This is a genomic window from Oscillibacter sp. ER4 (assembly GCF_000765235.1).
Lineage (GTDB): Bacteria > Bacillota > Clostridia > Oscillospirales > Oscillospiraceae > Hominicoprocola > Hominicoprocola fusiformis.
This window is the reverse complement of the sequence record NZ_JPJG01000033.1, coordinates 1-57,413: the sequence shown is the minus strand read 5'-3', so window position 1 is coordinate 57,413 and position 57,413 is coordinate 1. Positions and strand designations below refer to the sequence as shown.

Annotated in this window: 60 protein-coding genes and 2 pseudogenes (1 of these 62 running past the window's edge); 61 read left to right on the top strand and 1 reads right to left on the bottom strand. The window is 54.8% G+C overall.

Annotated elements, in window-relative coordinates; all coding sequences use genetic code 11:
- From NI20_RS0105690 to NI20_RS0105395, 61 genes and pseudogenes are all read left to right on the top strand, one after another.
- A protein-coding gene (locus NI20_RS0105690) for a hypothetical protein (RefSeq protein WP_197055360.1) crosses the window boundary here: on the top strand, window positions 1-125 show its 3' portion. 112 nt of this gene lie to the left of the window's left edge; only the last 125 of its 237 coding nucleotides appear in the window; the start codon falls outside the window, past its left edge; the stop codon is at window positions 123-125.
- Window positions 126-139: 14 nt separating this feature from the next.
- Window positions 140-1,009, top strand: coding sequence for an NADAR family protein (locus NI20_RS0105685; RefSeq protein WP_033120474.1), 870 nt, complete (start codon window positions 140-142; stop codon window positions 1,007-1,009).
- A complete protein-coding gene (locus tag NI20_RS0105680) occupies window positions 997-1,455 on the top strand; it encodes a C-GCAxxG-C-C family (seleno)protein (RefSeq protein ID WP_242842935.1) in 459 nt (152 codons plus the stop codon). The genes NI20_RS0105685 and NI20_RS0105680 overlap by 13 nt, the downstream gene beginning before the upstream one ends.
- Window positions 1,455-1,886 (top strand): annotated as a pseudogene (locus NI20_RS15650) (Imm51 family immunity protein); the annotation flags it as partial. The gene NI20_RS0105680 and the pseudogene NI20_RS15650, both read left to right, overlap by 1 nt.
- Window positions 1,878-2,192, top strand: coding sequence for a hypothetical protein (locus NI20_RS15645; protein WP_242842936.1), 315 nt, complete (start codon window positions 1,878-1,880; stop codon window positions 2,190-2,192). The pseudogene NI20_RS15650 and the gene NI20_RS15645, both read left to right, overlap by 9 nt.
- A gap of 16 nt (window positions 2,193-2,208) precedes the next feature.
- Window positions 2,209-2,898, top strand: a complete 690-nt coding sequence (locus tag NI20_RS0105670; protein WP_033120472.1) for a hypothetical protein — start codon at window positions 2,209-2,211, stop codon at window positions 2,896-2,898.
- A gap of 672 nt (window positions 2,899-3,570) precedes the next feature.
- Complete coding sequence (locus tag NI20_RS0105665) at window positions 3,571-4,539, top strand: hypothetical protein (protein ID WP_369699402.1); 969 nt, start codon at window positions 3,571-3,573, stop codon at window positions 4,537-4,539.
- 17 nt (window positions 4,540-4,556) lie between these two features.
- Window positions 4,557-5,105, top strand: a complete 549-nt coding sequence (locus tag NI20_RS0105660) for a hypothetical protein (protein WP_033120470.1) — start codon at window positions 4,557-4,559, stop codon at window positions 5,103-5,105.
- A gap of 17 nt (window positions 5,106-5,122) precedes the next feature.
- Complete coding sequence (locus NI20_RS0105655) at window positions 5,123-5,692, top strand: RNA 2'-phosphotransferase (protein ID WP_033120469.1); 570 nt, start codon at window positions 5,123-5,125, stop codon at window positions 5,690-5,692.
- A gap of 127 nt (window positions 5,693-5,819) precedes the next feature.
- Window positions 5,820-6,668 (top strand): hypothetical protein, encoded by an 849-nt coding sequence (locus NI20_RS0105650; protein ID WP_033120468.1) that lies wholly within the window; start codon window positions 5,820-5,822, stop codon window positions 6,666-6,668.
- Between the two features lie 25 nt (window positions 6,669-6,693).
- Window positions 6,694-7,044, top strand: a complete 351-nt coding sequence (locus tag NI20_RS0105645) for a DUF6547 family protein (RefSeq protein WP_033120467.1) — start codon at window positions 6,694-6,696, stop codon at window positions 7,042-7,044.
- Between the two features lie 15 nt (window positions 7,045-7,059).
- Window positions 7,060-13,242 (top strand): DUF2185 domain-containing protein, encoded by a 6,183-nt coding sequence (locus NI20_RS0105640; RefSeq protein ID WP_081958387.1) that lies wholly within the window; start codon window positions 7,060-7,062, stop codon window positions 13,240-13,242.
- Between the two features lie 15 nt (window positions 13,243-13,257).
- The gene (locus NI20_RS0105635) at window positions 13,258-14,121 is read left to right on the top strand and encodes a CbrC family protein (protein ID WP_033120466.1); all 864 of its coding nucleotides are present in this window, start codon (window positions 13,258-13,260) and stop codon (window positions 14,119-14,121) included.
- Between the two features lie 28 nt (window positions 14,122-14,149).
- Window positions 14,150-14,428 carry a hypothetical protein gene (locus NI20_RS0105630; protein WP_025543781.1) on the top strand — a complete coding sequence of 93 codons (279 nt, stop codon included), beginning with the start codon at window positions 14,150-14,152 and terminating at the stop codon, window positions 14,426-14,428.
- On the top strand, window positions 14,425-15,537 hold the full coding sequence (locus NI20_RS0105625) for a hypothetical protein (RefSeq protein ID WP_033120465.1): 1,113 nt from the start codon (window positions 14,425-14,427) through the stop codon (window positions 15,535-15,537). The genes NI20_RS0105630 and NI20_RS0105625 overlap by 4 nt, the downstream gene beginning before the upstream one ends.
- A 16-nt stretch (window positions 15,538-15,553) precedes the next feature.
- A complete protein-coding gene (locus NI20_RS0105620; RefSeq protein ID WP_033120464.1) occupies window positions 15,554-15,883 on the top strand; it encodes a DUF4274 domain-containing protein in 330 nt (109 codons plus the stop codon).
- A gap of 29 nt (window positions 15,884-15,912) precedes the next feature.
- Complete coding sequence (locus NI20_RS0105615) at window positions 15,913-16,662, top strand: SMI1/KNR4 family protein (protein WP_033120463.1); 750 nt, start codon at window positions 15,913-15,915, stop codon at window positions 16,660-16,662.
- Between the two features lie 67 nt (window positions 16,663-16,729).
- Window positions 16,730-17,218 carry a DUF2262 domain-containing protein gene (locus tag NI20_RS0105610; protein ID WP_197055359.1) on the top strand — a complete coding sequence of 163 codons (489 nt, stop codon included), beginning with the start codon at window positions 16,730-16,732 and terminating at the stop codon, window positions 17,216-17,218.
- Between the two features lie 74 nt (window positions 17,219-17,292).
- On the top strand, window positions 17,293-17,808 hold the full coding sequence (locus NI20_RS0105605; protein WP_033120462.1) for a hypothetical protein: 516 nt from the start codon (window positions 17,293-17,295) through the stop codon (window positions 17,806-17,808).
- An 18-nt stretch (window positions 17,809-17,826) separates the two neighbouring features.
- Complete coding sequence (locus NI20_RS0105600; protein ID WP_033120461.1) at window positions 17,827-18,186, top strand: hypothetical protein; 360 nt, start codon at window positions 17,827-17,829, stop codon at window positions 18,184-18,186.
- Between the two features lie 50 nt (window positions 18,187-18,236).
- Window positions 18,237-18,587, top strand: coding sequence for a hypothetical protein (locus tag NI20_RS0105595; RefSeq protein ID WP_033120460.1), 351 nt, complete (start codon window positions 18,237-18,239; stop codon window positions 18,585-18,587).
- Window positions 18,578-18,883, top strand: a complete 306-nt coding sequence (locus tag NI20_RS0105590; protein WP_033120459.1) for a barstar family protein — start codon at window positions 18,578-18,580, stop codon at window positions 18,881-18,883. Before NI20_RS0105595 ends, NI20_RS0105590 begins: the two co-directional genes overlap by 10 nt.
- Before the next feature lie 24 nt (window positions 18,884-18,907).
- On the top strand, window positions 18,908-19,687 hold the full coding sequence (locus NI20_RS0105585) for a hypothetical protein (RefSeq protein ID WP_033120458.1): 780 nt from the start codon (window positions 18,908-18,910) through the stop codon (window positions 19,685-19,687).
- Window positions 19,688-19,713: 26 nt separating this feature from the next.
- Window positions 19,714-20,589: a hypothetical protein gene (locus tag NI20_RS0105580; RefSeq protein WP_033120457.1), complete on the top strand. Its 876-nt coding sequence runs from the start codon at window positions 19,714-19,716 to the stop codon at window positions 20,587-20,589.
- Window positions 20,586-21,464: a DUF4261 domain-containing protein gene (locus NI20_RS0105575; protein WP_033120456.1), complete on the top strand. Its 879-nt coding sequence runs from the start codon at window positions 20,586-20,588 to the stop codon at window positions 21,462-21,464. Before NI20_RS0105580 ends, NI20_RS0105575 begins: the two co-directional genes overlap by 4 nt.
- The gene (locus NI20_RS15360; protein ID WP_197055358.1) at window positions 21,465-21,605 is read left to right on the top strand and encodes a hypothetical protein; all 141 of its coding nucleotides are present in this window, start codon (window positions 21,465-21,467) and stop codon (window positions 21,603-21,605) included.
- Window positions 21,606-21,633: 28 nt separating this feature from the next.
- Window positions 21,634-22,596 carry a YafY family protein gene (locus NI20_RS0105570; RefSeq protein WP_033120455.1) on the top strand — a complete coding sequence of 321 codons (963 nt, stop codon included), beginning with the start codon at window positions 21,634-21,636 and terminating at the stop codon, window positions 22,594-22,596.
- Between the two features lie 136 nt (window positions 22,597-22,732).
- On the top strand, window positions 22,733-23,092 hold the full coding sequence (locus NI20_RS0105565; RefSeq protein ID WP_006877047.1) for a helix-turn-helix transcriptional regulator: 360 nt from the start codon (window positions 22,733-22,735) through the stop codon (window positions 23,090-23,092).
- A 12-nt stretch (window positions 23,093-23,104) separates the two neighbouring features.
- Complete coding sequence (locus tag NI20_RS0105560; RefSeq protein WP_025543774.1) at window positions 23,105-23,719, top strand: ImmA/IrrE family metallo-endopeptidase; 615 nt, start codon at window positions 23,105-23,107, stop codon at window positions 23,717-23,719.
- 114 nt (window positions 23,720-23,833) lie between these two features.
- Window positions 23,834-24,376 (top strand): hypothetical protein, encoded by a 543-nt coding sequence (locus tag NI20_RS0105555; protein ID WP_033120454.1) that lies wholly within the window; start codon window positions 23,834-23,836, stop codon window positions 24,374-24,376.
- Between the two features lie 316 nt (window positions 24,377-24,692).
- On the top strand, window positions 24,693-25,154 hold the full coding sequence (locus NI20_RS14520) for a sigma-70 family RNA polymerase sigma factor (protein ID WP_081958386.1): 462 nt from the start codon (window positions 24,693-24,695) through the stop codon (window positions 25,152-25,154).
- Between the two features lie 709 nt (window positions 25,155-25,863).
- A complete protein-coding gene (locus NI20_RS0105540; RefSeq protein ID WP_033120451.1) occupies window positions 25,864-26,253 on the top strand; it encodes a type II toxin-antitoxin system PemK/MazF family toxin in 390 nt (129 codons plus the stop codon).
- A 124-nt stretch (window positions 26,254-26,377) separates the two neighbouring features.
- On the top strand, window positions 26,378-26,533 hold the full coding sequence (locus NI20_RS15355) for a hypothetical protein (RefSeq protein ID WP_197055357.1): 156 nt from the start codon (window positions 26,378-26,380) through the stop codon (window positions 26,531-26,533).
- A 121-nt stretch (window positions 26,534-26,654) separates the two neighbouring features.
- Window positions 26,655-28,241, top strand: a complete 1,587-nt coding sequence (locus tag NI20_RS0105535; protein ID WP_033120450.1) for a recombinase family protein — start codon at window positions 26,655-26,657, stop codon at window positions 28,239-28,241.
- Window positions 28,242-29,099 carry a recombinase family protein gene (locus NI20_RS0105530; RefSeq protein ID WP_033120449.1) on the top strand — a complete coding sequence of 286 codons (858 nt, stop codon included), beginning with the start codon at window positions 28,242-28,244 and terminating at the stop codon, window positions 29,097-29,099.
- On the top strand, window positions 29,096-30,727 hold the full coding sequence (locus NI20_RS0105525; RefSeq protein ID WP_033120448.1) for a recombinase family protein: 1,632 nt from the start codon (window positions 29,096-29,098) through the stop codon (window positions 30,725-30,727). Before NI20_RS0105530 ends, NI20_RS0105525 begins: the two co-directional genes overlap by 4 nt.
- A gap of 15 nt (window positions 30,728-30,742) precedes the next feature.
- Window positions 30,743-31,384, top strand: a complete 642-nt coding sequence (locus NI20_RS0105520) for a hypothetical protein (RefSeq protein ID WP_033120447.1) — start codon at window positions 30,743-30,745, stop codon at window positions 31,382-31,384.
- A 17-nt stretch (window positions 31,385-31,401) separates the two neighbouring features.
- Window positions 31,402-32,148, top strand: a complete 747-nt coding sequence (locus NI20_RS0105515) for a metallophosphoesterase (RefSeq protein WP_033120446.1) — start codon at window positions 31,402-31,404, stop codon at window positions 32,146-32,148.
- 128 nt (window positions 32,149-32,276) lie between these two features.
- Window positions 32,277-32,588 carry a DUF6429 family protein gene (locus NI20_RS0105510; RefSeq protein ID WP_033120445.1) on the top strand — a complete coding sequence of 104 codons (312 nt, stop codon included), beginning with the start codon at window positions 32,277-32,279 and terminating at the stop codon, window positions 32,586-32,588.
- Window positions 32,589-32,640: 52 nt separating this feature from the next.
- Window positions 32,641-34,161, top strand: coding sequence for a DNA methylase (locus NI20_RS0105505; protein WP_033120444.1), 1,521 nt, complete (start codon window positions 32,641-32,643; stop codon window positions 34,159-34,161).
- The gene (locus NI20_RS0105500) at window positions 34,158-34,589 is read left to right on the top strand and encodes a hypothetical protein (protein ID WP_033120443.1); all 432 of its coding nucleotides are present in this window, start codon (window positions 34,158-34,160) and stop codon (window positions 34,587-34,589) included. The genes NI20_RS0105505 and NI20_RS0105500 overlap by 4 nt, the downstream gene beginning before the upstream one ends.
- Window positions 34,590-34,687: 98 nt before the next feature.
- Complete coding sequence (locus NI20_RS0105495; protein ID WP_242842933.1) at window positions 34,688-36,556, top strand: AAA family ATPase; 1,869 nt, start codon at window positions 34,688-34,690, stop codon at window positions 36,554-36,556.
- Between the two features lie 428 nt (window positions 36,557-36,984).
- Window positions 36,985-37,662, top strand: a complete 678-nt coding sequence (locus NI20_RS14110) for a hypothetical protein (RefSeq protein ID WP_052084455.1) — start codon at window positions 36,985-36,987, stop codon at window positions 37,660-37,662.
- Window positions 37,663-37,717: 55 nt separating this feature from the next.
- Window positions 37,718-37,954 (top strand): hypothetical protein, encoded by a 237-nt coding sequence (locus NI20_RS0105485; RefSeq protein WP_156108562.1) that lies wholly within the window; start codon window positions 37,718-37,720, stop codon window positions 37,952-37,954.
- Window positions 37,932-39,116, top strand: a complete 1,185-nt coding sequence (locus tag NI20_RS0105480) for an antirestriction protein ArdA (RefSeq protein ID WP_033120441.1) — start codon at window positions 37,932-37,934, stop codon at window positions 39,114-39,116. The genes NI20_RS0105485 and NI20_RS0105480 overlap by 23 nt, the downstream gene beginning before the upstream one ends.
- Entirely contained in the window at window positions 39,113-40,036 is a 924-nt protein-coding gene (locus tag NI20_RS14105) for a DUF6329 domain-containing protein (RefSeq protein ID WP_052084454.1), read from the top strand. The genes NI20_RS0105480 and NI20_RS14105 overlap by 4 nt, the downstream gene beginning before the upstream one ends.
- A 60-nt stretch (window positions 40,037-40,096) precedes the next feature.
- Window positions 40,097-41,119: an LPD28 domain-containing protein gene (locus NI20_RS0105465; protein WP_033120440.1), complete on the top strand. Its 1,023-nt coding sequence runs from the start codon at window positions 40,097-40,099 to the stop codon at window positions 41,117-41,119.
- Window positions 41,119-42,453 (top strand): DUF4314 domain-containing protein, encoded by a 1,335-nt coding sequence (locus NI20_RS0105460; protein ID WP_242842932.1) that lies wholly within the window; start codon window positions 41,119-41,121, stop codon window positions 42,451-42,453. Before NI20_RS0105465 ends, NI20_RS0105460 begins: the two co-directional genes overlap by 1 nt.
- On the top strand, window positions 42,446-43,654 hold the full coding sequence (locus tag NI20_RS0105455) for a hypothetical protein (protein WP_033120439.1): 1,209 nt from the start codon (window positions 42,446-42,448) through the stop codon (window positions 43,652-43,654). Before NI20_RS0105460 ends, NI20_RS0105455 begins: the two co-directional genes overlap by 8 nt.
- Window positions 43,651-44,049, top strand: coding sequence for a hypothetical protein (locus NI20_RS0105450; protein WP_033120438.1), 399 nt, complete (start codon window positions 43,651-43,653; stop codon window positions 44,047-44,049). Before NI20_RS0105455 ends, NI20_RS0105450 begins: the two co-directional genes overlap by 4 nt.
- 119 nt (window positions 44,050-44,168) lie before the next feature.
- Window positions 44,169-44,483 (top strand): hypothetical protein, encoded by a 315-nt coding sequence (locus NI20_RS0105445; protein ID WP_033120437.1) that lies wholly within the window; start codon window positions 44,169-44,171, stop codon window positions 44,481-44,483.
- Complete coding sequence (locus NI20_RS0105440; protein ID WP_033120436.1) at window positions 44,476-45,462, top strand: DNA adenine methylase; 987 nt, start codon at window positions 44,476-44,478, stop codon at window positions 45,460-45,462. Before NI20_RS0105445 ends, NI20_RS0105440 begins: the two co-directional genes overlap by 8 nt.
- Entirely contained in the window at window positions 45,459-45,980 is a 522-nt protein-coding gene (locus tag NI20_RS14100; protein ID WP_052084453.1) for a hypothetical protein, read from the top strand. Before NI20_RS0105440 ends, NI20_RS14100 begins: the two co-directional genes overlap by 4 nt.
- Entirely contained in the window at window positions 45,977-46,708 is a 732-nt protein-coding gene (locus NI20_RS0105430) for a DUF3849 domain-containing protein (protein ID WP_033120435.1), read from the top strand. Before NI20_RS14100 ends, NI20_RS0105430 begins: the two co-directional genes overlap by 4 nt.
- Window positions 46,709-46,727: 19 nt before the next feature.
- Window positions 46,728-47,351 carry a hypothetical protein gene (locus NI20_RS0105425; RefSeq protein ID WP_156108561.1) on the top strand — a complete coding sequence of 208 codons (624 nt, stop codon included), beginning with the start codon at window positions 46,728-46,730 and terminating at the stop codon, window positions 47,349-47,351.
- Complete coding sequence (locus NI20_RS0105420; protein ID WP_033120433.1) at window positions 47,348-48,268, top strand: hypothetical protein; 921 nt, start codon at window positions 47,348-47,350, stop codon at window positions 48,266-48,268. Before NI20_RS0105425 ends, NI20_RS0105420 begins: the two co-directional genes overlap by 4 nt.
- Window positions 48,265-49,044, top strand: a complete 780-nt coding sequence (locus NI20_RS0105415; RefSeq protein ID WP_033120432.1) for a class D sortase — start codon at window positions 48,265-48,267, stop codon at window positions 49,042-49,044. Before NI20_RS0105420 ends, NI20_RS0105415 begins: the two co-directional genes overlap by 4 nt.
- Before the next feature lie 111 nt (window positions 49,045-49,155).
- Complete coding sequence (locus NI20_RS14095) at window positions 49,156-49,950, top strand: CAP domain-containing protein (RefSeq protein ID WP_052084452.1); 795 nt, start codon at window positions 49,156-49,158, stop codon at window positions 49,948-49,950.
- Window positions 49,951-50,033: 83 nt separating this feature from the next.
- The gene (locus tag NI20_RS0105405) at window positions 50,034-54,086 is read left to right on the top strand and encodes a SpaA isopeptide-forming pilin-related protein (protein ID WP_052084451.1); all 4,053 of its coding nucleotides are present in this window, start codon (window positions 50,034-50,036) and stop codon (window positions 54,084-54,086) included.
- The gene (locus NI20_RS0105400; protein WP_242842931.1) at window positions 54,086-54,913 is read left to right on the top strand and encodes a ThiF family adenylyltransferase; all 828 of its coding nucleotides are present in this window, start codon (window positions 54,086-54,088) and stop codon (window positions 54,911-54,913) included. The genes NI20_RS0105405 and NI20_RS0105400 overlap by 1 nt, the downstream gene beginning before the upstream one ends.
- Entirely contained in the window at window positions 54,816-56,444 is a 1,629-nt protein-coding gene (locus NI20_RS0105395) for a zinc-ribbon domain-containing protein (RefSeq protein WP_369699401.1), read from the top strand. Before NI20_RS0105400 ends, NI20_RS0105395 begins: the two co-directional genes overlap by 98 nt.
- A 69-nt stretch (window positions 56,445-56,513) precedes the next feature.
- Here the strand turns inward: NI20_RS0105395 and NI20_RS15000 are convergent.
- A pseudogene (locus NI20_RS15000) lies at window positions 56,514-56,648 on the bottom strand (IS110 family transposase); the annotation flags it as partial.
- Between the last annotated feature and the right edge of the window lie 765 nt (window positions 56,649-57,413).

Below are 57,413 nucleotides of genomic sequence, written 5' to 3'. Positions count from 1 at the left end.
TGGAATTTGTGGGAGGCCACCCGGACGAATACTGCATTTTCCTGAAAAATCTGACGGAAGCAGAGCTGGCACAGATCACATCCCTGGACGGCGCTCCGCTGGATGTGAAAGAAGAATTACGGTAGAAAGGACAAACCCTATGGCACTACAAGATAAGAAAATAATGCCTCCCCCTTGGCTGGCCCACCGGGAGATCGAGCGATACTCCATTGGCTGGCGCATGGGCTATGGGGAGGATTACATAGACCGATTTGGCGATTGGCTGGACACCCTCTCCCCGGAGGAGCGGACGGAATACCGCACCCTCTTTCCCGAGCCTGTGACCTGGAAGGGCTGGTGGGATGACGAGGACAGCAGCGAGGTACTGGAGCATGGTGACTTCTTGGTGGATGCGTGGCAGCCGGAGGGCCAGCCCAAGTACACCCGGCAGTGGCTCCAGCAGGAGTTTGCCGCCGGGCGGAAGCGGGAGCTGTGCCTGTTCTGGGGCCATCAGCTATCCGAGGACGGCCAGCTGACAAAAAGCTGCCTCAGCCAGTGGTGGATGGAGGACTTCTATACGACGGCTGACTCCTACCTCTGCATGGAGCAGTATATGATGGCTGCTAAGGCCGAGCTGTTCGGCGACAAAGAGATCCGGGACCAGATTTTGAAATGCAGCGACCAAAAGCAGATCAAGGCCCTGGGCCGCAAGGTGCGGGGCTTTGAGCAGAAGGTATGGGACAAGTTCAAGTACGCCATTGTGCTGCTTGGCAACTGGCACAAATTCAGCCAGAACCGCGAACTGCGGGAGTTTCTCCTTTCCACCGGGGACAGCGTGCTGGTGGAGGCCAGCCCCTACGATGCCATCTGGGGCATCCGCCTCGCGGCCAGTTCGCCGGAGGCCCAGGACCCCATGAAGTGGCGGGGACAAAACCTGCTGGGCTTTGCGCTGATGGAGGTGCGGGACGAGCTGCGCAGAGTGACACAGAATGAAATGCTTTGCGATTGGAGTATGGTATGGCAACAATGAAACTCTATGAACTGGTCAACCACTACCACATCGGTACGGAACTGACCTGCGCCGAGGCGATGTTCCTGGCCTGCAATGAATATTACCACCTGAATTTGTCCGAGGAGACCCGGAAGATGTTCTCCGTCATGGGCCTTGGGATGCAGACCGAGCACTCCTGCTGCGGCGCTTTCACCGTGGCGGTGGGGATCATTGGGCTGATGACCGCAAAAGAGGGTCAGACGGATGTGAGCAACATGGAAGGCTACCAGATGATTGCTGAATTGACGGAGTTTATGCTGGGCTTCTATGGAACGCTCCACTGTGTCGAGCTGCAAAGGCTGGAGATCGTGGGGGTTGAGAATTCCTGCCACGCCATTGTGGAGGCGCTGGCCAAAAAGCTGGAGGAACTGCTGGCGGGCCGAAGGATCTTCCGCCCGGTAAACGGAGGACAACTGGGCTGCTGATGTGCCGGGAAGCGAGGGATTACATGAAAGACTTTTCCCAATACGGAAACAGACCGGACGACCAGTGGGAGATGCTGCCCTGGATACCCGATCCGCGTCCGCCCTTCAAAATCTGGGTGAAGCCGGAGCAGATCGCGCCATTCTTTCTCATTCCCCACCACCCCTATGCCATCTCCCTTCTGCTGAAAATCAACGATGGATTCCGGACGGAAGAATTCCGTCGGCTGGGACTGACTGGAAGCAGCGGAGACTGGGAGCGACTGGTCCAGGGCGTGATCCGGGAGTTTGAGGAAAACAATAGTGGTCAGAATCTGTTTCACTTTGACTCCGACGAAGATGTGTTCTGCGTGTACTCCCAATACATCGACGATTTGATGATGCTGGCCAAAATGATCCGGGCGGCCTGTACCGATGAAAAAACGATGCGGACTTATCTTGGCAAGATCGAATACATCAAGCTCTTTTGGGAGGACGCACCGGAGGGTGAACCATCGGTCATCCTCTATGAAGTGGATACCGAAAATGAGCGGCTGGCCCATCGCTCCATCGACATTTTTGCAGATGGCCGCACCCACAACATCCCTGACCTTTACGACGGTGTCATCGAGATCACGCCGATCCCCACCGTGGAGGAATTGAACGCCCATGTCTGGGGCGAGGAATTCCACGCCTGCATCATAGAGCAGGCGGAATTTGAGGCCATCTGGGAAAGCCGATTTTATAGCGGAGCGTTTTGAAAAGCGAGGAATGACAATGGTTGAAATCAATCGCGTCTGGCTCAATGTGGATACAGACACCAACAAAATCACACTATTCGGCCGCCCCCGTGTATCCATCCGTGTGGATGAATACATTTGGAGCTTGATCGAAGAACATATCGTGAAGCCCCATAAGCTCATGCGCAGCGAAAAGCACAAATATCTGCTGAAAATTTCGTTTCACCGATTTGATCCGGTGCGTCACCGATATTATCCGCTTTCCCCGTACAACGGGCCGCTTCGGGAAGGCGTCAAGCCGGACAGCGCAAACGGATGGTATCCCCGCGAGGATTTTGCAGACGCCGAGGAACGCGCTACCTGGTTCTCTCCCGATAAAATCTGGACAAACTGCGGTAACAAGGTTCTGGATGTGAATGTTGATGCCGCCAATGTGAGCGAGAGCATCACCCCCAGAGAATACGCAGACTTGCTGTTCGATGGGATTGGGGCAGCACTGGTGTTTAACTTCAAAAGGCTCAAGCGCGAGGAGTTTGATGGGCTGAAACCCAAGATCGACTGGAGCATAGTAGATAGCTTCCCCTTCCCCGCATCCTTTGAGGAGCAGCAGTACATTGGGGACGAGGGCAAAATTCATGTGTATTCCTGGGATGGCCGACAGGAAACGAACCTTGTAGGCCCTTATTCTGTGCGGGATTTATATCTGGACCATTTCGGAAAATTGTGAGGTGAGCACATGGCAAAGGGCATTCGTGAACGCCTGCTGGAGCAGGCAATCAAGTTCCATCAATGGCAGGAAGCCACTTATCCAGACAAAACCGCCGAGGAGATCGGTGGTGAGTGGGAAGTTGATTATCCATACTGGAATGACATTTACAGTGCCTTTGGCCATGTGTTGACCCAAATGGATGCAGAAACGGCAGACAGCGTCCTACTGGATGAGATGGTCTATCTGATCGCCAGGGATAACGAAGCGGAGGGGTTTATACAGGAGACCACTTCCCATCCCCAATGGTTCGAGCGCCTCTGCCGCAGGGCCGCGGCCTCCAATGAGAGTGAGGCCAAGTGGCAGTTTGCCGCGTATCTGCCAGAATGTCCATGCAGCCAGGAAGTCAAAGACATGATCCTGGACTTCGCAAAGGACCCCAATGAATATGTGAGCCGTCGAGCGCTTTTGGCGATGCCCGCTCTGCGTCCTGACTGTGTGGAACAGTTCGCTCCGCTGTTCTGGGAGCGGAACTGTTATTCCCTCGAATTACAGGAATACCAGCGGATCGCTGTTCTGGTCTCGCTGGACGCCATCCATTCCGGCCTGCTTCCACAATACTTGGAGCAGGCCAAGCAGGATGGCCGGCGCTATCTGCTGGAACACGCAGAAAGGATTGAAGGAGGACTTGCTATGAACGAAAGACTATTTCGCACCCAATTCAATCAAATGGAAACCACCGAGAAGCAGGCGCTGATGGAAAGTCTGGCTGCTCGTTATACGATGACCTTTCTCGGTCTACATACCTTTGACCGCTGGGGCCAGAGCTGCACCACCGGCGTGTTTGAGAAAGATGGCCGGGAGTTCGTCTTTGTCCCCGGCGATACCGTCACCCTGGGCTGGGACCGCTTTGCCGTAGGGCTGGATCAGGATAGCCGGGAGGAACTGGACGATCTGTTCCAGGAATGGGAGATGGAACAAGACCCAGAGGAGATGATCCGGGAGAGCATGGCTCCCGTTCGGCAGGCAGCTATTGGCCCTATGCTGGTGGGCCGGGAGCTGGAGGAACTCTGCTGGGAGCCGGTCACAATGGACGATCCCAGATTGACCGCCCACCCTGACTGGCTGAAGAAGTTCCGGGATTTTGCTTGGAGTGACCTTGACAGCCTTACTATGCACCAGTCAGCCCGCATTGAGCGGACGGAAAAGGGCTTTCAGATCTGTATCTATAACCGCACTGATTACGATGAACTCCTTGCCGGGCTGGAAAAGCAGGGGCTCTCACTGCCTACGGCAGACGAGTGGGCCTATCTGTGCGGCGGCGGGTGCCGCACCCTGTTCCCCTGGGGAGATGGAATGGACTACTCCATGCACCTGCACCACTTCGAAAGCCCGGAGGATAAGGACAAGCCCTTCGATATGGAGGAGCCTAACTTCTTCGGAGTGTCCATCGCCTATGACCCATATATGCGGGAGGTTGTGAAGGCCGAGCAGTTTACCAGCTGCGGCGGTGATGGCGGGCGCAGCATCTGCGGCGGACTTGGAATTTTCCTCGGTTTCTTGCCCTGTTCGCCCCACTGCAAGCCGGAAGTGCAGGAGGACAAGGAACTGAACGGCGACTATGACTTCTACCGGCCCATTATCCGGGTAGAGATGACTTGAGAGAATAGAGGGAAACAATGGACATCAACGGCTGGAATTATCTCTTTGAAAGCCTGCCTCATTGGAGGATTAGGGAGCGTTTTCCCTATGTTTATGATCAACTCACCCAGTCTCCGTCTGATAAATATGCCATCTTGATCTATTCCATTGCAGAAGTTAGTATGTGCAACGAGGTAGGCTGTCTGGCTGTTTTCGAAAGCCGAGAACATCCCCTCCTGCTACTGAACGCGTACAAAGCCCATTTCCCTCCTCAAACCCCTGTGTTTTCTGCAAATGGCCGGTATGTGTGTTTGAAGTCACAGGTGTACTTATCCGGCCAAAATCGAGTGGAGTGTCCTCTGCTTCTCCTGGATTTGTATGAGCGGCAATTCACGGTGTTGACAATGGATACACATGGTCATCAAATTGCCATCCAAAATCAAACCGAGATAGAATTGGTACTGCACTTAACGCCTTGCTCTAATCCTTCTGAGGAGTCAGAGCAGCAGGAATCGATACAAATGGCAGAATTGCTGTGGCATCCATTTCAAGAAATCAATATGTTGGAACGATGGCATAAAAGATAATTTTCAAGAGGTAACTTATGAAAGAAACAACACCCGATCTCACAAGGATCAGCAAGTATATCAGCTTGATTCTTCGGCACAAGCCGGAGGTTATTGGGATCAAGTTGGATACCCACGGCTGGGCGGATGTCAATGCGCTGCTGGCGGGTATCAGCAGAAAATACCCCATCAACCGGGACATTCTGGAGGAAATCGTGCGGAGTGATGAAAAACAGCGGTATTCCTTCAGCGAGGACGGGACAAAAATCCGGGCCAACCAGGGCCACTCCATTCAGGTGGATGTGGAACTCCCCGTGACTGAACCACCGGAGACGCTGTACCACGGGACGGCCCAGCGGTTTGCCGCCTCCATCGAGGCCCAGGGACTGCTCCCCCAGAGCCGCCTGTATGTTCATCTTTCACCGGATCAGGAAACAGCGGAGAAAGTTGGGCGCCGGCATGGAGAACCTGTGATCTATCTGGTGGATGCCGGACAGATGCACCGGGACGGATATCTCTTTTATTTGTCCGCCAATGGAGTCTGGCTGACAAAGGCGGTTCCTGCAACCTACCTGAAACGCTTGGAGGGTGGATTGAAACAACATTGACCTATCCCACCGTTATGGTTGTAGAAAGTAATTTGTAGCCGGAGGGAGAAGGAAAGCCTGGACACCCGGCTGTGGGGCCGGTGTGGAACCTACTATTTACAGAAAAAAGACTGAAGGAGGCGTCAACATGGATGTCGTGAAACTCCCCAAGAAAGTCCGCATGGTCTGCTATGAGATCATGGATGGCAAAGAAGGAGCCTTGGACACGCTGGAATCCTTTGCCGATCAATACCCCCATCAGGTAGCGGCGGTCAAGGCGGAGGTCGCCTATTTCAACCTGGACTATGAAAAGGCGCTGGCTTTGGATCTGACCATCCTTCCCTGGCTGGAGGAGTGGTATTACAGCAATGTGAGCGATGAACACATGATCGCCATGACAGTGGCCGCCATCCAGCTCCACCGGGAGCAGGAGCTGATTGAGGCGCTGACGAAGGAACAGACGCACATCCGGGCTGAGAACGGCCTCCCCCAGCGGGATCGGTTCTGTGACATCCTGATGGACTACCTCAAACGGGGCCTTATGCCCTTTGCGGACAACGACAAGAACTACCCCTACCATGAACCAGAGGAACCGCAGACAAAGGAGCAGCTCTGGGCAAAGCTGGTGGAACAGAATAAGAAGCTCTCGCCAGACGATCCCGATGCCAGGCGGAAGCTCTATAACCACTGCTGTATGTTCGGAACCGCCAGGGATGCCGTAGATCTCTTTGAGGAGATTCAAGGCGTGCCCATGGCTGACTCCTCCTATCGGGACGCAATCGCCCGCTATCTCTATTTAGGCGAACGGGAGAAGGCGCTCCAGACAGCGGAGCGGTTGGCAACATCGCGGCTGTGGGCGGTTGCCGGGCCGACGCAGGTGCGCCCCATGTCCTTCTTTGAGGACCCGAACCTGCGGGAGTTTTTGCTGGAACCGGAATCCCTCCGGCGCATCCGGGAAGCTGCCTTCATTGATGACGGGAGTTTGATCCGAAAGTAAATTGCTTGGGAATGGAGGATCTGCTATGAGCAAGGAGCTGGAACTGTATCAAGCATTTATTGACGGCCTTGTGGAGCGGAAAGACAGCATGACAGCCCTGTGGGTCAAGGGTGATGGTTTCCCCAAGACAGAGGACAACAAGGCGAAAAATGAATTTCTCGCCGCACTGACACCGGAGCAGAAAGGTGTGCTGGCTGAGATGCTTCAGGACGAACATATTGCGGGTATTCACGATACCCTTGCATATATCAATGAGATGATGGATCTGGAGGGGCTGGAGCTTCATCAGGACGGTGAATCCTATCCCAACGACTATTTTGAGAGTCTGCACTATGACTTCATCTGCCGTTGTGACGGTGATGAGTGGCCGGAATAAAAGGAGGCATGACGAATGTATATCAACAAATACTGGGGTAAGTTTATTGGAGGTTCCGATGACAGTCTGAACCTTGTGGCCTTTTTGGAGGACCAGAGGAAAGAGGAAATCCCACTCAGCGAAATTTTCGCCAAGATCGGGCTGGACAAGCAAAACGGGGACTTCCGCCAGACAGTGGAGTATCTGGAATTTACCCACTCGGATGGCGTGGAGATGGACTTTCACTTCGCCATTGATGTGGTCACCGATCTGGCCGCCATCCTACTGGAGTGCAGCGTCAGCGGCAGTGTGAACCTCCACGATCTGGACGAGTACAACACCCCCTCCCGCCGCATCCGCATCACCGCCACGCCAGAGGAGCACGACGCCATGAACAAGGCCTTGGCGGATTTTGCCCAGAACCCGATGGAATATGACCTCAGCGAGATGATGGACAACGAGGAGATCCAGGAGATGGCTCGGGATGTGGCGGCACTGCGGAAGGAGCTGTACGAGGCCGCCGGCCGCAACCGGGACTACCATGTGAAGGCGGAGGATGTAAAAGCTCTGCTCCCTGACTGGAAGGGTGCCGATGGCTGCATTGCCACCAACCGCATCACGGTGGAGGGCTGCAAGGTCGGCTACTGCTACCGGGAGGAGCCGGACAGCGGCTGGGACAGCGGCTGGCGCTTCACCGCCGGCGATGAGAGCGACGAGTACATGGACGACCCCAACAATGCCGGGATCTACAAGCTGAACACAATCTGCAACGACGATCCCGACATCATCCCTCTGCTGAACACCCCCGCCCCCTGCGCCTTTGAGCGGGATGAAAATGGCGTGTTCCAGCAGATCAAAGACTGGAAACCGGATGAGGACGAGGAGGACCCGGATATGGATATTTTGAAGCAGTGCCAGAAGTGGCATGAGAACAACGAGCATCACAAGATCATTGAAGCACTGGAGAGTATTGAGGAGCGCACTCCGGAAATGGACAGCCAGCTTGCAAGGGCGTACAACAACGAGGCAGATCACAGAACGCCGGAAGGCCGAGCTATGCTCAAAAAGGCCATCGCTCTCTTGAAACCTCATGAGGAATACTTTGAGGGAGACTACTACTGGAACTTTCGCATGGGCTATTCCTATTACTATCTGGATCAGGAGGACAGGGCTCTTCGTTACTTTGAAAAGGCATTGGAGGCCCGCCCCGACGACGAGGACACCATGCAGCTGATCGACGGGTGCAAGAGGGGCATTTCTCTGCCGCAATTCTCGGAGTGCTTCCGGGAGCGGACGGAGGACTGGTGGGAAACCTTTGCCGAGATGGAAGCAGAATTGCGCCAGATGATGGACGAGGACAAGGATCACACCCGCGGCGCCGAACTCGTAGCCCAAATGGAAGGGGCTTTGAACCAGGCGTTTGACGAAATCTCCTTCGAGATGGGCTTCAATGGCGAAAAGCATGAGTTGATCCTCACCCCGGAGGGTGACAAGGTCAAGCTGTTTGAGCTGATCTACTTCCAGAAGCACGCCCCCAAGGAGGTGCTGGAGCACTGGAACATCCTGGTGGGCCGTCAGCCCCTCCAGAACATCGGTCTGCGTACCGAGGATGGATGGGACATCTCCGGGGATGATGTGCAGATCTGGCTGGAGGAGCAGGGTGAAAACAGCTTCTCCATCTCCGCCTACTGCGAAAAGCTGCTTCCCATGCTCCGGGAGGCGGAGGGCCGGGTCTGGTGGATGCTCACCACCCTCACCGACCAAGTGCTGGGCGAGATCTCCCACATGTGGTACATTGATGACTTCAATGTGCTGGAGGAGCCCAAGGCAGAGCCGTCCTTCCTCCTGTCCCAGCTGCCCGACAAACTGCGGGAGCAGGGCCTGGAACTCTCCACCGATCCGGAAGCCTATCTGGAGAGCTATCTTGGCTACGAAATGAAACCCAATGAAGACCCGGACGCTGACTGGCGGCTGGATGTGATGGCCGGCTCCACCTGCTGTGTGCCGCTCATCAATGGCTATCTGAATGCCGACAATGACTTTATGGACGCACTCCATGCCGACGGCGCGGTGGCGGGCTTCTTCTGCTATCCCCTGGACACCCTGCGGGAGGAGGAAGGAACCCAGAAGATCTTCGACTTCCGGGACAAGCTGGAAGAAGTATTTACCACCGGCGACGGACCGGAGGTGCTCACCCTCACCGGCGGAGCCACCGGTCTCTTCTGCGGCTATGTGGACTTCATCGCCTGGGACATCCAAACGGCGCTCCAGATGGCCAAGGAGTTCTTCGAGGACAGCGACATCCCCTGGGCCAGCTTCCACACCTTCCGTCGAGAAGCAGGTACTGTGAATCTGAAAACGCCGCCCGAGGAGGAACCGGACGATGAGGATCAGGTTCCCGAGTTGGACGAGACGCTGACGGGCATGGACTATATTCCTTATACCCAACAGAACGCCGAAGCATTCTTCGCTCAGCTGGAGCAGTGGAACGACGAGGACGAGTACACCCGCTGCATCCAGGCACTGAATGCCATCCCGGAGGACTGGCGGAACTACCGCACCGCCTACGCCCTGGCCCGTGCACTGGAGAACTACGCCATCATCGGGGACCATGACGAGGGCACGCCCCGTTACAAGGGGGACAAGGCCCTGCGCCGAGCCATTGATGTGCTGGAGTCTGTCCGGAAAGAGGGCCAGGACAAGGCGGAGTGGAATATGCGGATGGCCTATGGCTATCAGTATCTCTATGGGCAGGAGGAAAAGGCCATCCCCTACGCCCGGCGTTGGGCAGAACTGGACCCGGAGGACGAAAATGCCCCGGCGGTGATTCAGGAGTGTAAGGCGGAGATTCGGAAACGCCGGCGCAGCCGGAACAAGAAGGCCAAATTCGTGCCCGGTGATACCCCCTTTGAGGGCTTTGACCTCACCAACTTCTGGGATGATAATTGGTATGCACTGAAAGAGTATGTCAGTGATCCGCCTTCCGATGAGCTGATCGCCAGCGTGGAGGAGGAGCTGGGCTACAAGCTGCCTGCCGCCTATATCTGGCTGATGAAGCAGCACAACGGCGGCATTCCGGTGAATACCTGCTATCCCTGCGATGAGCCTACCTGTTGGGCAGAGGACCATGTGGCCATCACCGGCATTTTCGGAATCGGACGGGAAAAGAGCTGCTCTCTCTGTGGAGAGCTGGGCAGTCAGTTTATGATCGATGAGTGGGAGTATCCTGCCATCGGCGTGGCCATCTGCGACTGTCCCAGCGCCGGACACGATATGATCTTCCTGGACTACCGTGCCTGCGGCCCCCAGGGAGAGCCTGCGGTGGTCCATGTGGATCAGGAAAATGACTACAAAATCACCCATCTGGCAGACAGCTTTGAGGAATTTATCCGCGGACTGGAGCATGAATCCCTCTATGATCCGGATGAAGATGTAGAGGATCTTGAGGATGACGCCGACGAGGAGGAAACCGACCACACAGGCGTCTTCACCGGCTTTGTCCTCCTGTCCAAGGGAGAATGGGACAAGGAGCAGTTCATCCGGGATATGAAGGAAAAGTGGGACATCGCCGTGGATGAATATGACGCCAGCGAGGAGAAGGACGATGACGCGCTGGTGTTTGAAGTAGGCGATATGCTCGCCGCCGTCAGCCTGAATAACTATCCCATCCCCGGAGGCGAGGCCGAGGGCAATGCGGAAAACAACTATATGTGGGAGGATGCGGTCAAGGTAGCCAAAAAGCACCGTGCCCACCTGATGGTAGCAGTGCTGGGTAAAGAGGAGAATTTGCTGGAAAAGGGCAAGCTGTTCACCAAGGTGGTTGCCGCCTGCTGTCGCCAGGAATATGCCACCGGCATCTACACCAGCGGCGTGGTGTTTGAGCCCCGGTTCTATGAGGGCTTTGCCGAGCAGATGAGCGAGGACGAGCTGCCCATCTTCAACTGGATCTGGTTCGGCCTCTGGCAGGATGAGAATGGCATGAATGGCTACACCTACGGCCTGGATGTGTTCGGCAAAGACGAGATGGAGGTGCTGGGCACCGATGCCAAGCCGAGCGATCTGCGGGACTTTTTGGCCAGCCTTGTGTCCTATGTGCTGGAGAATGATGTGGAACTGCACGATGGGGAGACCATCGGTTTTGCGGCAGACGATAAGCACACCATCACCCGCAGTCCTGGCGTCGGTCTGCCGGAAGATCAGATGACCCTGAAAATTTCCTGGGCGTCATCGGACGGTGACCCTGACGATGATGACGATGACCCGGACGGTGAAGTGGCCGAGGATGAACAAAACGGTGTTCCCGAGGTCTACACCGAGGAGGAGATGGAGGCCGTCGAGGCTCACATTCAGCAGTATTTCGGCAAGTTTGAGAATGTGTTCCACGAGCTGTCTTCCCCGGACATCCATGTGGACATCTGCGTTGTGCCGCCCTCTGGGGATCGGGACTACTACACCCTGGTAACCATGGGCATGGGTGCCCACCGGATGAATGTGCCGGAGGAACTGGCCGAATACAAGCTGGAGCGGGCGGAGCTTGCTATCGCACTGCCGGGAAACTGGAAGTTGAAGCGCGAGGATTTGAAGAATGAGCGGTGGTACTGGCCCATCCGCCTGCTGAAAACCCTGGCCCGCCTTCCCATTGCCAGCGATACCTGGCTGGGCTTCGGCCATACCATGGACAATGAGGAGGACTTCGCAAAAGGCACAAAGCTGTGCGCCGCCATTCTGACCGGTCCCCAGGACACCGAAGATGGCAGCGAGGTCTGCATCCTGCCGAGTGGCGAGGAGGTCAACTTCTATCAGGTGATCCCTCTCTACCGGGATGAATTGGAATATAAGCTGGCCCATGACGCGGATGCCCTGCTGGACAAAATGAACGGCATCAGCTTTGTGGTGGAGCCTGACCGTCAGGATGCCATCACTCGTGGCACCCTTTCCAATGATGATTTTGACGGTGAGATGGACGATGCCTCCTATCATATCGAGAGTATTGAGGAGAAGGGGCTGCCCGTTGACCCCATAAATGCTTATAACCTCTTTGCCATTTACCTGCGCTGGTGCATAGAGCATGATCTGATGGGCGAGGACTTTCTGAACGAATACGGCGAAGTGGCCAAACAGGTCAAAGCCGACCCTGCCAGCGTGGATCTGCGGGCGTTTATTCGGGACAAACTGAACGGGCAGATTATGGTTCCGATGTTCAATAAGATTGGGCGAGCATTTACTTCTTACTACTATGGCGAACCTGACAGTCCCAATTTCCCTCGTGACATTGAAAACTATGCCTTGGAATATCTCGGCCCAGAAAAGTATTACTCCGATGAGTTCCAGTTTAAGGCCCCGCTGTTCATCCCCTTTGACGAGGACTACTACCAGGCCATGGCAAAGGTGATCGAGGAACGCTTCACCAACTGGCAGGGACAGGACTTCGACGAGGACACGCTGGAACCCTCCGAACTGGCTGAGGCGTTGATGGAGTATCTGGACTGTGAATGCACCTATTTCCCCTCCATGAAGGACGATGATCCCATCATGTCGGCATACAGCTATGCCAAACGGGAAAGTGTCAAAGAAGGCTTTGTGCCAGTGCTCATCAAGGCGGATGACGAAACCCTGTGGGAGTGCCTCATTATGAATTCCGACCCGGACAGTGATGGTGAGGACGACTATGCTTTCGACCCGGACAAGGTAGCCGACTACCGGAAGAAGATACTGTCTGCACCTGTCAAGGACAGCAAGGCGGTCCTGGAGGCACTGATCGGCCAGCGCAAGGAAGAAGCCGAGGATGACGATATGGACTGGGATGAGGAAATCCTGGGCGAGATGGAAGGCGGAGAACCAAACGACCGCTTCTCCAGCTACTGGGATGATGATACGGAGATGACCTATCCGCTTATCCTGGCCGAGATCCCGGTGAAGAATCCCTGGGAGATCTTCGCCTACCTGCCCTTTGGAAACTGGAACGACTGCCCCGACACACCGGACCTGATGGCTGCGGCCAAATACTGGTTCGAGCAGTACGGCGCAGTTCCTGCCGCCATGAGCCACGATGAGCTGGAGTTCCTGCTTCCGGCCCCCGTCCCCAAGGAGAAGGCCATGGATGTGGCGGTAGAACTGTATGGCTTCTGCCCGGATCTGGATCAGAATGAGGATGGAAGCATTGGCTCCTTGGCAGATGCACTGTGGCAGTCCACCGTCTGGTACTTCTGGTGGGATTGATGGGAGATTGTGACCATGAACGAATACCTGAAGCAATATATTGAACTCCAAAAGCAGTTTCGGGAGACAAAAGGAAATCCAGACAGTGTCCGCGCTCTCTATACCTTCAAGGAGAAACTGGAGCTATCGGAAGACAAACAGGCCAAGGAAGTGCTGGTGGATGTGTATGATCTGCTGGACTTCAAGAAGGATGCCTACGAACTGCTCTGCCAAATCGGAAATCGTTCCGATAAAAAGACACTCAAGCGGCTGGGCACGCTGAAGGAATATGCGGAAAACTGGGGCAATCATTATGCTCTCCCCAAGCCCAAAACGCCGCAGGAAAAGCAGAAAGAGAAGGAGCGGCAGGCTCAGCTGGGCCTGCCCACCTTCCGGTATCACCCCAATCCGCTGGAAACCGGCGCTTTTGAGGAGTCCGCGGATGGCGTTGCCTGCGACTGCTGCGGCAAGACGACCCATATTTTCTATACAGGCCCCTTTTACGCTGTGGAGGATATTGAGTGTCTGTGCCCGGAGTGTATCTCCAGCGGCGAGGCGGCCCGGAAATATGACGGCAGCTTCCAGGACGATTGCTCCGTGGACGATGGCGTGGAGAATCCAGCCCAGTTGGACGAGCTCATCCACCGAACTCCCGGCTACTCCGGTTGGCAGCAGGAATACTGGCGCGCCCACTGCGGCGACTACTGCGCCTATCTGGGCCATGTGGGTGCCAGAGAACTGCGGGCGCTGGGTGTGCTGGAGGATGTGCTGGACGATCCCATGTGGGACGATGAGCAGAGGGAAATGATTCAGGAATCCGTCAATGGCGGGCATTTGCAATGCTATCTGTTCCAGTGCCTCCACTGCGGGAAGCACCTGGTTTGGATGGATTTTGATTGAGGAGTTTTCAAAAGGTGGGATACAAGCGATGAAACCCAAAACACTGACCATTCAACTGAATGATGAACAACTGCCCATCCTTCCGGTAGAGCCGGAAGCCCACCTCTCCTTTACCACTCATGCCGATGGAAATGAATTGGAGCTAACGGGAAACCGGGCGGGGCTGCTCCTGTTGGCGAAAGCCGCTTTGGGAATGGCAGAAACCGTTCGTGAGGATGGATTCCATATCCATTTGGATGACCTCTATAGCATCAACTCCGAGGGAAAAAGCATCCTGATCCGAAAGGAGGAACGGCCAAAACCATGATTGAAAAAACCTTCCTCAACCCCGCCACAAATAAGCAGTGGCGGATTGAAATTGACGGACATACCATCCGAACCTGCTTGAATGGCGGAAAGGTCAAGGAAATCCTGTGCGACTCCGCCTTCCAGGTCAAGAGCAAGGCGGCCAGCGCCATGATGGGCCAGATGCGGAAAGGATTTGTCTATCAGAATCCGGATGCCGCTGTTGGGCAGGCGCGGTGCCATCGGTTTGTCGGTAAGGACAGTAACGGTTTTATGCCCTTGGCTGCCGCCCTCACACGGGATGACTTCTTCCTGACGAGGGTGGTCGGAGATTTTGAGGACGAGACCCTCTATCACTTCGATGGCAGCGGGGAGATCCTTGAAACGGTCTCTCTGGGGGCCAAGCGGATGACCTATGAGCAGGTCCTCTGCCCCAATGATACCCTGCTGCTGAACAACAGTTATCTTCTCCAGCAGTTCTTACTCCGCACCCATGAGGTCACGCCCTTTGCCAACAAGAAAAACAGCATGAAGACCATGCTGGATGCCAGCGGCGACCTGGCCCTGTGGTACACAGGCGAGGAGATTGTCGTCTTTGACTTTGGTAGCAACACAGAGGTGTGGCGGGAAACGGTAAAATGCAAGAAGTCAAAAGACCCGAATTTTGCCTATTACTGCTTCGGGATGCTCTCTCCCCGGCAGAGCAAAGCGGCTTACCGCGTCACCGAGGGGGAGTATGTGCTGGTCGATTTGAAGTCCGCCCAAAAAGCAGTGATCCCCAATGCGGGCTGGCATCCCTTCTTCTCTCCGGATGACCAGTGCTTCTCGGTGGGCGGCAAGTTCTATCTGACCCAGACCGGAGAGGAGATAGCCAATCCTTTCCCGTTTTCTGTCCGGCAGGGGCTGAATTTTTCAGACACCTGTATGGTGCGGACAAGGGGTAGCCTGATGGCCGTTCAGCAGGATCGTGGCAGCTCCCCAATAGAGCTGTGGGATACCGGCAGCGACCAGCTGCTGGCCACCATTGACGACCCCTTTGTGGTGCGGCAGGTGAATTTTGCCTTTACCAAGAGCGGACTTGTCCTGCACACCGATTACGGGGCCATGAGCATCTATTCCTGCGCCCTCTGAAACGGAGGCGGACGAAATGGCGTATGCTGATTTGAAGAATAAACTTGATGAGTATAACTGGGATGACGGGTTCGAAGTCCCAAGAACAATCCTCGCTGACCCGGATTGCGATTTGGCATTGGCGTTGGAGATTTTCTATTTAGCCGACGGGTACGAATACTTGGAAAAATCAGCGAGAAGAACTAAACTGCAAAAGTGGAATCAATTTATTACCGTCCTATATGAGGACATCTTAGACAACAGATTTCCCAAGACAGATGCATCGTTTGAAATTCCATTGAGCAAGGTGCAGAAGTATAAACTGCGGAAAAAGGGAGCTGCAGAAATCTTTCTTACGGATTTATAGTTTTTCATTTATCAGGGAGAATCGCACCTATGGACAAAGAATCATTGACTGCAAAACTTCTGGACTTGGCTGAGGGACGGGAAACACCTGAAACCTGGCGGAACTGGTGGGACGAGCACGAGCCGGAGTTGGAAACCCTGCTCAATCGGGGTGAATTCCTGAAACTGAAACCCTGCCGACATGGTTTTAAGTGGGTCCCGGTATTTGGCAGCCAAAAGGGCGCCATCGCCATTCTGGAAAAGAGCGGCACAGCGTTTGAGGCCAGCAATCTCTACCAGGAGCGGTATCTGGCGGAGCTGGACGCTTTCTGCAAGGAGCAGGAGCGAGTACAGCGGGAAAAGCAAAAGGAATTCAAGGCCAGCCACCCAGAACTATTTGGCCGATACCCCAAGTTTTCCAAGGCATTGGCAAAGGTGCTGGACCCCACGGATAAGATCCAGCCTGCCGCCGCGGAGGAACAGATCAGGAATCAAGAAAGCGTGCTGGACTTCACGCTCCCGTCCCAGGTGCGGGAGTTTTTCCTGCTGACCGCAGGCATCCAGGCGTCCACAGGCGTGACCATTGATTTATCCGGTCTGTTTGATCTGACCATCCACGGAGAGCGGTATTGTGTGCTGGGCGAGTTCTGGAAGGAAGCGGACGGCGACCAGCTCCTGCTCCGCCCCGGAGAGGAAACCATCTGGTACTACGCCCATGAGCAGGACAAGGTAAAGCGCCTCTGCAATGATATAACGGAACTGCTGGAGAAGAAATTGGCGAGGTATCTCAATGAGCACTGAAAACATCGCCCATGAAAAATGCTATCGGGATTGGCGGGCACAGTAATATACAGTAAAGGAGAGCTATATGGGAATGTTTTCAAAGAAGAAAAACGCCGAAATGTCGGATAGAATTTTATTGGGGAATACAGAATTTGTATTTGACCGCAAACTCGGCTTTCATGTTGGAGAATGGACCGTATGGGATAGAAAGACTAAAATTCTCCTTGAGTTTCAGAGCACAGAGGGAAATATAGGCGATATCGTTTTGGAAAAGGTAACTTGGGTCAATGACCATAAAGATACCATTATCCGAGCATTTTTGGATGAGAACGATGACTGCATAGACGTCGTGAATGAAATGATCGAAGATGGAACGCTGGAAGCGGATGGGAAGATTTCAGAAGATGAGTTTGTAAAAGCACTGTTTGTAAACAATGTAACGGTATTTGTAAATGGAAGCGAAACTGGCTTTTACATCGATTTGGATGCGGAACCCGACTATTTCATGGGACATTTAGTTTGTATCGAGGTCGACTGCAAATATAAAATTGAAGTCGGCGGATTCAACGGATAACGCTTCAAACACAAAAGGCAAATTCTGCGGAAAGGGCAACGCCCGCAACGGCATCAGAAAGGAGACAAGTACCTATGTCAACCTGGAGCGGAATCCGGAACAAATTGGAGAATGACTACCTGTGCCCGGCGCTCCGGGGCCATATCCAATATTTTGCCACCAGTTACAGCAAGAGTGCTGACCATGAGGGCCGGGCAGCCATTCGCATGGACGGTGTGGAAGTACTGCGGAGCAACTACTACATCTATTTTGAGAATGTGTGGATGAAATTTCATCACCTGCGGTCCACAACGCTGAAAGATTGCGACTCCGCAAAAGAGGCCATCAACCAGGCTCATGCCTTTGCGCTGGAGCAGGGCACCTTTGACCAAAAGGTGTTCTATGAGGCGTTTGGTATCTTTGACAACCAGAGCATCGAGAAAAGCCTTGTCAGCGAGAATCCTCTTGTCCGCATCTTTGCTCTTTTGGATCGAAGGCTGGGAAAGCGCCGCCTGCTGGCTTTGGAGGAATCCATGGAGCAGGAGCTGGACTGGGTGCGGGCCTTCTATGTGATCCGGATGCAGGCAGAAGGGCTGATAGATAAAGAATAACATTCAGGAGGAATTGCCATGTCACAGATCGCGTCCTTTTATCTTCTCAAAGACGGCCAGCGGCAGGAACTGTCCAACGGCGACTGCTCCGGCGCGGTCTATATGGCCATCTGGGACTGGTGTGAGAGCGAGCTGGATCTGGATGTCCGTTTTCCTGCTCTCCAGACGGAGGACACCCTGGACTGCGCTCTGCTGGAGGGAGAGCTGGCGTCTAAACTGCTGGCAGTTCTGCGGGAGCAGGCCCTCCCGGAACTGGCCGCCGAAATTGCGCCAGACTGGGATCTGCCCACCGAGGCGGTACAAAGCGGACTGGAAACGCTGCGCTCCCATCTGGAACTGGTGCAGGGCGACGCTGCCCTGCTGTATGAAATGACTTGACGGGACTATACCCATGCCAAGGATACAGGTTAAGGAACGGAGAGAAAACCATGGTGAGAGATGGACTTGTGTTCAAAGATGAGGATGGCCAGGTCATATTCAACCAGTACAGCTTCTGTGAACTGGTGAAGCACCTGCTGATGGAACTGGTGGGGATCTCCTATGAGGAAGCCTCCCGGATCGTGGAACGCTCACCGCTGGCAGCGCCAGTGGCCGATGCCTTGGGAGTGTCGATATTCAGCCATGACCTGCCGTATTACTGGGCTATGTTTTTCTACTATGGGAACGGTTATTGGCAAAAGGGCATCCCAGCGCAGCCAGAGGATATGGATGCCTATGAAGCCTTGGAAAATAAGATCATGGAGAAATACCACTTAAAGGAGCCTTTTATATGGACATGAGAGAGGTGTTCACCATCGACGGCCGCCGCTTTTCCAACATGGCCGGTTTTTATGACGAGGTGGAGCGGGTATTTACCCTCGGTTTGGACCGGAAGATCGGTCGGAACCTGAACGCCTTTAACGATATTCTCCGGGGCGGTTTCGGGCGGCATGCGTATGGACGACCCATCCACATCCAGTGGTTGGCCTATGAAAAAAGCGTCCGTAATCTCGGGAAAGAGACTATGGACACCCTTGTGGAAATCATTTTGGATACAGACCATTCCGGGCACGACTGTACCCTGGAACGGCTTTGATAAAACAGAAAAGGAGAAAAACTTATGGGACTTGACATTTACGCCGGGACATTGACCCGGTACTATTCTCACAACTGGAAAACTGTTGTTCAGCAGTGGGCGGAGGAAAACGGATATGCCTTCAACCGGATCACGCCGGATGGAGAAGCTGCTGATAACGAGGAAGAAATGTCCCCAGCTGAGGTTCAGGCTGCAGTGGAGAACTGGCGGGATCAGATCTTGAGCGCCATTTCTCAACCGGGCCAGCCCCCCTACACCCCCTGGCCGGAAGATAATGAGAAGCCCTATTACACCGACAAGCCGGATTGGGATGCCTTCGGCGCTATGCTTCTGGTGGCTGCCTGCCATACATACAATGAGCCGGTGCCTTCCACTGTGGAGAAGGACTGGAGCTTCGGGGAGCATCCCCTGGTCGCCCGTCTTGCATCGGACGAGGAGCGGGTGTGGTCCCTGTTCCATGGGGCTACCTGGTGGCTGCCTCTGGCGGACCCCTTCTTCTTTCAGGCACCTCTGCCCACCGATGATCAGGCAATGATCGCCACCCTGGGCGGACTGCGGAAGGAGCTGGAGAAGCTGAACCAGCTGGCATGGCAGGCCGATGAGGATACCATCCTTGGTTGGGCGGATACGGAAGGGTACCCGGTAGACGGGACCGTAGGCCCGGACGGACAGTACAGCAAGGCGGACATCCCGGAACACACCCAGTATGACACCCAATCCCTGGCCAAGTTTGCCTTCTCCATGTTCTGGCGGGCCATGCGATTTGCAGAGGAACAGCAGGTGCCCATCCTGCTTGACTATTAAAGAGGATTCGCCAGGAGGTGGAGACCGTGGAGCAAAAGCGCCCAGTAGATCTATTTCAGGAGGCCCTGGACTACCTGTGGAATGGCCTGGGCCTGGAGGAAAAGGGCTGGAAGCGGCTGAAAAAAGGCGACTTCAAAAAGAAAATGAAAAACGGGCTGACCTATCAGATATGGTTTGACCGGAGGCGCTACAACTACATAGACTACGAAATTGGCCATGGAAATGTGGAGGTGGGCTTCACCTGTATCATAAAGCAGGGAGATGACCGGCTCTACTCTTTCAAAATAGAACCGACAACAGGCGGTTCATTCTTTCAGATGCTGACAGAGGACCTGCGGCTGAACACCGGGCTGCTGGACACCTTTCTGCCCCTGATCCAAGCCCACTACCTTGACTTTATCGACCATTTTGAGGTGGACCCAGCAGAGGCGCTCCAGCCGGTCTGCGCCCCCTTTATCCAGCCGGAGGATTACAGCTGGTGCATTCATGTGGATGAGCAGATGGTGGAACGGTACGGAACACCAGAGCAGCTGGCGGAGTACCGCCGTCAATCGGAATTACGCGGAACACCGGAGCACAAGGCAAAGAACTGGATGGGTTCGATGTTGTTCCACCTCTCCCACGCCAATGATGTGGATCAAGCCTGGGCCTCAAGCCGCACCAAAGAGGAACTGGACAAGGTGGTGGAACCATTTGTGCAGGCCAAGCGGCAGACAGGACAGTGGACACAGGAGGATGAGGCGGGCTATCAGCTCTACCGGCAGGAGACAGATCCGAAGAAGCGCACCTTTCGGGTATGGTATCTCATCGCCAATCCCCGGGGCCTGCCGAAGGAGTTTGTCCAGAGAGAGCTGGAGTTCCGGTGGAAGCTGTTCCCGGAGAAGAAGGAGGAAACCAAATGAGCAATAAAGTATTTCACCAAAACCTGGATGACAAAAAAGGCCCCCAGCCCGGCGGCCCCTATCTCGTTCAGATGCTGTTCAAAGAGCCGGTGGAAATGCCGGACAAAGAAAAAATGACTGCCGCAATGGGGAAACACATCGGATCAGCAGAGTGCTTCTGTTATGATAAGAAAATGGCTGGCTTTGCCGCGCAGGACCATATTGCGGAGTTCAAGGACGGCAAGGTTCCGGTGCAGCTGATGGTGACGGGCTGCGACAAGTTCAAAGGCAAGGGCTTTGACGCGTTTCTCATGAGCCAGATGTGGGACTGCCAGGAGGATCGGGAGCGGATCTTCCGGGAGTGCAAATATCAGGTGGTGGCCACCGATATGCTGGCTGCGGCCCTTCCGGCACTGGAGCGGGCCAACCTGGACGCCGACTTCTTGGATGCTCTGGCGGAGCTGTATCCTACCTGTGAGGCGTTCTATTTCCAGAACTGCGGCAAGCTGTTTCTGGCGGAGGATGTTCGCTCCCACCAGATTGAGGGCTCGGACCGCTTCATCCGCTTTGGCGTCAATGTGCGCTTCTTCAACATCGAGGGAACCGAGGATATGCTCATCGACACGGTTGGCATGAGCACCCTGTTTTTGCCGGACCTCCAGTACCACTTCCACGGCATGGACCCCAACTGGGTGGTAAACCACGCCTATAATGCGGCGTCCTATATTCTGGAGCATAATAACCCCATTCAGGATGGGGAAACCGTAGATGGTGTGGAGAATGGACAGATGAGCCGGGAGCTCCAGTGGAAGTGCCAGTATGAGGACGCCCTGATCCAGCCGCCCAGAGGGGTGCTGGACATCCACATGGGGAACTATGCCTCGGGAGGACGCTGAATGAACGGCGTTGTGCTCCTGGTGGGCGGACTGCTGCTTGTGGCGGTAATCAAGCTGATCGTAGACCGGAATTGGATGGGCCTGCTTCTCTGTGCTGCTACCCTGCTGCTGGTCTTTGGGGCCGGACACCATACAAAATAGGCCATTTTAAGAATCGAGGAGGTGAAGTATGCAGAATTCAACAAATATGAGGATACTGGAATTACTCCGGTTTCTCTATGAGCGGACCGATGAAAACCATCCTGCCACAGTATCTGACATCATTGCCCATCTGAATGGAAAAGGAATTCAGGCAGTGCGGCAGACTGTTTACGCGGATACCAATGCGCTGATCGATGCAGGAATTGATATTGTGGTGGCCAAGAGTACCCAAAACCAATATTTTATGGGAAGCCGCCTGTTTGAGTATCCAGAACTGAAAATGCTGACAGACGCAGTAGCATCCTCGAAGATCATTTCTGCCAAGAAATCCGAGGAACTGGTACAGAAATTATGCCGTCTGACCAACACACATCAGGCAGAGCAGCTTCGGCAGCTCGCCAGCCTGTCCAGCCGGGTGAAACCGGACAATGAGCAAGTCTATTACATCATTGATGCCATCCAAACGGCGATCTTGGAGAAGCGACAGATCCAGTTCCAGTATTATGAATATACGCCAGAGAAAAAACGAGTTCTCAAGCATGGCGGTTACCTCTATAAACTGGACCCTTACGCTTTGGAATGGAAGAATGACCACTATTACCTGATCGGCTTTTCTCACAAACACCAGCGGATGGCCCACTTCCGAGTAGACCGCCTGTCGGGGATCAAGATACTTCCCTCCGGCTTTACACCCGATGAAGACTTTGATGTGGCGGGCTACACCAACAAGATCGTTGATATGTTTGCTGCTGACCGCACAATTTCCGTTGAACTGCTCTGTGAGAACAAGCTGATGAAAACCATTATAGACCATTATGGAGAAGCTGTGCCAACCCGTACATATGACGAGGAACACTTTACGGCAAACATTGAAGTCGACCCAAGCGGCACCTTTTACGGCTGGGTATTCAAATTTATGGGCGGGATTCAGATTATAGCACCCCAAGAGTGTGTAGAAGAAATGAAGCGGATCGCCCACAGGTTTCTCTAAAACAGGGACCAGGTGTTATGGAATTTTAACACCTGGCCCCTGCTTTCTTTTTTGCCCTTGTATCGAACGGATGTGCCAGTTATAATATAAACAAGATGTTCGCAAGCCAGCGAAACTCTATGAAGGAGGGAGACCAGTGACCTTTGGAGCTTTCATCAGCACACGGCGCAAAGAGGCCAAATTAAATCTCCGGGATACCGCGAAACACCTCGGTATCTCCAATGGGTACCTGTGTGATATTGAGCAGGGTCGCCGGCCAGCGCCAGAGGGAGCGTTTGTAGAGCGGATCTCTTCTTTTCTGGAATTGGATAAGCAGGAGCATGAAATGCTGCTTGATCTGGCCGCAGATTCCAGGCAGACGGTTCCGGCCGACCTGCCTGACTATATCCGCCAGCATGACATCGTCCGCGCAGCATTGAGAGTGGCAAAGGAAGTAGATGCTACCGATGAGGAATGGAAGGCATTTATGGAAATGCTGCAGAACCGCCAGAACTAAGGGGGGATTTTCTTGTCTGTACCAAAGTATCGATTGGACGCAATTGAAACCATTGGACGGAAGATCCTGCAAGAGTATGATCCCGTTTTGTTGGACGGGCCTCCCCAGGCAGTTCCCATTGAAACTATCATAGAGACCAAGTTTGATCTAACTCTGGAATATCATTGCCTACGCAAAAACGGGAGCATCCTTGGGGAAACGATTTTTGATGAAGGAGCGGCTATTTTATACGACCAAGATGAAAAACGCTACCGTTTGATTGCAGTCAAGGCCGGAACGATCCTGGTGGAGGAGCGGCTTTGTGTGGACAGGCTCCTCGGCAGGCTGCGGTTCACCTGTGCTCACGAATTGGGGCACTGGGTCCTGCACCAGAAGCTGTACTCCGGCACAGGCGATGTGGCTGCCTATGAAGGAAAGACATCTTTGGATGAAAGCCACGGTCTGGTCGAATGGCAGGCGGATGCTTTGGCTACTGCTCTCCTCATGCCCCTGCCGCAAATCAAAAGAAGTTTTTACCGTTTGCGTGCAGGCAGGAGCAATGAGCAGCTGGTTGCGGAAATGGCTCAGATCTTCCAAGTCTCCAAGCAGGCCATGCGTATTCGGTTGGAAACACGCAATCTCATATAAGTTTGGTACGGCAAGCCCTTCTCCTAAGAGAGGGGCGCGGCCGCACCAATGTTCACAGGCTTTGTTGTATGCATTTTGTTCGCAGTTTAGCGAACATGGGAGGAGGAGAATGGCATGAGAAAAGAAAGCTCCACTGTGCAGAAATGTAAAAGGCAGATGGCGACCCTTGGATTTGACAGCCAGCTGGCCTATCACCGGGTAAAGCTGATATTGAAAATCTACCGGGATGTGGTGTGGGTCCTCAGTGAGCGGGTGGAGGAACTGCATGAATATGCCTGGGAGCTGGGCGCTCAGGACGCTGATACCGGGCTTATCTATCTGCAAAGCTTCGCCCCGGATATGGATCTGCAGGAGTTTGAGGAACGGGTCTGCTGCGTGATGGAAAACCGGATGCTGGTGGATGTGATCGACCGTGCCCTTCTCCGCTTGAAACGATACCCTGACCGGGGGGAACTTTACTATGAGATCTTGACCAAACAATTTATCCACCGTTTCAACAGCACAGAAAAGGAACTGCTGGATGAGTTGAATATGGAGCGAAGCGTATTCTATGACCGGAAGCGCGAGGCGATCTTCTTATTGTCCCTCTGCCTTTTTGGTTATGCTGTGCCGGAACTTCAGGAAGAATTGGAGCTGCCCCGACTTTATCCCGACTGATTCCCGATGAAAAACCGACGAAATCCCTACTCCCTTCCGACTTTGCCTCTGCTATACTCAGTACAGTGGCAGGTATGCGCAAAAATGAATAGGACCAGCTGACAAGGGCCGGGACGCTGTAAAGTGTCCCGGCCCGCTGTATTCCTGCCGCAATATGGCGGCGGGGATCGGCCGGGGATGCAGAAATGCGTCCCCGGCTATTTTTCTGCCCGGCACTGGGAGGGCCGGCATGGGCTGGGAGGCTTATATCGCCAAGTACCCCTGATTTCAAGATTTTGATTCGCTATCAAAATCTTGAAATTTGGAGGAAAGGCAAATGGCAAGGCGAGATAAATACCATATTAATTATGAAAAATTATATCCAGGCATTGAAATTCCGCCAGAAGTTCTCAGTGTACTTCGAAAAGGGGATCGAAAAGAAGAATACCAGGAAGTGGATCTGAAGCAGGAGCGCTTTGTCTATGACCCAGAAACAAAAACTGCACATTTCATTCCTGGCCGGGAAGATTCCTATGAACGCCTGGTCGAAGATGAGAAGCGGCAGTTTTCAAATGAAGATCCTACTCCAGAGGAGCATCTTATGAGAAGCATTGAGAACGAACTTCTCAGACAGGCAGTAGCACTGCTGAAGGAGGATGAGCGTCAGCTCATCCTCCTTCGTTTTTGGCAAGAATGCTCACAATCACAAGTCGCAGAACTGCTTGGACTTTCACAGCAGGCGGTAAGCTATCGGGAACGAAATATCTTAGGGAAAATCAAAAAATTTCTGAAAAAGTAAATTTTGTTTTTGTGGATTCCCTTTTTCAACGGGAAAGAAAGTGAGGGGGTATAAGCTACCTCATCAAGCACCTTGAAAATTGAACATCCGATTGTCTGAATACCTTCCTGACGGGGCCTCTTCTGAAAAGGGGCAAGCGACGCTGGAGGATGCGCCAAGACCACCTGTAGAGGTTCTGGTACAGGCTGCAAACGAGGTCACCTATACATTTTTGTTCGGTTGTGCCAGCCTGCCGGATTATCCCTCTATCAACGACGGCCAAATAAGGTGCCAAGCGGGTCCATCCGTCCACAAAACAGCCGATGGCAAGCTGTATCGCAATGACTCCGTCAGGGACAATGATACTTCCGTCCAGTCCCAGCCCCCACCGGAATGGGGACCACGCAAGGAGGGCGGCCGACAGAGATCCTGCCGGGGGTGAGACTCCCATGACGCGGTGAAGCCAGCCGTGGTTCAGACAGATCGCCCTATGAGTTGGCGCTGTATGCGCTGGCTCCGCGCTTGGGGGAGTAGTGTCGAATACGAGCGCAGAAGAAGACAACACAAATGTGAAGTCTTAATATCAGAAGCAATGGGGATCGCTTCTGTCTAAAACCCGTTTACTGACCGGAACATGCCATACGAGCAGCCATTCCAACCAAGTGCGGGAGATGCGGAAGCGGTCCCTATTTTTGTGATATTAAGCCCAAGATACAAGGAGGTGTATTCCATGAAAATATATTGCAGACAGGAAATCAGCCGCGGCGACATTTACTATGCTGACCTGCGGCCGGTAGTTGGCTCTGAACAGGGCGGCGTCCGCCCTGTGGTCATTGTGCAGAACGACGTGGGCAACCGCCACAGCCCCACAGTGATCGCGGCGCCCATTACCAGCCGGGCGGGAAAGGCAAGGCTTCCCACCCATGCGCGGATAGACGGACAACACGCGGCCCTGCGCCCCGGCTCCATCGTCCTGCTGGAGCAGCTGCGCACCCTGGACCGCTCCAGACTGCGGGGCAGGATCGGCAGGCTGAGCGGAGAAGAACTGGAACAGTTTGATCACGCGCTGAAGGTCAGCGTTGGTCTGGCTGACGCTTATCGTGGACCCACTCTGGAATAGGCGTCGCGGCAAGACAGAAAAAGCACCCGCATGGCACAATCCATCTGGCAAGCCATCAGAACACAGCACCGTGCCGTCCATCGGCTCCGGTGGGCGGCCCATCCTATCAAGGAGGGCTTTTAGAATGACAAAAAAAGAACTGACCGATAACCTCATATTCCTTTCCGCCCTGAAGATGCTGGAGCGTCTCACAGCGGACGGAAGACTGAGCGCCGCAGAGCAGGAGGCGGCCCGCCGGGAATTGGAACGGAGGCTCCGCCCCACTCTGCTGTTCGCCTGAACCGCCGCCAGAAAACTGAACTGGTTGCCCAAATTTCCCCCCGCGTCTTCGTTGGGTTTGGTGATAGCTATTGGGAGAAGAACATGGTATTGTGTGTCGCTGAAAGGAGGTCAAAAAAGATATGACAACGGCAAACACAGCAGCCGCGGGCGCTCCACGGATTACCGTGATCGACCCACGCGCACCGGAACGGGCCAAATTGCGGGTGGCCGCCTACGCGAGAGTCAGCAGCGACTCCGATGACCAGATCAACTCCTACATTGCCCAGGTCGATTTTTACAGCAAGTACATCGCCTCGAAAGAGGACTGGGAGATGGTGGACATCTACGCGGACGAGGGGATCACCGGTCTGGAGGCCCGCAGGCGGGATGACTTCAACCGAATGATGGAGGACTGCAGGGCGGGAAAGATCGACCGGGTATTGGTCAAATCCATCTCCCGGTTTGCCCGCAACACCAAGGAGTACATTCAATTCGTGCGGGAGCTGCTCCGCCTTGGGATCAGCATCTACTTCGAAAAGGAAAATATTGATACGGGGAAAATGACCTCGGAACAGGTCGCGCAGATCTACGGGGCTTTCGCCCAGATGGAATCCACCAACCACTCCGGCAATATGCGCACCAGCGTGCGGATGCGGATGGAAAAGGGGCTGTTCGTCCCGCCCACAGCGCCCTATGGCTACCGGCTGGCAGGCCGTGATCTGGAGATCATCCCCGAGGAGGCTGAGGTGGTCCGCATGATTTACAGCGCCTATCTGAGGGGCCAGGGCAAAGAAGACATTGCCAGAGAGCTGAACCGGCTCGGAACAGAGCGGGGCCGGGGACGACAGAAATGGCATCCGTCCACAGTACACTACATCCTGACCAACATCTCCTACACCGGGGATATGATCTGGCAAAAGAGCTATGCCACCGATACCATCCCCTTCCGGCAGGTGCGCAATCATGGAGAGAAACCGCAATACTTTGCGGAGAACTGCCACCCTGCCATCGTCAGCCGGGAGGAGTTCCAACGGGTACAGGAGCTGATGGCATCCCGCAGGGAACAGTTTACAGCAGGTGCAAAACCGCGGGAATCTGTGTACAGCGGCCACATTTTCTGTGGGGAGTGCGGCTCCATGTGCCGCCAAAAGATCTCCAGTGGAAAGCGGTATTGGGTCTGCCACCGGCATGACAAGTCCAAGGCTGACTGCCCGATCCCACAAATTCCGGAAACGGAGATCGAACAGGCGGTCCTCCGTCTCTGCCGGAAGCTGAAGCAGGGCAGCGGCCGCATCCTGCGGCCGGTTCTGGGGCAGCTGCGGGAGCTGCGGGAACGGGAGCTCCGCTCCAACCGCAGAATCAGCGATATTGACAAAGAAATATCCCATCTCACAGAGCAGAATCTCGTCCTTGTACGGCTGAAGTCGAAAGGATACGTGGATTCTGCTCTCTATTTATCCCAGACGGACGAGATCGGCCGGAAACTGCGGGATCTGCGCAAACTGCGGCGCCGCATCCTCGATTCCACAGGAGAAGACCGCCAGATCCAAGCCACAGAGCAGATGCTGGTGTATCTGGAGGAGATCCCTGAGCGGATGGACCAGGTGGACGCCGGTGCCTTCGAGGAGCTCATCCAGCGAATCATAATCGTATCAGCAGAGCAGGTGAGGTTCCAGCTCCACAATGGCCTGGAGCTGACGGAAAAAGTGGAAAGGGCGGTGCGGTAAATGGCTTGGCAGAGAAAAATTCCGTTCGGTTACTCGATTCAAAACGGAGAAATCATCCGTCAGACTGAGGAAGAAAAAGCGGTCCAGGACATCTTTTCCCGCTATCTGCTGGGCGCGTCCTACAGCCAAATCGCCGCGGAGATGGAGCGGCAGGGCATCCGTTATCATCAGCACACACCGCGGTGGAACAAGCACATGGTAAAACGCATCTTGGAAAATCCCAAATACCTGGGCGGCGATGTATGCCCCCGATTGATTTCCGATGCCGATTTCCTTGCCGTCCAGCTGCGGCGCGGTGACCAGACTACCTATGCCCCCTGCCCAAAACAGCTGGCTCCGGTGCGCGGGCGGGCAGTGTGCGCGATATGCGGCTCCCCCATGACGCGGGACACCAGGCGCCAAGGCCGCCCCCGCTGGCACTGCCAGAACCCGGAATGCGGGCACAGCCTGTACATTGCAGACGAGGAACTGCTGGCGCGGGTGCGAAAGAAACTCCGCCTGCTGGCTCTGGCTGTGGAAGAGATCAGGGAAACGGCTCCGCCCACCCCCTCCCTGGACAGCATCCGCATCCAGAATGAACTGAACCTGTGCTTCAATCGGGCGGACGCCAACCACGAATATGTGAAAGCCCTTATCCTCGGCGCGGCTACCGAGCGTTACAATGAAATGCCGGACCCCGGCCCCTGCCAGCGGCTGAGGGATCTCGTCCGGCAGGTGCGCGAGAACCCGGAGGATGAAGAAACCCTATGGGCATTTTGCGAAGCGGCCGCCAGCCATATCCGTATGGGACAAGGCGGCATAGAGCTGGCACCGATGCCCGTATTGAAGATTCAACATAGAGAGGAGCTGGCGGTATGAACGCGGCTGTACAGGCGGCAGCGCCCAAAAAGGTAACTATAATCCCCTGTGATCCCCAGCTGGCGGAGCGTGATATCCGCAAAAAACATCTGCGGGTGGCCCCCTACTGCCGGGTGTCCACCGACAAGGAGGAGCAGCTATCCAGCTATGAGGCGCAGATCGAATACTATACCGACAAGATCAACTCCAATCCGGACTGGACCATGGTGCGCCTGTATGCGGATGAGGGGATCACCGGCACCTCGGCCCGGAAGCGCAAGGACTTCCTGAAGATGGTACGGGACTGCCAAAAGGGGAAGATCGATCTGGTCATCACCAAGTCGGTGTCCCGGTTCTGCCGCAACACACTGGACGGGCTGAACTATGTGCGCCGCCTGAAACAATACGGTGTAGGCGTGTACTTTGAAAAGGAAAATGTGAACACGCTCTATATGGACAATGAGATGATTCTCACCTTTATGATGAGCCAGGCCCAGGCGGAGAGCGAATCCCTCAGCGGGAATGTGAAGTGGGGCCACCGCAAGAACTTCCAGGACGGGAAGGTCTACTACAACTACAAAGGCTTCCTCGGCTACCGGAGGGGAGCGGACGGCCGGCCGGAAATCGATCCGGAGCAGGCTGCGGTGGTGCGCCGGATTTTTTCCCGGTATCTGCTGGGCCATAGCGTCCGCCAGATCGTCACCGACCTGATGGCGGACGGGATCAAAACCGCTACCGGCAAAGAAATCTGGCATGACAGCGTCATCCAGAAGATGCTCTGCAACGAGAAATATATTGGAGACGCCCTGCTTCAAAAGACCTACATCGCGGACCTGTTCAGCAAAGAAAAGCGGGTCAACAACGGTGAGCTGCCGAAATATTATGTACACGACTGCCATCCGGCCATCATTGACAGGGAAACCTTTCAGAAGGTGCAGGAGGAAATTGCCCGGCGCTCCAGCATCCGAAAGACATCGTCAAAAACCAAGACGGAGCTGGGTAAATACTGCGGCAAATATGTTCTCAGTGAACTGCTGGTCTGCGGAGAATGCGGCAGCCCCTATCGGCGGGTGATCTGGACACAGAAAGGCGCCAAGCGGGTGGTGTGGCGGTGCCAGAACCGGCTGGAGCATGGAAAAAAGCTCTGCAAGAAATCGCCCACCTGGGACGAGCAGGATCTTCACGCCGCGGTGATCGGGGCCATGAACGAGCTGTTTCAAACACAGCTGGCCAAGGACGAACTGAAAGCCAGCATTGCCGCCGCCCTCGCCTGGGAGGAACAGGAACTGACTCTGCCGGCGGTGGAGGCGCGGATACGCGGCCTGCAGGAACGCCAGCTGGAGATCTTCCAGCTGATTGTGGGCGCCGGGCCGGACTGCACCGACTATGATGAGGAGCTCCAGCAGGTAAACATGGCCAAAACCAGCCTGATGGCGAAGAAAGCGGAGCTGGAGCGTACCCAGCAGACTGCCCCGGTATTCGAACATCGGCTGGAGGAGCTCAGCAAGGAGGTGGATGGCGCAACCGGCGTGATCAGTGCCTTCGATGAGCTGACCGTGCGCCAGCTCATCAGCAATATCAAGGTGCTGGACAAGGAGAACCTCCTTGTCCGGTTCAAGGACGGGACGGAGATCACCCAGCAAAAATGAGGAGGCGGAGGTATTATGGAATACAGAAAAACATATTTCCGGATTCACAGCCGCTATCAGTTCGATTCCAGCTGGCCGGACGAGAGTGACGCGACTGAGTTTCGAGAGGAAACTCGCCGCCTGTTCCAGAGTGCGGGCTGGGATCTGCATCCCGACGGAGACAGTACATCTGATACCGTCACGAAAGGCCAGCAGGATCTATACCTGCACCCGATGAATTTTAGTGGTATCATAGAGGTGAACGAAATCCCCGCGCTCCAAGCATTGATGAAAGAGGCGGAAACCTTCCAGTGCTATGGCGTTGACTGCTATGAGCGGTACTGGGAACTCACCGATGAAGAATATCTGGGCCAGTTGGAAAGCAAGCGCGAGGAGATTACGCAGACGATCCTGGAACAGTGCCGGACAAAACGCAAGAACCTGTATGTCGCGGGCCCGGTCGCTTTGAATGTTGCTCAAAGGTTCTCTGTGCGCAGGCTCTGCGATAAGGACGGCAAACACAATCTTGCAAATCAATTCGTTGGGAAACTGATGGAACAGCTTGTTCAGAAGGGCCGGCTGGTGACGGCAGAAACCAGAAACGGCCCCGGAATCCGCACGGCAACCGATGCGGAGATCCGTTCCCCGCTGCCAGGGCAGCAGCAAATGACCCTGTAGACATGAGGTGTGACAGAATGGCGATTTATATCACAGGAGATACTCACGGCGGCTTCCAACGCTTTGGAAGCAAATACTTCCCCCAGCAGAAAGAGATGAGCCGAGAGGACTATGTCATCATCACAGGCGATTTCGGAGGCTTGTGGGACGGAGGCCAGAAAGACCAGCACTGGCTGGACTGGCTGGAGGAAAAGCCCTTTACCACCCTGTTCGTGGACGGGAACCATGAGAATTTTGGCCTGTTGGACGCTCTTCCGGAAAAGGAGTGGAACGGCGGGCGGGTCCATGCGGCGCGGGATCATGTCCTGCACCTTATGCGGGGACAGGTCTTCCACTTCGGCGGCCTCACCTGGTTTACCATGGGCGGCGCGGCCTCCCACGATATTCAGGATGGCATCCTCGATCCCGCCGCTCCGGATTTCGAGCGCCAGTATTGGCTGATGCGCCGGATGCGGGCCATGTTCCGGGTCAAGGGTGTGAGCTGGTGGGCTGAGGAGATGCCCAGCCCGGAGGAATACCAAGAGGCCCTGGCAAACCTGGACCGGGTCAACTGGACGGTGGACTGTATCCTGACCCATTGCGCTCCCAGCAGTGTAGTGAGAAAAGTCAACCCTTCCTATGGAACGGATGAACTGACGGACTTCCTTGAAACAATCAGCCAGCGATGCAAATTTGCCTACTGGTTTTTCGGCCACTACCATGACAACCGGATCATTGATGAAAAATACATCCTCCAGTGGGAACAGATCTCTCAACTGGAGTAGGCGCCCCATGCGGCGGAGCGGCCTTCGGGCCGCTCCTGCTTGTAAAACCGGAAGGAATTGCGGAATAGACGGACGGCTCGTCCTGTGATATGATGGTACCAAAGAAAAAAGATTGGAGGACGGCCGGAATGTCGGAAAAGCAAAAGAAAGCCATTCGGGAGCTGACCCTCATGCTGATGTATCTCACCTCCTGGGAGGAGCGGGATGCGCCAGGGCTGCGGGCGGTCAAGAAAAGGGACCTGGAAAAGTATCCACTTGTCCGCCGGTGCTGGAAGGGCTATGAACACAGCCTGCTGGATAAACTGTCAGAGGAGGGGCTGATCAACGCTGCCGGGCGAACCTACCCTGCCCTCATCACACCAGAGGGGGAAGCCGAAGCGCGGAAGCTGTTGGCTCAGTATGGGATCAAATTGGAAGAAAAAGAGCGGGACAACGACTGAATACAAACTGAAATATCATATCTGCTCTGTTTAGGAAAGGGGTGACCGGAGCATGAAGGAGCGGACCTGCATTTGCTGTGACCTGAAATCGTTTTACGCGAGTGTGGAGTGCATCGAGCGTGGGCTGGACCCCATGACCACCAACCTTGTGGTAGCGGATCTGAGTCGCACCGAAAAGACCATCTGCCTGGCGGTCACCCCTTCCCTGAAGGCTTACGGCATTTCCGGCCGGGCCAGGCTGTTTGAGGTGGTCCAACGGGTCAAGGAGGTCAATGCCCAGCGACAGCGGAGCGCACCTGGCCGGCAGCTCACCGGCGCTTCCTCCCACGACCCGGAGGTGCGGCAAAATCCGTCTCTGTCTCTCGACTATATCGTAGCCCCGCCCCGGATGGCCCACTACATTGACTGGAGTACTCGCGTCTACAGCGTGTACCTCAAGTATGTGGCGCCGGAGGACATCTATCCCTATTCCATCGATGAGGTATTCATGGATGTCACCAACTACCTGGATACCTACAAGATGACAGCGCGGGAGCTGACCCGGACCATCATCCTGGATATCCTGAAGACCACCGGCATCACCGCCGCGGCGGGGATGGGCACTAACCTGTACCTGGCCAAGATTGCAATGGACATCGTGGCCAAGCACGTCCACGCGGACAAGGACGGGGTGCGGATCGCCAAGCTCAACGAGATGACCTACCGGCGGCTCCTGTGGACCCACCGGCCTCTCACCGACTTCTGGCGGGTGGGCAAGGGCTATGCCGCCAAGCTGGAGGCCCACGGCCTCTACACCATGGGGGATATCGCACGGTGCTCCATTGGCAAGCCTACGGACTACCACAATGAGGAACTGCTTTATAAGCTCTTTGGTGTCAACGCGGAGCTGCTCATCGACCACGCCTGGGGTTGGGAACCCTGTACCATCGCGGACGCGAAAGCCTACAAGCCGGAGCACAAGAGCATCGTCTCCGCCCAAGTGCTCCAGTGCCCCTATACCTTTGAAAAGGCCCGGCTGGTGGTGCGGGAGATGGCGGATGTCCTGGCCCTGGATCTGGTGGACAAGAGGCTGGTGACCAACCAGCTGGTGCTCACTGTGGGCTACGACCGGGAGAACCTGGACGACCCCGGCCGCGCTGCCCGGTATCACGGCCCCGTCACCACCGACCGCTACGGCCGGAATATCCCCAAGCACGCCATTGGTACGGAGAACTTCCCCTATACCTCCTCCGCCAATGACCTGCTGAAAGCCGTCACCACCCTCTATGACCGGGTCGTGGACCCGAACCTGCTGGTGCGGCGGCTGAGCATCAGCGCCAACAAGCTGCTGGACGAGGCCACCGTCCCCAAGGGCGGGGAGGCAGAGCAGCTGGATCTCTTCACCGACTACGCCGCCAAAGAACGGCAGCAGGCGGAGGACGAGGCTGACCACGCCCGGGAACGGAAGATTCAGGAGGCCATGCTTGGCATCAAAATGAAGTACGGCAAGAACGCCATTCTCAAGGGGATGAACCTGGAGGAGGGCGCCACTACCAAGGAGCGGAACCAGACCATCGGAGGGCATCAGGCATGAGCGGACCATACGACAACATCATAAATCTCCCCCATCCCACCTCTAAGCGGCACCCCCGGATGTCCCTCCATGACCGGGCGGCACAGTTCTCCCCTTTCGCGGCCCTGTCCGGCCACGCCGCCGCCCTGGCGGAGACCACCCGGTTGACGGATCGGAAGATCGAGCTGGACGAGGACACCAGGGCGGAACTGGACCGGCGGCAGGCCGTGCTGCTGGAGCAGATCTCGGAGCAGCCGGAAATCACGGTGACCTGGTTCCAGCCCGACGGGAAGAAAGAGGGCGGGCGGTATATCACGGCCACGGGACGGCTGAAAAAGCTGGACGAGGCGGCACAGGCACTGGTCCTCACGGATGGGACGAGCATCCCCTTGGAGGATGTGCTGGAACTTCAGAGCGCCTGCTTCCGCAACATTCTTCCAGATGGATAGGACCAGCCAGTGCGGACAGGTCGAAATAACCCCATTATAACCCCTTGATAAAGAGGTTATAATGGGGTATAATAATCAACAGAGAAAGGGGGCGCGGCATGGACGAAAAAAAGAGGCTGGACGCCATCCAAGCGTTAGAGCGGCAGATCAATGGGCTGCCCATTGGATATATCTCAAAGAAAAACATCAATGGCAAGGCCCGCTATTACCACCAGTGGACAGAGGCCGGGAAAAAACGCAGCCGGTATCTGCGGGATGGAGAGCTGGAACCGCTCCAAAAGCAAATTGAGGAGCGGAGATCCCTGCAGGCGGAGTTAAAAAAGCTGCAGGCTGAGATGCCGAAACAGAGCCAGCCGAAGCTGGACTTTGAAACCAGTGTCATTACCGGCAGAGGGCTGGCCGCCATGTTCCAAGGGGTAGAGAGCTGGCAGCGGCGGGACTGCTTTGCACAGCTGGAGGATTACCTGTACGGCTCTGGGCGCGACCGGGTCTGCCTGGTCTTCGGCCTGCGCCGGACGGGAAAAACCACCATGCTCCGGCAGGCCATCGGACGGATGACCAGCGAGGCTCTTTCGCGGGCCGCCTATCTCAAAGCCCGCAGGACAGACAATATGGCGATGATGAACCGGGATCTGAAAAAGCTGTTTGACGCGGGATTCCAGTACGTATTCATTGATGAGGTTACGCTGATGCGCGACTTCATCGATTCCGCCGCCATCTTCTCCGATGTCTTTGCCGCCATGGGGATGAAGATTGTCCTGTCCGGTACCGACTCTCTGGGCTTCTGGCTGGCCATGGATCAGGAGCTGTACGACCGGGCCAAGCCCATCCACACGACCTTTATCCCCTACCGGGAATACAGCCGGCTGCTGGGGATCAACAGCATCGACGAGTATATCCGCTATGGCGGGACGCTGCGGGCCGGTGAAACAGCATTTGACGACGCGGACGCCAACGCCCAGGACGCCTCCTTCCGGGATGACGAGTCTACACGGCGCTATATCGACACGGCGATCTGCCGGAACATCCAGCACTCCCTGGCCTGCTATGAGGCCGGCGGGCATTTTCGCCATTTGTACTCCTTATACGAGGCCGGGGAATTGACCAGTGCCATCAACCGGATCATCGAGGACATGAACCACCGTTTCCTGATTTCGGTGCTGACAGAGGACTTCACCTCCCATGACCTGCGGCTCACCGCCGCGAATCTGCGGAAAGAACGCAATCCCCAAAAACGCACAGATGTGCTGGATACCATTGACACTGAGGCCGTCACCCGCCGGCTGATGGAACTGCTGGACATTCGGAACCGGGAGGAGCAGTCTATCGGCATCACACAGGCCCATGTCAACGAGATCAAGGAATATTTGGCCGCGCTGGAGCTGATCGTGGACTGCCCCATTGAAACGGCAGATCCAGACGCCAAGCCCGTGGAGCATATCCTGTTCACCCAGCCGGGGATGCGGTATTGCCAGGCACAGGCCCTTGTCCACGCGCTGATGAAAGACGAGACCTTCGCGGCGCACAGTGAGCTGGAAAAGGCGCAGGTCACAGAGCGGATTCTGGAAGAAGTCCGTGGACGGATGATGGAGGATATTGTGCTGCTGGAAACCCTGAAGGCAGCTGACAGAGACCATCGTGTATTCAAGCTGCAATTTGCTGCCGGCGAGTTTGACATGGTGATCTATAACGAAAAAGAGAACAGCTGTGAGATCTTTGAGATCAAGCACAGTGGCAAACAGGTCCCAGCACAATACCGGCATCTGCTCGATGAAGAAAAGTGCCAGCAGACGGAGCGGCGGTTCGGCCCGATTCGGGGACGGTATGTGCTATATCGGGGTGAAACAGCGCAGGCCGAAAAGGGCGTGCAGTATCAAAATGTAGAGTCCTATCTGAAAGAACTGCCCAATCTCGATGTGTGCCAGTCAAACAAGATTGTTCCCCAGACAATGGGCCCTGTGCTGTAAAACGGCTCGATGCGGGTATTCGGACGACGAAATCAAAAATATCGATTTTAACCGCCCCTTCCATAAGGTGGCAACAATTCGGATATTTTAAGCGAAACGCTTAGAATACCAAAGGGTTGCCACCTTTTTTATTTTCAATTCTGCACTCAGAAAAAAAGATATTTTCGCGTTATTTTGGTAACTGGGGAGATTCGAACTCCCCCTTTCACAGATTCAAAGGTAAAATCCTGAGAAGCGCCCTTTTTGCGGGCGCAGAATAGAGCGAATTTTTCTCAAAATTCCATACGATCTTTCAGGCGTCTGTTTGTTGGTTTCGTCGAAGCCATCAAATAGGCGCCCTTTTTCATTTCACAACTTAATCCGTCAACCGGCCGGAGCATTTTTAGGATGCTCCGGCCTATTTTTTTGCTTACGAGGAGGACTTCACAATGAACAATCAGAACGAAACCACGCAGCTCCGTTACCTTGAAGAAACCGCCACCCGGCTGCGGCAGAACGGTTTTACGGTAGAACCGATTGAAGATCACCACCTGCCCGTCTGCTGGGAAAAAGGGCGTCTCTGCCGCGTATCCGGCAAGGGCAGCGTGTTGTACCGGCAAGAGAACGTGGACAGTATTCGGGCGCAGGATGCGCTGCAAAGCGTCATCGACACCGCCAAAATGACTTCGGAGTACATGGCGATTCTGGAAACCGCGCCACGGCTCAAGGCGACCGATCTCACCGGTGACTACCGCATCCTTGCTGACTTTGGTGACGCGGTGCTGGCGGGCCACCCCACCGAACGCGGCGTCCAGTTTGTGACCTGGGAGTGGGACTTCGACCGCAAAGGCGTCCATCACGGACATTATTTCCAGGATGACTATGACGCCGCCAAGCGGGACTTCACCGTGCGCGGCAGGCTTGTTCAAAAAGACGCCCTTTTTGAGCCGGAGCAGCTTGCGGAGATCTACCGCGCGCTAAGGTTTGTCCGTGAACAGGATGAAAGCCTTTCCTTCGGACGGGATCAGGAACTGGCGGAGCTCATGAACCAGGTCGGCGGACTGCTGCCCGCGGATGTTCCGCGGCAGCGGGATGCGCCGGAACAGAGCGGCATGACAATGAAATAGGTATCCACGCGGGCCGGACAGAAATGTCCGGCATTTTTTATTTTAGGAGGAAAAGATGATGGAAATTCATGGCACGATCCACTTCAAACTCATTCTTCCGCACTTCCCCGGCTTTCAGCAGGAGCCGCTGCCGGAGCCTGTTTGCAGCCGCTCCCCGGAGTGCAAGGACTGCCCTTACCCCCGCCACGGTTTTCTCTGCTGGGGTGCGGACGGAACCTGCCTGCGGAGCCGAATGAACGAGATCAACGAGAAAAAGGAGGACAATGATCATGATGAGCGCAGTTTTGAGTAATCCCAACCACCCGGAATACGGTGTGGCGACCATCCCGTTCCCCATTCCGCATGACCAGTACACATACTGCATGGAGCTACTGAAGGCGTTGGAGATCGGCGATGCGGTCAAGGCGGACTGCAAGGTGGTGGCGGTTGATAGTTTTTCCTCTGTGCTCAAGCGCACGGAAATGCTCACGGTCAACGTGGAGGAGCTGAATTACCTCGCCAAACGGCTGGAAAGCTTCGACACCGGCGAGGCCGCACAGTTTCAGGCGATGGCTCACAAGTTGGAGCTTTTCGAGCTGAAGGATCTCATCAACCTGACCTTCTGCTGCCAGCAGGCCACGGTCATCACCGACTTTTCTGACCTCGCCGCTGTTGGCCGTGACCACTATATGAACCTGCACGGCGGCAGCGCGAGTGTGGATGAGCTGAACGCGCTGGACGGCGAGAAAACCGCGCGGCGGCTCATTGAAAACGGCGGCGGCACGATCACCCCCTACGGCGTAGTCTACGACAACGGCATGAAGCTGGAGCAGGTCTACGACGGCCGCGTCTTCCCCTGCTATTACTATGAGCCGAATGTCATCACCGTTGCGGTGACCTCCAAAGCCGAGCCGGAGGATACGGAGCATATCACATGGCTGTACCTCCCCATGATCCAGGAGGAGATCGACCGCGCCCTCCTTCGTGGGGGCATCACAGATCCCGCCGATGTCCGCCTGCGGCTGGAGGACAGCCAGCTCCCCAATGAAGTGGATGTTCTTCTGGATATGGAGTACGAAACTCTCTCTGATCTCAACGAACTGGCAGAGACGACGGATGGATTATCAAAAGCGGATATGGAAAAGCTCGGTGCTGTGGTCATTTTGGCAAAGCCAAAGTCCGCGGTACAGATCAAAAACCTTGCAGAAAGCCTTGACCTCTTTGACTTCGCCCCCGGCGCGCATACGCCGCAGGAATACGGCAAGTACATGATCCAGCAGTCTGGCCGCTTTGAGTATGACGAAAATCTCGATGCTTTTTATGACTATGAAAAGTACGGCACAGAGCGCATGAACGAGGAGGACGGGATGTTCACTGACCGGGGTTACATCGCCTATAAGGGCTATATCAGCATGGAAGAAGTGATGGACGGTGGTCAGAGTAACCACATGGAGATGGGAGGGCTTTCGCGATGATCATTCAAGCAGAACTGAAGTGTAAGCAGACCGGGTGTGAGGCAGACCCCTGTGCCGTGGATAAGGTCATCGAGCTGCCAAGCCAGCGGTTCCAGCAGTTCAGCCGCGCACTGCTGGCTGACTATGATTTCATCGCGGAGAACAAAAATGCCATCCGGCGCGATGGTGACACCAGACACTGCCTGCTCATCCTCGACGCGGATGGAACGGACGGTTTCCTTGCTGACCCACAGGGATATAACTACGCCCGGTACAGCGCCTTTGTTCCCAACGCCCGCAGCTTGCTGACACCGGATATGGGGATCGACCGCAGCTATCTTTCGCCGGCAGAGCCTTGGCGCAATGAAAATCGGGATGAAATGCTCCGCATGACGCTGCGCGTCAATGGAAAGCCGGACTACACCCTCGTCCTCCCCGCTGATGAGGAATACCTGGACGCGGTGAAAAATTACCTCGATATTGATGTTTTCGCGAACGCCATGCTCTGTGATATTCGCTTCAAGGTGCCTTACATCGGGGAGCTGATTCGTGATACGGATTGCCCTGCCGTGGAGGATTACAACGATTTTGCCGAATCCTTGGAGGACATCTGGCAGCAGGACGGGATGCTTCTGACCTACGCCGCCGTGCTGGAGGCAGAGAAGCCGGAAACCCTGCACCGTGCCTGTGAGCTCCTGCGAAATCTGGACAACTATCAGCGCATCACGGAGGGTGCTTACGGTTACGGTCAGCAGCGATTGCAGGAAACGCTGGGGCTGGATGATGAGGCCATCTATGAGCTGGACGGCTACATGGATTTTGAGAAATACGGTCAGGACTGCATGGAAAACGACTGTGTGGCAAAAACAGAGTTCGGCCTGCTGCGGCGCTTGGAGCCGCCCTTCCCGGAGCAGACGCAGGGGCAGCAAATGTTTCGGTAGACTTTGCGGCAGATGTGTAGTGTGTTTGCCGTTACCAAAAAAGAAAGGGAGGAAACCCAAATGGCTGTAAACGCAAGAACAGAGGAATTCCAGCACATTGAAGTATTTGATAAGCCCGCGTTGTTCACCAACGGGCGCATCGCCCGTGATACCGTGCCGGAGGGCTGGTACTGCTATGACATTCGCGGCTCTGACGATGATCCCGGTGCGCTGTGCTACATGGAAGAAAATGTTGTGGTCAACCACGCAGGCTCGGTGCTGATGCCGGAAAAGCTGGTCATGCCTAAGTCTGGGCGGCTGGATGTGCGGGATGAGCTCGGTTTTCTCGATGAAGGCAACATGACGCTCCGCGAGTTCTGCGAGGCGCATCAGCTCTCATATCCCACAGAGAACATGAAATTTCATATCCGCCCTGCCCGCCCGGAGGAGGCGGGCTTATTTTATACCCCGCACCCCGAAGAAGATAAGCGGCTGGGTACCGTTGGACATGTCCGGATGGACTTCGGACGCAGCGGAAACGAGTTCTGGCATACATGGTGGTCCCGTGGCCCGGAGGAGCTGAACAGCCCCGCATTCAAGCTGGAGCTGCAGGAGGTCGTGGACACGCTGCGGGAGAGTGTGCTGAAAAACCGCTTCGCTATGGAGCGTTTTTGCTATGAACACGGCGGGAAAATCAGCGGCGGCTGGACACAAAACTACGGCTACATCGTGGAAACCGCGCATTACCGGTACTGCCTGCGCTGCAATCCGTCCCCTGGAGATTATAACTGCTACTGTACGGCCTATGATCTGGATGTCCAGCGGCAGAACATGGCGCAGGACAAGCCGCTGGTGGGCCGCGTCACCTATGCCAATGGCGATGCACAGGAGTTTACCGATGCCGAAGCCTTTCTCAAGTGTGTGAGAGAAGAACTTCCGTATCGTCCCACCACAGGCTTCCGTTACGAAGTGCTGACCGACGATCCCAGCGTCCGCAGGCAGGTGGATGACATTATCTTCGACCTTTATGGCGAGGAAGCCCCTTGCCGGCAGGAGGATCACGAGCCTCGACCCGAACAGGGCATGACCTTCGGGGGAATGTAATGGACGCCTCAAAAAAGCAGCGAGAGCCGGTCGCGTTCAAAAGCCTTGCCGAGCTGAAACGGTTCATCCGCCCCGGTGTGGAGTTTAAGACCGTCAGCCACGCCAATCACGCGGATATGGTGGGGCTGACCCGTGTGGTGACCACGGTGCAGACGGTGGGCTTTTACTCCAAGATCAAGGATCAGCCGGAGCATCCCTTCTCCACATGCAACCACGGCAAGGGCTTCTACACCGATTTTGGGAAAGCCGGCAATTACATCTTTGATGGTACGACGGTCAAGGTGAAGGATACTCGAAAGCAAGATCGCGGCGTGATCTACGAGCTGGAGTTTTACGACAGAGAGCAAAACATGGAGGAAACGATGATGGACAGAAAAATGGTGAATTTTATCAAGGAGCAATATCCCCCCGGCACCCGCATCCGGCTCAATTCGATGGACGATCCCTACGCGCCCGTTCTTCCCGGCACCGAGGGTGAAGTGGACTTCGTGGACGATGCGGGACAGCTCCACATGAAGTGGGATAACGGCAGGTCACTGGCACTTATTCCCGGCGAGGACAGCTTCACGGTGCTGCCGCCCAAGCTGACCACCCTCAAGCTGTATATGCCCCTGACCGCCGATCTCTACGAGCGAAACGAGTATGGCGAATTTGACGATAGTAGCACATTGCTTGAGGGCCGTGAGCTGCGCGGCTACCAGGATCAGATCACGGCGGCGCTGGTGAAAAACCGGATGCCGGAGGAGGCGGAGCGAGGGCTCATGCATTGGTATGATGAAGTCGACAGCGTCAATACCAAGGTGCGCACCGCCGTCTTCACCGTGGAGGAGCGTGATCGCCAGCTCTGGGGCGTGGCGGAATGCCGCGTTGCCGGGGAATTATCGGACACAGAACTGGAAACCTTAAAGGAGTACCTCACCGGGCAGGCGTCGGACGGCTGGGGCGAGGGCTTTGAGCAGCGGGAAATTTCCGTGGATGACGGCGGTGAATTGTATGTCCACCTTTGGAACTCGGACGAGTGGAGCATCCAAACGGAGCAGGAGCTTTTCTCCCCCAAGCTGGCGGATGGACTGCCAGAGCTGTGCTTCTCAACGCTCCCCGGCACCGGTGAGCTCATCTGTATCAAGCGCGGCGAGAGCGGCTACTATCCCAGCGACTGGTCCACGGACGATCCAGCGCATAACCAAGAGTTGGCAGACTATAACAACGAGCGGCTTGGAGTGACGCAGGAGCAGCGCCTTGCCATGGAATGCGGCAGCATGCACGGCTGGAACACTCCTGGCGCTGACCCCGGTTACTATGAGCAGAAGATGGGAGGAATGAAGTTTGGCTAAGAAAGTGTTTGCCGTTTATCTGGCAAAAGAGGACGTTCCAAACAGCGAGGCCTACGCAACGCTGGAACTGCCCGCCTCCCCGTGGGAGCTGTGGGACGCGATGGAAAAGGTGCGGCCGAAGGATGGCGAAGCACTGTACATGGAGATCGACGATTACTATGCTTTCGAATATCTTGCCCCGCATTTAGAGGAGCTGGATATCAGTCTCAACGAGCTCAACGACCTTGCCGCAAGGCTTGCGACGTTGGATGAGGTACAGGGGATCGCCTTTGAGGGACTGTTCTCCATGGAGGTGCAGAAAAAAGTAAACACCAACGGCGGCGTCATCACGCTGCAGGATCTGCGGGATCTGGCGGTCAGCGCAAAAACAGACTGCTATCATGTGGTGGAGGCCGCGGATGACGCCCAGCTCGGCCGGTTTTACTCAGAAAACGAGTTTGTCCCCGAGCTGGACGGTATATCCGACAAGGTATTCGAGATGCTGGACTTCGCCGGCATTGGAAGAATGATGCGATGCAGTGAAAACGGTGTTTTTGTGGGCAGCCTGTATGTGCTGCAGGATGGCGAACTGACCACTGCGCCGCCCTGCGCCAAGGACTTGCCGGAAAAGCCGGGATACCTCTTCCGACTCACGCTCGGATTGCATCCCGACATTGGTGATGACCGCACTGTGACGTTGATCCTTCCCGCAGCAGAGGCGGAGCTGCTGGATGCGCAGGCGCAGCTCGGCGCGGAGGGCTGGGAGGGCGTCGCGGTCATTAATTACGACGGAATCATTCCCTATGCGGCAGAATTCACCGACCTGCCCATGGAACTGGAGGAATTCAACGCACTCGCCGCAGCAGTGCGGGATATGCCCTCGCCTGAAAAGCAGCTTCCAAAGCTGAAGGCCCTGCTGAAGCAGTTTGAAGTACAGGACATTGCAACTGCCATAAGCCTGACAGAGTGTCTGGATGACTACGTTCTCACACCGGAGATCAGCTCGCCGCAGGAAACTGCCATCGACCAGCTTCACTTCATGACGGATGACCACTCGGTGGAATTGCTGATTTCCCATGTAAACCTCTACGCCTACGGCTGCGACCTCATCAGAGAGGACAACGCCGTTCTCTCGCCCTACGGTCTGCTGCACCGTGCGGACTATCAGCCCATGCTGTCACCAATGCAGGAAACACAGAAAATGGAGATGAAAATGAAATGACCAGGGAACAATTTCAAGAAAAGTATAAACTCTCCTTGCCGCTCAAGACGCGGAAGGAATTCGAGGCGGCCCGCCGCAGGATGGGCGCTCTGACCAAGGACGAAAAGGCGATCCTCTCCGCCATCGTTCTGCAAAAGGGCGAGGCTGAGGCTGGGGAGATTCTTGCAAATTCACCAGAACAGTTGAGTGATTACACGATCCTCAAGGGTGTCAATAACTACGCCGCGCTGGGCAGATATTATCTCGCCAACGAAACTACCGTCCCGGAGGAGCTGTATGACTACATGGACCTGGGTGCACTGGGCTGCCGCTACGAGGACGAGCATCCCGGCGTGTTCATCGGCAGTGATTATGTGCAGTATCCCCCGCAGAAACAGGAAATGAAAATGAAGTAATACCGTCTTGAACCGCGAGCGCGGTTAAGAATATTTTTAGGGGCCGATTTTCCGAAAGGGGATCGGCCCCTTCTTTTTTTATGCCCTTTTTCGGGAAATCACCCCGGAAAGGAGAAAACATGCGCGATGAACAACTGTTGGCTTACCTCAAAGGCTCCTGCTCCGGCAGGAAAAACCGCGTCGGTGGGACGGAGCTGGAGCGGACGTTCCATGTCAGCGGGACCGACCTGCGAAAGCTGGTGAAACAGCTGCGGCGCAAGACCCATCCCATCGCCAGCGACCGCAGTGGCTACTTTTACGCCACGACTGCCGGTGAGGTCTACGACACCATCCGCCAGCTGAAACGGATGGCGGCAGGACTGGAAGCGGCCATCAACGGTCTGGAACGGTCTATGGATCGGTTCCGTGAGGACGGGGAGGCCGGACATGGCTAAGCCGCCCTTTCCCTGGATCGGCAGCAAGGAGAAGATCGCACCGTACATCCTGCAGCTTTTCCCGCCTAAGCTTACGCAGTATGTGGAACCGTTCGGCGGCAGCGGCGCAGTGCTGCTGGCTCTGCCGCCGGACCCAAACCGATTGGACATTTATAACGACTTGGATGCCGAGCTGGTGAACCTGTTCTCTTGCATCAAAGAATGCTCCAATGTTCTGCTGCGGGAGCTGAAATTCCTGCCCATCCACAGCCGCAAGCTCTTCGAGTATTACCGCGACTTTGTTGCCCATAAAGAGGTCTACTTTCAAAATGTGCAGGCGGAGATCGAATGCCTCGGAGATCGGTCCTGCTTTACGGAGGAGCAGGCCGGAGAACTGCTCCCCATTTTTCAGGAGCGGCTGGCGCTTTACGATGTAAAGCGGGCAGCGGCGTATTACCTCGCCATCCGAGGCAGCTTCAGCGGGACGATCACCTCTTTCGGTGTCAAAGGGTTGGATGTCGAACGCTTCCTAAAGCTGTTTCCACCGGTGTCCGCACGACTGAAGGACGTGCCACTGGAGAACAAAAACGCCTTGCAGCTCATTCGGGAACGAGATAAAAAAGGCAGTCTTATCTATGCCGATCCGCCCTATGTCAAAACGGAGCGGCTCTACCGTGTCGCTGGGAAGCTGGGACGTTTCCGCAGATTCCATGTCCGGCTCTGGCAGGTACTAACTGGCCGTGACAGTTATGTGGTACTGTCCTACAACGACTGTCCCTTTATCCGTAAGCTCTATCAGGATTGGTACATTTCATCTTTCCAGCGCAGCAACCCGCTCTCACAGAAAAAGGGCTCGTCCTTCGGCGAACTCATCATCACCAACTACGATCCCCGCCCCTACATGACCAGCCAGATGAACCTCTTCGACGAGCCGTTGGGCGAATGGGAGCTGAAGCTGATCCATATCCCAAAATATCCACCAAGGAGGAAAACAGCATGAAATTCAATTTGAACCATGATCCTAACAATAAAACTCTTGCCATCCCCCGCGCCGCTTTGCAGCTCTCCGGACTTGCAGGCGTCAGCGACCTGATCCTCCATACCGACAGCGGCTGTATTCTGCTGCTGCCGGGAGATCCCACCGTGGCGGAACTGCTGAAAACCATTTCTCTCATCTCCGCCGTTGCACCGCAGCTGATCTCCCGTCTGGCGGAGAGAAGCCAGATGGCAATGGAGGCCGGAATGACGGAAACGGCGTGCGGCGCCTGTGAACACGAACCACACTGCTCCGGCCTTGAAATTCCGCCCTGCCAGCTGGCGGAGGCAGGGATCTCGCCCAACGCCGCGCTGGAGTCCTTTGTAGAGGATGGCAGAGTCATCGTGCAGGCAGCAAAGAAAACCGCCGCAGATGTGCTCATCGATGAGCTGGACGATGATGTCCGCACCATGCTGGAGGATTCCGGTGTGCAGCTGGAGGGCGTATGCCGTCTGTTGGAAAAGGAGGAGATCTCGGGATGAACAATACTTATCCCTACCCGTATTCCGCTGCTGAAGCCCGTAAGCGGAATGAACTTTCCCTTTGGCGGGAGAGCCACAAGGCAAATATCGCCTGCCGTAACGCTATCGAGGATTCCATCCGCCAGAACTTTGATGGCATGAACCTTCAGACAGATTGCTTAAAGTCCGTGCTGGATGAATACGGCTACAAGCGCACCGCATGGGTGCTCGCCAATACCTTGCATGAGCTCAAGTGGGATGGGCGTTTCAGCTACGCCAACAAGCATTGGGCAGAGAAGATATATATTCCCACAGATCTCAACCACAACAGCGATTTTGTTGTCCGAAGCCATCCGGCCGTGCTGGATGGCTTCGTCAGTTTCTACCGCAAGGCGGTGCAGGCGTTAAATCTCTTTGGCGCGGAGCATTGTGTCGGTGACCGCGCCGAGCAGGACTATACCGGCAAGGTGCTGGTACTCAGCCCTGACACGCTGAAAGAATCCTGCTGGAGTCAGGAAAACCAGCTCTGGTATGCCCATGACGGCTTTGGCTGTTCGCCTCACGCCATTGGCCGCTCGGTGCGCTGCACCTGCCTTAGCGACGGGGAGATGACACGCTGGAACCGCAGCGAGTTTATCGGTGTGCTGGATGACAAGTTCCTTCCGGAATGGGCAAAGCCAAAGCTGGCAGAGCTTCAAGCGCAGGAGCAGACCGACGCGCCCACGATGGGCGGCATGAATATGAAATGAGGAGGATGTCTGAATGTGCATGACCTATTACACCGTGGACGATCTCCGCCCCGGAAGACCCGGATGGGATGTGAGACAGTTCTCCGCACTGGCGGAGGCCATCGACCATTACCGGGCGCTCCCTATGAACGGGGGCCGCGTCCTTGGCCTGGCGGATGACGCCCACGCTTATGAACTCATCCGCTGTGTACGCCTTTTCCCCGGCGATGCCCAGGGTGAGGACGTTCTGGCGGCAGATTACCGGCGCAGCGGTTTGACGAAAAAAGATGCCGCCCTGAAAGTTGCGCTGGATACTTGCTTGGAAACTCTGCATCCCCGATTTCTGTTGGAACCGGAGCGTCTGGTTCCCGTTCCCCAAAGCGGGAAGCTACGGGGAGATTTGCGGGAGGCGCTTCTCTGGCAGGGTTATGAAGAAAACTACGATTCCGCCATCCGTTCCGTTTTTGTGGGCGGCGTTGGTTGGATCTCACCTCAGGACGTGAAAAAGCAGCGGCAGCTTCCACTTGTGCTGAGCTACCGGGTAGACGGTATGTCGAAAGACGGTGCCTACCTCTCCTTTGAGCTGGAGCCTTGGGAATATGACCTTCTGCTGGAGCAGACGAAAAATCACTATAAAAATAAAGAAAAGAGGAACACAAAATGAAACGAATGCTATCTCTCTGCGCTGCGGCGTTGTGCCTGACTTTGGCACTGACGCCCACTGCGCTGGCGGCGGACTTTGAACCCGCGGTACCGGACGCCAAGGTCTGCTATCCCACCGCCATCGTCCAAAACGACGATGGCACAGAACTGAAGAAAATCTATGATCTGAGTCCGGAAGACGATCCTGCGGGCATTCCCCGCTCGAATTTCCAGCAGGACGGCTTTCAGTACACCCTGACGGACCTTCTGAAGCAGGAACTTCCGGAAAACGAGAGCCGCCAGCATACGGAGCATGTTTCTATCGAGAGCGCCAAAAAGGATATGGAATCCGTGCTGGCGCTGCTGCCGCAGGAGCGTGAGTTCATCACGGACGACGGGCTCATGGGAACCCTGACACTCCGACTTGACACCGTGCAGGTCGAGCCGTCCGGCTATGGCAGTTCTACAAAGCAGCTTTCCGTCAAGCGCAGCTATCCCAATCTTGCCGAGCAGGATACACAGTACATCCCCAAGAGCATTGAGGACGGCGGCAGGACCCTGACGCTCTCGGACATCCAGTGGCAGACCGACAATACCGCCAACATGGACGGTTATGCCGTGGCAGACCGCTATACCGCCGTCGCCACCTACACCGGCAGTGCCACCAGCAGCTATGTCAAGGGCTACACCGTCACGGCAGATTATACCGGGACCGTCAGCCGGATCGCCCTCAACCGTGTCCGCTATGTCGCCATCTTTGAGGGAACACCCATCCAGCCCGCAGAGCCTGCGAAAACTGCCGGCGCAATGTCCTCGCTCCGCTGGTCCTATGTGCTCATCCCCATCGGTGTCGTGGCTGCGGCGGGCGCTGGTGTCGGCGGTGCGCTGCTGGTGAAGCACAGAAAAGAAAACGCAGATGAGGAGGAAACAGAAGAATGAAGAAGATCATTACCCTTTGCCTGAGCCTTTGCATGACAGCGGCTTTGGCAGCTCCGGCGTATGCGCTGGAATACAGTATCGACGCGCCGAATGATTACGACTTCGGCAGGAATACCTCCATCGAGGTCATCCACACGGCAGATGGCGGCGCTATGCGCAATGAGGATGTGAGCAAGAACGCAGCCCTTATTCCGCCCGCCTTCGGCTCGGAGAGCATGAATGCGCTCCATACCGGCGAATACCTGACGCCGAATCTTGCGCCGCGCACCCTTCCCACGGCTGGCGCCGTGATCAGCGGCAGCGGTGATGTGGTTACCCCAGGGAGTACGGTAAGCAGCGGCAACGGCTATCAGCTCTCTGTGCTGTTCACGGATGTAACGAGCGAGCTCTACTACAAAAACGGTTCCCTCGGCAAGATCGAGATCCCCGCGTTGGATCTGAGTGTCCGTATTTATCAGGGAACGGACAGCAAGACGCTTGCCAAAGGCGTTGGGCATTTTGAAGATACCTCCATCTGGGAGGGCAATGTCTGCCTCGCCGCCCACAACCGCGGCGCCAACAGCTACTTCGGGCAGATCCACACGCTGAACATCGGGGACAAGATCACCCTGACGACCAAGCTGGGTACCCGCACCTACAAGGTGACGGACGTCAGCAAGGTCAGCGAGACAGACCGCAGCGGTCTTGCGGACTCCGGCGAGAATATGCTCACGCTTTACACCTGCGTCCGCAATCAGCGGGACCAGCGCTGGTGCGTCACCGCAGTGGGAACTTGATTTTTTCTCCGTTTTGCCGGATCGGTTCTGTTCGACTTCTGCCCATCGCCTGTGATATGGTGAAGCTGCGAGGAAGATTTCCACATACACATTTAGAATGGAGGCAGAACGATGAACAGATTGAAGAATACCGGACTCGTCCTCTGCGGCCTTGCGCTGGGGCTTTCACTGAGTGCTCCTGCGGCGCAGGCGGTGGAATCGCTGAAAGCGACGCTTTCCACCAACCGCATCCTTGTGGATGGACAGGAAACCCACATGACCGCCTATACCATCGGCGGCAGCAACTATGTGCGGCTCCGGGACATCGGCAAGGCTGTTGGTTTCGAGGTTTATTGGGATAGCGAGAACGGCTGTGTGCAGGTGGAGAGCGGAAAACCTTACACCGGCGAAGAACCGGCAAAGGACGAAGTCATCAAACCCGCTCCGCAGCCAGAACCCGCAGTCCCCGCCAGCGATGCCGATGTGGATGCCATGAAACAGGAGATCGTTGACCGCACCAATGCCATCCGCAGAGAGCAAGGAATTTCTGCGCTGACTGTCAATGCCAAACTCATGCAGGCGGCGCAGGTGCGGGCAGAGGAAATGGCTGCCAGCGGAGCCTACTCCCACACCAGACCAGATGGACGGAAAAATACCACCGTTACGGACTGCCCGTATGTAGGCGAAAACATCCACCGCATCGCGGATTGGGCTCTGCAGGGCAAATCGGTATCTGAGGTCGCCGTATGGTCATGGAATCTCTCCGGTGGGCACCGTGATAATCTTCTCGAAAAGAATTACGCTGAAACCGGTGTGGGACTTGCCAGAGGCGTCAATGACAACGGCGATGCATGCTGGTACTGCGTCCAACTCTTCCTATGGAACGGCTATACCGTAGGCTGGGTAGACACTCCGGCAGCCAAATAAAATCACATCATCTCAACCCGAAGCAGACCGAGAAATCGGTCTGCTTCTTCGTTTCTAAATCTGAGTATAAGGAGGAAACAACCATGAAAACATGGAAAACAAGGATCATGTCAGCGCTTCTTGTCATTATGACGCTGTTGACGCTGCTTCCGACTTCCGCGCTTGCCGCTTCCAGTACCGGAACCGGTATCAAGCCTACCAGCAATACCAACTACTGGACAACGAGACTGCTCCATGACGGGACACCGTACAGCTACAAGCCCCCGATGGCAGCAGGTAAAATGCTTTACTGCCTGGATCGCGGCTATGGCTACCGCTGGGGCACTGCCAGTTTCCTGAACAGCTACACCTACACTTCCGCCACCGGTGCAGACGCGGACACCGTCCTGAAAACAGCGCTGGCGCAGAGCGGCATGGGTGAGCTGGACGCCCAGCAGCTTGAAAACTTCAAGTGGATGATGACATTCATTGTGGACTATAAGGGAGATGTTCCCGGCAGCCTGTTTATGGCCGCACAGACCTATGTGTGGGATCATCAGACCTTCAAGGGCGAGGGAGACGGCGACATCGATGGCGGCGGCTACGCGAACGCCGATACCTATGAAACCTATCTTGGCTACATCGATTGGATGTTGAAAGAAAAGGCCAAGGAGGATGCGGAGTTCCAGAAGCAGATTGCAGATTACGCCGCCAAGGGTATCATCGCCTCTGTGGTAGAAGATGAAGCCGCAAAATGGGCGGTCTATGCAAAGTCCAGCGTCAAGGGCCGTCAGAGCTTCTTCAATTACTATGCGCCCCGCAAGCTGGTGGTAAATGACGCACCTGAGCCGGATAAGCCCACGCCTCCCGCGGGAGATGCGGACATTACCTTGCAAAAGGTGGCTGCCGGAACGACCCGCGGGCTGGACGGTGCAAAATTCAATATTTACCGTGACGGTCAGATTGTCGGCAGCGATGTGACCAAAAATGGCGGTATGATCGAGGTAAAGGACGTCACCGAAGGATTGTGGTCCTTCGTGGAAACCGAAGCGCCAGCAGGGTACTGTGCAGACTCCACGCCTATCAGCGTCTATGTGGACACCACGGACGGGAACAAGCAGTATACCGTTACCGCTACGAACTATGAACTGCCCAGCATGAAGATCATCAAGACCGATGCGCAGACCGGCGCGCCGATCCCCGGCACGGTGCTGTCCATTAAGTCCGTTACCGGCAGCTATTCCACCTCCGTCACCACCGGCTCGGACGGTTCGGCAACGCTTTCGGCACTTCCTGCAGGCGTCTATGTGGTGCGGGAGGAATCCGTTCCCGAGCCGTACATTGTGAGCAATACGGAGCAGACCGTAGCGCTCCGACCCGGCAAGACCAGCGAGGTGCGCTTTCAGGATTACCAGAAGCCCGGTCTGGAAATTTTGAAGAAAAACATCGCCACCGGGGAGCCTATCGAGGGCGTTACCTATCTCATTGAGCAGATCGACGGCAGCTACTCCACCAGCGCCACGACGGACAGCGCAGGGCGCATCTTCCTCGATTCCATTCCCGCGGGCAGCTATCGCGTCACGGAGAAAAATGTGCCTTCCCATGTCATTCTCTCTGAGATCCCGCAGGAGGTCTATCTGGAAGCAGGCTGCACCCGCACGGTGACCTTCTTCAACGCGGTCAAACCCTCCCTGACGCTCCTGAAGCGCAACAGCATCACCGGCGATCCTCTCTCCAATGCCAAATTCCATATCTATTACGGTTCGGACAATACCACCACCGGCGAGATCAACGACCTCGGCGTGTTCACAACGGCCTCTGATGGTAAAATCACGCTCACCGATGTAAACCGTGGCTGGTACAAGCTGGTGGAGGAGTCCGCTCCCAAGGGCTTCGGCATTCAGGGCAGCGGCGCGACCGAGTTCTATCTGGAAGCCAACACCTCCAAGACCGTGACCGTGGACAATGTTCCTCACAGCGCCCTCGTCGTGTACAAATATGACGCCAAAACCGGAAAGGGACTGGAGGGCTGCCGCTTTGAACTGCGATATTTAGGCGGCGGCACTTCCGGTACTGGCGGTACGGTCATCGGGTCCTATGTGACCGGCCCCAACGGAGCCTTCACCGTGACAAACCTTAAAAAGGGCACTTATGTCTGTCAGGAACTCGAAAGCGACGGAAATCACATCATCGACCGCGAACCCCAGACGGTGTGGATCTCCGGCGAGGATCAGGATGTGGTGACGCTCCGCTTCGGCAATGCTCCTCTGGGATCGCTCTTAATTACCAAACTGAGCGATGACAGCAAGCACGAACCGCTCTCCGGCGTAGAGTTTCTTTTGACCGACAGCAGCGGCCATTATCTCGGCAATGACAACGGCCGCTTCACCACCAATGCCGCGGGCGAAATTCTGGTGGATGGCCTGGAACCCGGCATGACGGTCATTGCCCGTGAAGTCCGGGCAAAAACGGGCTACCTGCTGGATGACAGCCCCCAGCACGCGCTCATCAAGAGCGGCGAAACGGCGCATTTGCAGTTTCTGAACCAGCCTGCCGGAAATCTCATCATCCGCAAGGTCAGCTCCGGCCCCAACGGGGAGCCGCTGGAGGGCATAGAGTTTAAGATCACCTACGCGGATGGCAGCTTCGTTCCCGACGCCAACGGCGAACTGTCCAGCAACGGCATTTATTACACCAATAAATCTGGTGAGATCCGCATCTCCGGCGTCGTCGGCACCGTGGTAGCAACGGAAACCAAGACGATTCCGGGCTTCACCATTGACGAAGCGACCCGCACACAGACGGTGGTCGTCAATCCCAACGACACGCAGACGCTGACCTTTTACAACAAACCCACTACAACGTTGATTCTCCAGAAATACATTTCCGGCACGAAAAATGAACCGCTTGCCGGGGTACAGTTCCTTGTGACGGACTCCTCCGGCGCGGTAGTCGGCCCCAACAACGGCTACTATACCACCGACTCCGCAGGCCAGATCGTTATTGAGGGGCTGGCCGACGGCATGACGATCACTGCCAAGGAAGTCAAGACGGTGGATGGATTCGTGTTGGATGGGACGCCGCAGAGCATCAAGATCGACCAGAGCCAGTCTCCCCAGCGCATGACCTTCTGGAATGAGCGACAGGGCGCGCTCATCATCAACAAGCTGTCCTCTCTGGACCGCAAGACGCCGCTGGAGGGCGTTACCTTCAAGATCACTACGGCTACCGGCGAGTTCGTCCCCGACGAAAACGGAAAAATCAGCTCCAACGGTCTGTACTATACCGACGAAAACGGGCAGATCATTCTCAAGGGCGTCACCGGCACACTGGTGGTGACAGAGGAAAAATCCATCTCCGGTTACACCATCGACGAGAACACCCGCACGCAGACCGTGGTGGTCAACCCCAACGACACGCAGTCCCTCTATTTTTATAATGCTCCCATCGGTGGGCTGGAGCTGGTGAAAGTGAATGCGGCGGACAAGACCCAGCGCATCCCCAACACCACCTTCGAGATCCGCCGTGTCAGCGATGGCGGTCTGGTGGACACCGTCACCACCGGAACGGACGGCCGCGTGTATGTGCCGCTGGAAAGCGGCAGCTACTATGCCGTGGAAACCGAGGCAGGCAAGGGCTTCCAGCTGGACAATACCCTCATCTATTTCGCCGTGGAAGATGGCAAAACCACAACCAAAACGGTGACCAACAAAGCCATCTCCGGTATCCTGATCCACAAGGTCGATTCGACCACCGGCGAGGGCATCTACGGCGTATCCTTCATTCTCTATGACAGTGGAAATAATCCCATTGCGCAGGAAACCAGCGATGACCGCGGTTATGTCCGTTTTGAAAACCTGACCGCTGGCCGCTACTATCTGCGTGAATTGGAAAATGAGGGATATATTCCCGACACGCAGAAAAAGACGGTTTATGTCCGCAGCGGCGAAACCACGGAAGTTGAGTGGAAGAATACGCCCATCACCGGTCAGATCCAGATCGTCAAGACCTCGGAAGATTACAACTCGATGAATAAGTTTATCCATAAGGTGACTGGCAGGCAACTTCTTGAATCGCAGACGCTCGCAGAGGCAGGCATTAAGGATGGCGATGTACTTCGTCTGCAGCCAGAGATTACGGCGGGTGGTGCAGTTTGATGGAGGATAGCGCAAATACTCTTGAATTTCAAAGCTCCGACTTCGAAGAAGATCGTTACAGTCGGCTTCGCTTGATTCCGTGGTGGGATCAAGACCGGCTGAAAAATGCTACGATTATGGTTGTAGGCGCAGGCGCAATCGGAAATGAGTTGATTAAAAACCTGACACTTCTCGGAATTGGCCGCATCCTTATCTATGATATGGATGCCATTGAAAGCACGAACCTTACCCGGTCCATTCTCTATCGTGCAAGAGATGTCGGTCGTTACAAAGCCGAGGTTGCTGCGGAGCGGGCAATGGAAATCAATCCGGATGTCAAAGCAAAAGCGTTTATCGCTAATATCATTGACGATGTTGGCTTGGGTGTCTTTCGCCGGATGAATGTTGTGCTTGGTGGCCTTGACAACCGAGAGGCTCGTCTTGCAATCAACCAGTCCTGTTATAAGGTGAACCGCCCGTGGATCGATGGGGCAATTGAAGCGCTGAATGGCTTTGCAAGAGTGTTTGTTCCGGGTAAGGGAGCTTGCTATGAATGCACCATGACAGAGATGGACTGGCGGCTCATTAACAAGCGTAAATCCTGTGCCCTTCTGACGCACGAGCAAATGGCCGAGGGGAAAATCCCAACTACGCCAACATCTTCGTCTGTTATTGCTGGCATTCAAGTGCAGGAAATGTTGAAACTGCTCCATGCGGATCGGAATCTTCCTACACTCGCTGGCAAAGGATATGAAGTGTACAAATTGCGGGAAAGAGATGCCGGCGGGTATTTCCTTCTGCACATCATGTGGCACAAAACTGGTGGAGGCGAAAAAATTCTGCCCTAATTGCGGGGTTGAGAATCCGGATGATTCTTCGTTTTGCTACAAATGCGGTACACCACTATCTGGAACGGCTTTTGCATCGCAGCAGACAAATGGCGGTTATCGACAAGTTGTAGAGCCTCAACATACAAAGCAACAGAAAGATTATCAAGTTGTGAAGAATAAGATCTCTGGGGAACATGATAGTAAAAATTTGAAAGAAATTATTGCTATTCTCCAGACGCTCGGCAATTATAGCGACGCTCCGGCTTTGTTAGAGAGCTGCAAAGCAGAACTCCTCGAACTGGAATATCAAGACGCATGCCAAAAATTTGAAAAGGCAAGCGAAAATAAATCGCTGTATAAAGAGTTAGAGAAAGATTTCGCAGGATTTGGAAACTATAAGGAGTCTGAACAAAAATATAGCGTTTGCAAAGAGTATTGCGATAAGCAAAGGAGAAAAGCCCAAAAAACAGGAATCATTATTTTCAGTTCTCTTATCGCTGCTACCGCAATTGTTGTGCTGCTGATTAAGGTTATCATTCCGGCGGTTACATATAACGCAGCGATGAAGGCGTTGGCCGCTGGTGAATATGAGGCTGCTGTTGCAAAGTTTGAAACACTTGTTGATTATAAGGATTCAAGTGAAAAAATTAAAGAAGCATGCTTTGGCTATGGAAAAGAATTAGTTGCAGCGGAGGACTTCGATACAGCAATCACGATGTTTGAAAATGCTGACGGTTTTGATTCGTCTATAGCGTACAAAGAATATGCAACAGGTAGAAAAAATCTGAATGACAAGAAGTATTCAGATGCAATAACTTGCTTTACTAAAGCGAAGGATATTGAGGACGGTTCGATTAGATTGCAAGAGGCAAATTACCTTTTGGGAGATGAAAGGTTTAAAAATAAGAGCTATTCCGATGCAATTAAGTACTATACTGCTGCGGGAAATTATAAAGATGCTGCAGACAAGGTGAATGCAAGCAATTTGATGACGGCAGAAGATAAGCTAAAGAATGGCTTTTTGAATGAGGCTAAAGCGATACTCTTAAAACTTCCTACTGATTATAGTTACAACGGGATTTCGGTCAAGGGAAGATTGGAGATGCTGGAATCACACAAAGCATTGGTTAATGCTTGTGGAAAATGGACTGCATCGTATAACTATATTGAAACAAGAAATGTCTACAAGCGAGATGGTAGTTGGGATTCATGGTACTATGATACGGTTCTCCCAGGACAATCTATAACGATTAAATGCCGTATGAATAACGATGCCACCTTTACGATTGAGGGAACTGTCACTTTTGAGCGATTTACTGATTATTCATCTCTTAGCTCACTGTGCAATCCTACTACAACAACTAAGCAGTTTGCTTTTGAAAAGGTAAATGGAATTTCAACAAGCTATTCTTTGGATAACAATACAACGCTAAAGTATTCAAATGGGACATTTAGCATCAGCTTCTCCGAAAAAGATAATTACTCGTCATATTTCTACAATCTTTATAAAAGCTCCGTCACGTTTGGAACTCGTTCGGAAACATATTGAGGTTCGAAACATTTTATCGCGAGGGAAAAGATTGCAGGAATCTAATCAGTGAAAGAGAGGTTTTAGCTTATCTTCCTCCGGAACATATCTCGGCAAAGTAAGCCAGCGGTCAAGGCCATAGTTTGCCAGCTTTACGGCATCCTTTCGGTCCGTCTTGCCCCGCCTTAATTCGTTGTTCCCGTAGCCATGCACCAGCTTTTGATTCCCATTTGCCTGTTTGTGGGCAACTCCTTCCGCCTGTTTTACACATCGCTTATTTAGCACTATTTTAATTGGAACCGCGCTTCTAATAAATGCCGTTTTACTTCTAATGATTAGAAAGATAGTACAAATTATCTGCATAACGAAGGTGAAGCAAACCATGAAAAATGAGGTAAGCAGGCTGGAGGGTCACTAAGAAGATCCTTGTATTAGAGGAAAAGAACAGGTGCCGTCCAAGCAGCCAAAGGAACTCTGGAAGCATAGCAGTTTATGCCCTGCAACTTGAAGTTCGTTTCTATTCGTGCGAAGTCAGCTTCTATTTTCTGGATGATGAATACGTCCCCGATATAGCGGGGCAGATAAGGCAAAAGAGAAACGTACAGCATTGTCTGCTGTGCGTTTCTCTTTTGCCTTGTCGGAATTTAGCAAATGAGCGATACCGCGTAAGCGTCAAACCACCCCGCGCATAGACAGGCATGAGACAATAGTAACGGGACGTTGCGAAACGTTCCGTTACTGTCATATTGGAGGTAAGTGGATGACAAGCGCAGAGTTGAAACACCGTGCGAAGCTGCAGGAGTGGGCAGCACGAATACAGGACTGCCGCAGCAGTGGCCTGTCAGTGCGGGCGTGGTGCAGACAAGAAGAAATCAATGCAGCAACCTATTACCGTTGGGTGTAAATTTCAGCCACTGAGCACCACTTGCACGGAAAAACAGCTCCACTTTCACGGAGATTCAGCGCCACTCTCGCGGGCATGAGGTCCAC

Excerpts from the sequence above, each read along its gene's own strand:
- NI20_RS0105400 (WP_242842931.1), top strand. The coding sequence starts at position 54,086 with ATGGAGGATAGCGCAAATACTCTTGAATTTCAAAGCTCCGACTTCGAA.
- NI20_RS0105620 (WP_033120464.1), top strand. The coding sequence starts at position 15,554 with ATGGCGTATGCTGATTTGAAGAATAAACTTGATGAGTATAACTGGGAT.
- NI20_RS0105430 (WP_033120435.1), top strand. The coding sequence starts at position 45,977 with ATGAACAATACTTATCCCTACCCGTATTCCGCTGCTGAAGCCCGTAAG.
- NI20_RS14095 (WP_052084452.1), top strand. The coding sequence starts at position 49,156 with ATGAACAGATTGAAGAATACCGGACTCGTCCTCTGCGGCCTTGCGCTG.
- NI20_RS0105405 (WP_052084451.1), top strand. The coding sequence starts at position 50,034 with ATGAAAACATGGAAAACAAGGATCATGTCAGCGCTTCTTGTCATTATG.
- NI20_RS0105445 (WP_033120437.1), top strand. The coding sequence starts at position 44,169 with ATGCGCGATGAACAACTGTTGGCTTACCTCAAAGGCTCCTGCTCCGGC.
- NI20_RS0105600 (WP_033120461.1), top strand. The coding sequence starts at position 17,827 with ATGTCACAGATCGCGTCCTTTTATCTTCTCAAAGACGGCCAGCGGCAG.
- NI20_RS0105500 (WP_033120443.1), top strand. The coding sequence starts at position 34,158 with ATGAGCGGACCATACGACAACATCATAAATCTCCCCCATCCCACCTCT.
- NI20_RS0105425 (WP_156108561.1), top strand. The coding sequence starts at position 46,728 with ATGACCTATTACACCGTGGACGATCTCCGCCCCGGAAGACCCGGATGG.
- NI20_RS0105485 (WP_156108562.1), top strand. The coding sequence starts at position 37,718 with ATGATGGAAATTCATGGCACGATCCACTTCAAACTCATTCTTCCGCAC.
- NI20_RS0105520 (WP_033120447.1), top strand. The coding sequence starts at position 30,743 with ATGGAATACAGAAAAACATATTTCCGGATTCACAGCCGCTATCAGTTC.
- NI20_RS14520 (WP_081958386.1), top strand. The coding sequence starts at position 24,693 with ATGGCAAGGCGAGATAAATACCATATTAATTATGAAAAATTATATCCA.
- NI20_RS0105645 (WP_033120467.1), top strand. The coding sequence starts at position 6,694 with ATGAGCAAGGAGCTGGAACTGTATCAAGCATTTATTGACGGCCTTGTG.
- NI20_RS15360 (WP_197055358.1), top strand. The coding sequence starts at position 21,465 with ATGAACGGCGTTGTGCTCCTGGTGGGCGGACTGCTGCTTGTGGCGGTA.
- NI20_RS0105655 (WP_033120469.1), top strand. The coding sequence starts at position 5,123 with ATGAAAGAAACAACACCCGATCTCACAAGGATCAGCAAGTATATCAGC.
- NI20_RS0105595 (WP_033120460.1), top strand. The coding sequence starts at position 18,237 with ATGGTGAGAGATGGACTTGTGTTCAAAGATGAGGATGGCCAGGTCATA.
- NI20_RS0105640 (WP_081958387.1), top strand. The coding sequence starts at position 7,060 with ATGTATATCAACAAATACTGGGGTAAGTTTATTGGAGGTTCCGATGAC.
- NI20_RS0105570 (WP_033120455.1), top strand. The coding sequence starts at position 21,634 with ATGCAGAATTCAACAAATATGAGGATACTGGAATTACTCCGGTTTCTC.
- NI20_RS0105685 (WP_033120474.1), top strand. The coding sequence starts at position 140 with ATGGCACTACAAGATAAGAAAATAATGCCTCCCCCTTGGCTGGCCCAC.
- NI20_RS0105665 (WP_369699402.1), top strand. The coding sequence starts at position 3,571 with ATGAACGAAAGACTATTTCGCACCCAATTCAATCAAATGGAAACCACC.
- NI20_RS15355 (WP_197055357.1), top strand. The coding sequence starts at position 26,378 with ATGACAAAAAAAGAACTGACCGATAACCTCATATTCCTTTCCGCCCTG.
- NI20_RS0105535 (WP_033120450.1), top strand. The coding sequence starts at position 26,655 with ATGACAACGGCAAACACAGCAGCCGCGGGCGCTCCACGGATTACCGTG.
- NI20_RS0105530 (WP_033120449.1), top strand. The coding sequence starts at position 28,242 with ATGGCTTGGCAGAGAAAAATTCCGTTCGGTTACTCGATTCAAAACGGA.
- NI20_RS0105450 (WP_033120438.1), top strand. The coding sequence starts at position 43,651 with ATGACCAGGGAACAATTTCAAGAAAAGTATAAACTCTCCTTGCCGCTC.
- NI20_RS0105680 (WP_242842935.1), top strand. The coding sequence starts at position 997 with ATGGCAACAATGAAACTCTATGAACTGGTCAACCACTACCACATCGGT.
- NI20_RS0105585 (WP_033120458.1), top strand. The coding sequence starts at position 18,908 with ATGGGACTTGACATTTACGCCGGGACATTGACCCGGTACTATTCTCAC.
- NI20_RS14105 (WP_052084454.1), top strand. The coding sequence starts at position 39,113 with ATGATCATTCAAGCAGAACTGAAGTGTAAGCAGACCGGGTGTGAGGCA.
- NI20_RS0105495 (WP_242842933.1), top strand. The coding sequence starts at position 34,688 with ATGGACGAAAAAAAGAGGCTGGACGCCATCCAAGCGTTAGAGCGGCAG.
- NI20_RS0105590 (WP_033120459.1), top strand. The coding sequence starts at position 18,578 with ATGGACATGAGAGAGGTGTTCACCATCGACGGCCGCCGCTTTTCCAAC.
- NI20_RS0105540 (WP_033120451.1), top strand. The coding sequence starts at position 25,864 with ATGAAAATATATTGCAGACAGGAAATCAGCCGCGGCGACATTTACTAT.
- NI20_RS0105610 (WP_197055359.1), top strand. The coding sequence starts at position 16,730 with ATGGGAATGTTTTCAAAGAAGAAAAACGCCGAAATGTCGGATAGAATT.
- NI20_RS0105575 (WP_033120456.1), top strand. The coding sequence starts at position 20,586 with ATGAGCAATAAAGTATTTCACCAAAACCTGGATGACAAAAAAGGCCCC.
- NI20_RS0105660 (WP_033120470.1), top strand. The coding sequence starts at position 4,557 with ATGGACATCAACGGCTGGAATTATCTCTTTGAAAGCCTGCCTCATTGG.
- NI20_RS0105420 (WP_033120433.1), top strand. The coding sequence starts at position 47,348 with ATGAAACGAATGCTATCTCTCTGCGCTGCGGCGTTGTGCCTGACTTTG.
- NI20_RS0105555 (WP_033120454.1), top strand. The coding sequence starts at position 23,834 with ATGAGAAAAGAAAGCTCCACTGTGCAGAAATGTAAAAGGCAGATGGCG.
- NI20_RS15645 (WP_242842936.1), top strand. The coding sequence starts at position 1,878 with ATGCGGACTTATCTTGGCAAGATCGAATACATCAAGCTCTTTTGGGAG.
- NI20_RS0105525 (WP_033120448.1), top strand. The coding sequence starts at position 29,096 with ATGAACGCGGCTGTACAGGCGGCAGCGCCCAAAAAGGTAACTATAATC.
- NI20_RS14110 (WP_052084455.1), top strand. The coding sequence starts at position 36,985 with ATGAACAATCAGAACGAAACCACGCAGCTCCGTTACCTTGAAGAAACC.
- NI20_RS0105395 (WP_369699401.1), top strand. The coding sequence starts at position 54,816 with ATGAAGTGTACAAATTGCGGGAAAGAGATGCCGGCGGGTATTTCCTTC.
- NI20_RS0105505 (WP_033120444.1), top strand. The coding sequence starts at position 32,641 with ATGAAGGAGCGGACCTGCATTTGCTGTGACCTGAAATCGTTTTACGCG.
- NI20_RS0105480 (WP_033120441.1), top strand. The coding sequence starts at position 37,932 with ATGATGAGCGCAGTTTTGAGTAATCCCAACCACCCGGAATACGGTGTG.
- NI20_RS0105670 (WP_033120472.1), top strand. The coding sequence starts at position 2,209 with ATGGTTGAAATCAATCGCGTCTGGCTCAATGTGGATACAGACACCAAC.
- NI20_RS0105440 (WP_033120436.1), top strand. The coding sequence starts at position 44,476 with ATGGCTAAGCCGCCCTTTCCCTGGATCGGCAGCAAGGAGAAGATCGCA.
- NI20_RS0105510 (WP_033120445.1), top strand. The coding sequence starts at position 32,277 with ATGTCGGAAAAGCAAAAGAAAGCCATTCGGGAGCTGACCCTCATGCTG.
- NI20_RS0105650 (WP_033120468.1), top strand. The coding sequence starts at position 5,820 with ATGGATGTCGTGAAACTCCCCAAGAAAGTCCGCATGGTCTGCTATGAG.
- NI20_RS0105605 (WP_033120462.1), top strand. The coding sequence starts at position 17,293 with ATGTCAACCTGGAGCGGAATCCGGAACAAATTGGAGAATGACTACCTG.
- NI20_RS14100 (WP_052084453.1), top strand. The coding sequence starts at position 45,459 with ATGAAATTCAATTTGAACCATGATCCTAACAATAAAACTCTTGCCATC.
- NI20_RS0105515 (WP_033120446.1), top strand. The coding sequence starts at position 31,402 with ATGGCGATTTATATCACAGGAGATACTCACGGCGGCTTCCAACGCTTT.
- NI20_RS0105465 (WP_033120440.1), top strand. The coding sequence starts at position 40,097 with ATGGCTGTAAACGCAAGAACAGAGGAATTCCAGCACATTGAAGTATTT.
- NI20_RS0105630 (WP_025543781.1), top strand. The coding sequence starts at position 14,150 with ATGAAACCCAAAACACTGACCATTCAACTGAATGATGAACAACTGCCC.
- NI20_RS0105615 (WP_033120463.1), top strand. The coding sequence starts at position 15,913 with ATGGACAAAGAATCATTGACTGCAAAACTTCTGGACTTGGCTGAGGGA.
- NI20_RS0105460 (WP_242842932.1), top strand. The coding sequence starts at position 41,119 with ATGGACGCCTCAAAAAAGCAGCGAGAGCCGGTCGCGTTCAAAAGCCTT.
- NI20_RS0105625 (WP_033120465.1), top strand. The coding sequence starts at position 14,425 with ATGATTGAAAAAACCTTCCTCAACCCCGCCACAAATAAGCAGTGGCGG.
- NI20_RS0105635 (WP_033120466.1), top strand. The coding sequence starts at position 13,258 with ATGAACGAATACCTGAAGCAATATATTGAACTCCAAAAGCAGTTTCGG.
- NI20_RS0105415 (WP_033120432.1), top strand. The coding sequence starts at position 48,265 with ATGAAGAAGATCATTACCCTTTGCCTGAGCCTTTGCATGACAGCGGCT.